Annotated in this window: 66 protein-coding genes (1 of these 66 running past the window's edge); 1 reads left to right on the plus strand and 65 read right to left on the minus strand. The window is 45.3% G+C overall.

Annotation, left to right across the window (positions count from 1 at the left end):
- The 9 genes from ENN47_04065 to dnaN form a co-directional block, all read right to left on the minus strand.
- Window positions 1-10,142, minus strand: a 10,142-nt coding sequence (locus ENN47_04065) for a type II secretory pathway, component HofQ (protein ID HDP77356.1), incomplete at its 3' end; no start/stop codon positions are given.
- A gap of 19 nt (window positions 10,143-10,161) precedes the next feature.
- Window positions 10,162-10,602, minus strand: a complete 441-nt coding sequence (locus ENN47_04070) for an alpha/beta hydrolase (protein HDP77357.1) — start codon at window positions 10,600-10,602, stop codon at window positions 10,162-10,164.
- A 14-nt stretch (window positions 10,603-10,616) separates the two neighbouring features.
- On the minus strand, window positions 10,617-11,213 hold the full coding sequence (locus ENN47_04075) for a hypothetical protein (protein HDP77358.1): 597 nt from the start codon (window positions 11,211-11,213) through the stop codon (window positions 10,617-10,619).
- Entirely contained in the window at window positions 11,206-11,790 is a 585-nt protein-coding gene (locus ENN47_04080) for a hypothetical protein (GenBank protein ID HDP77359.1), read from the minus strand. Before ENN47_04080 ends, ENN47_04075 begins: the two co-directional genes overlap by 8 nt.
- Window positions 11,729-12,766, minus strand: a complete 1,038-nt coding sequence (locus tag ENN47_04085) for a hypothetical protein (GenBank protein HDP77360.1) — start codon at window positions 12,764-12,766, stop codon at window positions 11,729-11,731. The genes ENN47_04080 and ENN47_04085 overlap by 62 nt, the downstream gene beginning before the upstream one ends.
- A 15-nt stretch (window positions 12,767-12,781) precedes the next feature.
- Window positions 12,782-13,162, minus strand: coding sequence for a hypothetical protein (locus tag ENN47_04090; GenBank protein HDP77361.1), 381 nt, complete (start codon window positions 13,160-13,162; stop codon window positions 12,782-12,784).
- Complete coding sequence (locus ENN47_04095; protein HDP77362.1) at window positions 13,159-14,361, minus strand: type II secretion system F family protein; 1,203 nt, start codon at window positions 14,359-14,361, stop codon at window positions 13,159-13,161. Before ENN47_04095 ends, ENN47_04090 begins: the two co-directional genes overlap by 4 nt.
- Window positions 14,362-14,364: 3 nt before the next feature.
- Complete coding sequence (locus ENN47_04100) at window positions 14,365-14,832, minus strand: 2-C-methyl-D-erythritol 2,4-cyclodiphosphate synthase (protein ID HDP77363.1); 468 nt, start codon at window positions 14,830-14,832, stop codon at window positions 14,365-14,367.
- Window positions 14,829-15,932, minus strand: a complete 1,104-nt coding sequence (dnaN, locus tag ENN47_04105; GenBank protein ID HDP77364.1) for a DNA polymerase III subunit beta — start codon at window positions 15,930-15,932, stop codon at window positions 14,829-14,831. Before dnaN ends, ENN47_04100 begins: the two co-directional genes overlap by 4 nt.
- Before the next feature lie 106 nt (window positions 15,933-16,038).
- On the opposite strand from dnaN, the gene ENN47_04110 reads away from it, so the two are divergent.
- Complete coding sequence (locus tag ENN47_04110) at window positions 16,039-16,716, plus strand: endonuclease V (protein ID HDP77365.1); 678 nt, start codon at window positions 16,039-16,041, stop codon at window positions 16,714-16,716.
- On the opposite strand, the gene ENN47_04115 is transcribed toward ENN47_04110, so the two are convergent.
- From ENN47_04115 to ENN47_04390, 56 genes are all read right to left on the minus strand, one after another.
- Entirely contained in the window at window positions 16,701-17,651 is a 951-nt protein-coding gene (locus ENN47_04115; protein HDP77366.1) for an ROK family protein, read from the minus strand. The genes ENN47_04110 and ENN47_04115 overlap by 16 nt on opposite strands.
- A gap of 13 nt (window positions 17,652-17,664) precedes the next feature.
- Window positions 17,665-19,293: a transcription termination factor Rho gene (locus tag ENN47_04120; GenBank protein HDP77367.1), complete on the minus strand. Its 1,629-nt coding sequence runs from the start codon at window positions 19,291-19,293 to the stop codon at window positions 17,665-17,667.
- A gap of 159 nt (window positions 19,294-19,452) precedes the next feature.
- On the minus strand, window positions 19,453-20,109 hold the full coding sequence (gene fsa, locus ENN47_04125) for a fructose-6-phosphate aldolase (protein HDP77368.1): 657 nt from the start codon (window positions 20,107-20,109) through the stop codon (window positions 19,453-19,455).
- A gap of 38 nt (window positions 20,110-20,147) precedes the next feature.
- Window positions 20,148-20,630 (minus strand): 50S ribosomal protein L17, encoded by a 483-nt coding sequence (locus tag ENN47_04130; protein HDP77369.1) that lies wholly within the window; start codon window positions 20,628-20,630, stop codon window positions 20,148-20,150.
- 21 nt (window positions 20,631-20,651) lie between these two features.
- The gene (locus ENN47_04135; protein ID HDP77370.1) at window positions 20,652-21,698 is read right to left on the minus strand and encodes a DNA-directed RNA polymerase subunit alpha; all 1,047 of its coding nucleotides are present in this window, start codon (window positions 21,696-21,698) and stop codon (window positions 20,652-20,654) included.
- Window positions 21,699-21,725: 27 nt separating this feature from the next.
- Window positions 21,726-22,352: a 30S ribosomal protein S4 gene (locus ENN47_04140; protein ID HDP77371.1), complete on the minus strand. Its 627-nt coding sequence runs from the start codon at window positions 22,350-22,352 to the stop codon at window positions 21,726-21,728.
- Window positions 22,353-22,368: 16 nt separating this feature from the next.
- Window positions 22,369-22,755 (minus strand): 30S ribosomal protein S11, encoded by a 387-nt coding sequence (locus ENN47_04145; GenBank protein ID HDP77372.1) that lies wholly within the window; start codon window positions 22,753-22,755, stop codon window positions 22,369-22,371.
- A gap of 18 nt (window positions 22,756-22,773) precedes the next feature.
- The gene (locus ENN47_04150) at window positions 22,774-23,142 is read right to left on the minus strand and encodes a 30S ribosomal protein S13 (protein ID HDP77373.1); all 369 of its coding nucleotides are present in this window, start codon (window positions 23,140-23,142) and stop codon (window positions 22,774-22,776) included.
- A 12-nt stretch (window positions 23,143-23,154) separates the two neighbouring features.
- The gene (gene rpmJ, locus ENN47_04155; protein HDP77374.1) at window positions 23,155-23,271 is read right to left on the minus strand and encodes a 50S ribosomal protein L36; all 117 of its coding nucleotides are present in this window, start codon (window positions 23,269-23,271) and stop codon (window positions 23,155-23,157) included.
- Window positions 23,268-23,513, minus strand: coding sequence for a translation initiation factor IF-1 (locus ENN47_04160; protein HDP77375.1), 246 nt, complete (start codon window positions 23,511-23,513; stop codon window positions 23,268-23,270). The genes rpmJ and ENN47_04160 overlap by 4 nt, the downstream gene beginning before the upstream one ends.
- A gap of 12 nt (window positions 23,514-23,525) precedes the next feature.
- Window positions 23,526-24,278 carry a type I methionyl aminopeptidase gene (gene map / locus ENN47_04165; GenBank protein HDP77376.1) on the minus strand — a complete coding sequence of 251 codons (753 nt, stop codon included), beginning with the start codon at window positions 24,276-24,278 and terminating at the stop codon, window positions 23,526-23,528.
- Window positions 24,271-24,930, minus strand: a complete 660-nt coding sequence (locus ENN47_04170) for an adenylate kinase (protein ID HDP77377.1) — start codon at window positions 24,928-24,930, stop codon at window positions 24,271-24,273. Before ENN47_04170 ends, map begins: the two co-directional genes overlap by 8 nt.
- Window positions 24,931-24,932: 2 nt before the next feature.
- Entirely contained in the window at window positions 24,933-26,234 is a 1,302-nt protein-coding gene (gene secY / locus ENN47_04175) for a preprotein translocase subunit SecY (protein HDP77378.1), read from the minus strand.
- Window positions 26,235-26,236: 2 nt separating this feature from the next.
- Window positions 26,237-26,683 (minus strand): 50S ribosomal protein L15, encoded by a 447-nt coding sequence (locus ENN47_04180; GenBank protein ID HDP77379.1) that lies wholly within the window; start codon window positions 26,681-26,683, stop codon window positions 26,237-26,239.
- A gap of 13 nt (window positions 26,684-26,696) precedes the next feature.
- A complete protein-coding gene (locus ENN47_04185) occupies window positions 26,697-26,885 on the minus strand; it encodes a 50S ribosomal protein L30 (protein HDP77380.1) in 189 nt (62 codons plus the stop codon).
- Window positions 26,885-27,490 carry a 30S ribosomal protein S5 gene (locus ENN47_04190; protein ID HDP77381.1) on the minus strand — a complete coding sequence of 202 codons (606 nt, stop codon included), beginning with the start codon at window positions 27,488-27,490 and terminating at the stop codon, window positions 26,885-26,887. The genes ENN47_04185 and ENN47_04190 overlap by 1 nt, the downstream gene beginning before the upstream one ends.
- Before the next feature lie 13 nt (window positions 27,491-27,503).
- The gene (locus tag ENN47_04195) at window positions 27,504-27,872 is read right to left on the minus strand and encodes a 50S ribosomal protein L18 (protein HDP77382.1); all 369 of its coding nucleotides are present in this window, start codon (window positions 27,870-27,872) and stop codon (window positions 27,504-27,506) included.
- Window positions 27,873-27,889: 17 nt separating this feature from the next.
- On the minus strand, window positions 27,890-28,444 hold the full coding sequence (locus tag ENN47_04200; GenBank protein HDP77383.1) for a 50S ribosomal protein L6: 555 nt from the start codon (window positions 28,442-28,444) through the stop codon (window positions 27,890-27,892).
- 13 nt (window positions 28,445-28,457) lie between these two features.
- Window positions 28,458-28,862, minus strand: coding sequence for a 30S ribosomal protein S8 (locus ENN47_04205; GenBank protein ID HDP77384.1), 405 nt, complete (start codon window positions 28,860-28,862; stop codon window positions 28,458-28,460).
- A 13-nt stretch (window positions 28,863-28,875) separates the two neighbouring features.
- Window positions 28,876-29,061 (minus strand): type Z 30S ribosomal protein S14, encoded by a 186-nt coding sequence (locus ENN47_04210; protein ID HDP77385.1) that lies wholly within the window; start codon window positions 29,059-29,061, stop codon window positions 28,876-28,878.
- A 12-nt stretch (window positions 29,062-29,073) separates the two neighbouring features.
- Window positions 29,074-29,634 (minus strand): 50S ribosomal protein L5, encoded by a 561-nt coding sequence (locus tag ENN47_04215; GenBank protein ID HDP77386.1) that lies wholly within the window; start codon window positions 29,632-29,634, stop codon window positions 29,074-29,076.
- A 16-nt stretch (window positions 29,635-29,650) separates the two neighbouring features.
- Window positions 29,651-29,971: a 50S ribosomal protein L24 gene (locus ENN47_04220; protein HDP77387.1), complete on the minus strand. Its 321-nt coding sequence runs from the start codon at window positions 29,969-29,971 to the stop codon at window positions 29,651-29,653.
- A 12-nt stretch (window positions 29,972-29,983) separates the two neighbouring features.
- Window positions 29,984-30,352, minus strand: coding sequence for a 50S ribosomal protein L14 (locus ENN47_04225; GenBank protein ID HDP77388.1), 369 nt, complete (start codon window positions 30,350-30,352; stop codon window positions 29,984-29,986).
- Window positions 30,349-30,654 carry a 30S ribosomal protein S17 gene (gene rpsQ, locus ENN47_04230; GenBank protein HDP77389.1) on the minus strand — a complete coding sequence of 102 codons (306 nt, stop codon included), beginning with the start codon at window positions 30,652-30,654 and terminating at the stop codon, window positions 30,349-30,351. The genes ENN47_04225 and rpsQ overlap by 4 nt, the downstream gene beginning before the upstream one ends.
- Window positions 30,655-30,660: 6 nt before the next feature.
- Complete coding sequence (locus tag ENN47_04235; GenBank protein HDP77390.1) at window positions 30,661-30,861, minus strand: 50S ribosomal protein L29; 201 nt, start codon at window positions 30,859-30,861, stop codon at window positions 30,661-30,663.
- The gene (locus ENN47_04240; protein ID HDP77391.1) at window positions 30,861-31,286 is read right to left on the minus strand and encodes a 50S ribosomal protein L16; all 426 of its coding nucleotides are present in this window, start codon (window positions 31,284-31,286) and stop codon (window positions 30,861-30,863) included. The genes ENN47_04235 and ENN47_04240 overlap by 1 nt, the downstream gene beginning before the upstream one ends.
- Before the next feature lie 24 nt (window positions 31,287-31,310).
- Window positions 31,311-31,940, minus strand: a complete 630-nt coding sequence (locus ENN47_04245) for a 30S ribosomal protein S3 (protein HDP77392.1) — start codon at window positions 31,938-31,940, stop codon at window positions 31,311-31,313.
- A 10-nt stretch (window positions 31,941-31,950) separates the two neighbouring features.
- Window positions 31,951-32,385 (minus strand): 50S ribosomal protein L22, encoded by a 435-nt coding sequence (locus ENN47_04250; protein ID HDP77393.1) that lies wholly within the window; start codon window positions 32,383-32,385, stop codon window positions 31,951-31,953.
- A 14-nt stretch (window positions 32,386-32,399) separates the two neighbouring features.
- Window positions 32,400-32,684 (minus strand): 30S ribosomal protein S19, encoded by a 285-nt coding sequence (locus tag ENN47_04255; GenBank protein HDP77394.1) that lies wholly within the window; start codon window positions 32,682-32,684, stop codon window positions 32,400-32,402.
- A gap of 19 nt (window positions 32,685-32,703) precedes the next feature.
- Window positions 32,704-33,531 (minus strand): 50S ribosomal protein L2, encoded by an 828-nt coding sequence (locus ENN47_04260; GenBank protein HDP77395.1) that lies wholly within the window; start codon window positions 33,529-33,531, stop codon window positions 32,704-32,706.
- 16 nt (window positions 33,532-33,547) lie between these two features.
- A complete protein-coding gene (locus ENN47_04265; protein ID HDP77396.1) occupies window positions 33,548-33,847 on the minus strand; it encodes a 50S ribosomal protein L23 in 300 nt (99 codons plus the stop codon).
- Window positions 33,847-34,527, minus strand: a complete 681-nt coding sequence (locus ENN47_04270) for a 50S ribosomal protein L4 (GenBank protein ID HDP77397.1) — start codon at window positions 34,525-34,527, stop codon at window positions 33,847-33,849. The genes ENN47_04265 and ENN47_04270 overlap by 1 nt, the downstream gene beginning before the upstream one ends.
- Before the next feature lie 32 nt (window positions 34,528-34,559).
- Entirely contained in the window at window positions 34,560-35,192 is a 633-nt protein-coding gene (locus tag ENN47_04275; GenBank protein HDP77398.1) for a 50S ribosomal protein L3, read from the minus strand.
- 22 nt (window positions 35,193-35,214) lie between these two features.
- Window positions 35,215-35,523, minus strand: coding sequence for a 30S ribosomal protein S10 (locus tag ENN47_04280; protein ID HDP77399.1), 309 nt, complete (start codon window positions 35,521-35,523; stop codon window positions 35,215-35,217).
- A gap of 70 nt (window positions 35,524-35,593) precedes the next feature.
- Window positions 35,594-36,790, minus strand: coding sequence for an elongation factor Tu (gene tuf, locus ENN47_04285; GenBank protein ID HDP77400.1), 1,197 nt, complete (start codon window positions 36,788-36,790; stop codon window positions 35,594-35,596).
- A 33-nt stretch (window positions 36,791-36,823) separates the two neighbouring features.
- Window positions 36,824-38,896 carry an elongation factor G gene (gene fusA / locus ENN47_04290; protein HDP77401.1) on the minus strand — a complete coding sequence of 691 codons (2,073 nt, stop codon included), beginning with the start codon at window positions 38,894-38,896 and terminating at the stop codon, window positions 36,824-36,826.
- Window positions 38,897-38,921: 25 nt separating this feature from the next.
- Complete coding sequence (locus ENN47_04295; protein ID HDP77402.1) at window positions 38,922-39,389, minus strand: 30S ribosomal protein S7; 468 nt, start codon at window positions 39,387-39,389, stop codon at window positions 38,922-38,924.
- Between the two features lie 14 nt (window positions 39,390-39,403).
- Window positions 39,404-39,778: a 30S ribosomal protein S12 gene (locus ENN47_04300; protein HDP77403.1), complete on the minus strand. Its 375-nt coding sequence runs from the start codon at window positions 39,776-39,778 to the stop codon at window positions 39,404-39,406.
- Window positions 39,779-39,887: 109 nt separating this feature from the next.
- A complete protein-coding gene (locus tag ENN47_04305; protein HDP77404.1) occupies window positions 39,888-40,829 on the minus strand; it encodes a DNA polymerase III subunit delta in 942 nt (313 codons plus the stop codon).
- Entirely contained in the window at window positions 40,819-42,579 is a 1,761-nt protein-coding gene (locus ENN47_04310) for a peptidoglycan glycosyltransferase (protein HDP77405.1), read from the minus strand. Before ENN47_04310 ends, ENN47_04305 begins: the two co-directional genes overlap by 11 nt.
- 92 nt (window positions 42,580-42,671) lie before the next feature.
- Window positions 42,672-42,959 carry a hypothetical protein gene (locus ENN47_04315; protein HDP77406.1) on the minus strand — a complete coding sequence of 96 codons (288 nt, stop codon included), beginning with the start codon at window positions 42,957-42,959 and terminating at the stop codon, window positions 42,672-42,674.
- 15 nt (window positions 42,960-42,974) lie between these two features.
- On the minus strand, window positions 42,975-43,874 hold the full coding sequence (gene rsmH, locus ENN47_04320; protein HDP77407.1) for a 16S rRNA (cytosine(1402)-N(4))-methyltransferase RsmH: 900 nt from the start codon (window positions 43,872-43,874) through the stop codon (window positions 42,975-42,977).
- A 66-nt stretch (window positions 43,875-43,940) separates the two neighbouring features.
- Window positions 43,941-45,053: a peptide chain release factor 2 gene (locus tag ENN47_04325; GenBank protein HDP77408.1), complete on the minus strand. Its 1,113-nt coding sequence runs from the start codon at window positions 45,051-45,053 to the stop codon at window positions 43,941-43,943.
- A 14-nt stretch (window positions 45,054-45,067) separates the two neighbouring features.
- Complete coding sequence (gene secA / locus ENN47_04330) at window positions 45,068-47,527, minus strand: preprotein translocase subunit SecA (protein ID HDP77409.1); 2,460 nt, start codon at window positions 47,525-47,527, stop codon at window positions 45,068-45,070.
- Window positions 47,528-47,536: 9 nt separating this feature from the next.
- The gene (locus ENN47_04335) at window positions 47,537-48,988 is read right to left on the minus strand and encodes a hypothetical protein (GenBank protein ID HDP77410.1); all 1,452 of its coding nucleotides are present in this window, start codon (window positions 48,986-48,988) and stop codon (window positions 47,537-47,539) included.
- 45 nt (window positions 48,989-49,033) lie between these two features.
- Window positions 49,034-49,846, minus strand: a complete 813-nt coding sequence (locus ENN47_04340; protein ID HDP77411.1) for a TlyA family RNA methyltransferase — start codon at window positions 49,844-49,846, stop codon at window positions 49,034-49,036.
- Window positions 49,830-50,582, minus strand: a complete 753-nt coding sequence (truA, locus tag ENN47_04345) for a tRNA pseudouridine(38-40) synthase TruA (protein ID HDP77412.1) — start codon at window positions 50,580-50,582, stop codon at window positions 49,830-49,832. Before truA ends, ENN47_04340 begins: the two co-directional genes overlap by 17 nt.
- A 2-nt stretch (window positions 50,583-50,584) precedes the next feature.
- Window positions 50,585-51,193, minus strand: a complete 609-nt coding sequence (locus tag ENN47_04350) for a hypothetical protein (GenBank protein ID HDP77413.1) — start codon at window positions 51,191-51,193, stop codon at window positions 50,585-50,587.
- Complete coding sequence (locus ENN47_04355; protein ID HDP77414.1) at window positions 51,190-52,839, minus strand: phospho-sugar mutase; 1,650 nt, start codon at window positions 52,837-52,839, stop codon at window positions 51,190-51,192. The genes ENN47_04350 and ENN47_04355 overlap by 4 nt, the downstream gene beginning before the upstream one ends.
- A gap of 1 nt (window position 52,840) precedes the next feature.
- Window positions 52,841-53,179, minus strand: coding sequence for a YraN family protein (locus tag ENN47_04360; GenBank protein HDP77415.1), 339 nt, complete (start codon window positions 53,177-53,179; stop codon window positions 52,841-52,843).
- The gene (gene gatC, locus ENN47_04365) at window positions 53,176-53,475 is read right to left on the minus strand and encodes an Asp-tRNA(Asn)/Glu-tRNA(Gln) amidotransferase subunit GatC (protein ID HDP77416.1); all 300 of its coding nucleotides are present in this window, start codon (window positions 53,473-53,475) and stop codon (window positions 53,176-53,178) included. Before gatC ends, ENN47_04360 begins: the two co-directional genes overlap by 4 nt.
- 1 nt (window position 53,476) lies before the next feature.
- Window positions 53,477-54,484 carry a galactose-1-phosphate uridylyltransferase gene (gene galT / locus ENN47_04370; protein ID HDP77417.1) on the minus strand — a complete coding sequence of 336 codons (1,008 nt, stop codon included), beginning with the start codon at window positions 54,482-54,484 and terminating at the stop codon, window positions 53,477-53,479.
- Complete coding sequence (locus ENN47_04375) at window positions 54,477-55,883, minus strand: glycogen synthase (GenBank protein ID HDP77418.1); 1,407 nt, start codon at window positions 55,881-55,883, stop codon at window positions 54,477-54,479. Before ENN47_04375 ends, galT begins: the two co-directional genes overlap by 8 nt.
- Window positions 55,884-55,887: 4 nt before the next feature.
- Entirely contained in the window at window positions 55,888-56,508 is a 621-nt protein-coding gene (locus ENN47_04380) for an MBL fold metallo-hydrolase (protein HDP77419.1), read from the minus strand.
- Between the two features lies 1 nt (window position 56,509).
- On the minus strand, window positions 56,510-57,298 hold the full coding sequence (locus ENN47_04385) for an undecaprenyl-diphosphate phosphatase (protein ID HDP77420.1): 789 nt from the start codon (window positions 57,296-57,298) through the stop codon (window positions 56,510-56,512).
- Window positions 57,291-57,671, minus strand: partial view of an ACT domain-containing protein gene (locus tag ENN47_04390; GenBank protein HDP77421.1) — the 3' portion only. The gene runs 234 nt beyond the window's last position; 381 of the gene's 615 nt are visible here — the last part of the coding sequence; its start codon lies beyond the right edge, outside the window; its stop codon occupies window positions 57,291-57,293. The genes ENN47_04385 and ENN47_04390 overlap by 8 nt, the downstream gene beginning before the upstream one ends.

The following is a 57,671-nucleotide window of genomic DNA, read 5'->3' on the forward strand; positions in this document are numbered from 1 at the left end:
GAACCGTCGGCCGACGTTCCGCTCGCGTCTATTCCTATCCGAAGGGAGGAGACGAGCTCCTGTGCTCTCGCAAGAGAAGGCTTTGTTCCAACAATTATCGCGTAATCACCGGCTTCAATAACACCAACTGGTATCTGAATCGAATCGAAAGCTGTCTCTAGCTGGCCTGGTGTGAGGTTCTTCGGAAGAATGGTTATCGTGTAGGAGATAGGTCCTTCGTCAACTTCTGCCGTCTTTCCGAGAGAATCGTAGACCTCGAGAGCCATCCCCACGTTGGTCCGACTTCCGACGAACACTAGCGCAGTATCACCTTCGAGGATCTCTACATCGATTCCAATGAGCCTGAAAAGCTGATTCAGCAACTCGGCGGAGACACCTTCCTTAGGCTCGAGAATCTCAAAGACATTTCTTTCGCCCGATTCGCCAGTCGAAACCTGCACAAGCTTCTCAAGAAGCGCCTGAGCACTTTCGATAGAATCTTTCGCTCCGATCAATAGCAAGACATTGCCAACGACATTCAGATCGACTTTGAAGTCAAGTTTGTCGAATATTGTAGAGAGAGAATTGAGATCAAATCCCTCTGGCAACGAAAGAGTGGTAAACTCAATTTCCTCCGCTATGGGCTCTTTATCTTCCGTCTCGAATCTTGAGAAGAGATCGACTGCTTTGCCGTTACTCTCGCCTGAGCCAATGAAGACCAGGTAGTCGGAAACCTCTACAATCTTCACAGGCAAGTTGAGGGATGAGAGCAGCTCTCTGAACTGATCGATCGAGATCTCTTCCACCTTCTCAACAATGGAGTATTCAGGACTCTCAACGCTTCCTATTCCTAGAGTCGCCGAGATCGAGCTAATTAGCTCTCTGAAACGCTCCACATTGCTTTCAGTACCTATAACTACTACATCTCCTCCCACAGGAAGGATCTCAACACTTAGGGAGAGACTATCAACGAGATCGGAAATCTCTGCGAGCGATAGTCCCTCACCGAGCGGAATAACCGAGTAGATTCTCTGCTCGTCAACGGAAGGATCTTCAGGTGTAAGATATTCAACTATTTCCTTCGCAGTTCTCAGATCGCTGTCGGGACCTATTAGCATCACTTCCCCGTCAACTTGCACTGAGGAGATGTTGAGGGCCATATCGCTCATTATCTTCTCAAGCTTCTCAAGAGTCAGGTCGACAGGTAATTCTATAAGCCTGTAAGAGACTCCCTTTCCCAGTCCGCTTCTGATTACTTCGTCGAGGAGAGCAACAGCCATATTGACATCATCTTCAAGCCCGGAAATCGACATGCTCTGACCCAGTTTCGTATATGAAAGACTGAATCCCGCCGACACCAGGATTTCCCTTAGCTCTTCGTAAGTCATTCCCGATGGAACTGGATACAGAGTAGTCAGTCTCTTTGTCCTAAGTTCAAGACCGTCCATAACATCTGGAACTCTATTGAGCTCATCGGCCGGACCTATCAACAGGTAACCTTTACTGCTCTCATGGAAGACCTCTACTGCAAAGTTCATGGCCCTGAAAAACTCGGCAAGAGTCTCTCCAGTCCAGCCTTCAAGTTTGGGATAGAACTCCGCTGTCAGTTCCACTGCTGACGGTTCAGAGCCGATCTCCTGCATGAGACTCTCAAACATTCCTATATCTTCCGCACTACCAACCGCCACAATTCTGTCGCTCTCTCCGTAGATCTTCAAAGAAGAGCCCATATTGGAGAGAAGCTGATTCAGAAAATCAGTGTTCTGGTAAATCCCCGTGAAAATCCGCATCTCTTGAGTCTTCTCGGAAGGCTCATCGGATGTAAGCCGGGAAAGGATGTCCCTAACCTGTTCGATCTCTCCCTCCTTACCGTAAACGACGAAGCTGCCTCGGATTTCGAGAACCGACATTTCTAGTCCCAGCGTACTGATTATTCCGCTGAGTTCTTCTATAGTGACTTCACGAGGCACGATAACGGTAACTTTGTGCTCGCTTATAATGTCGTTTCTTATCTGTACGAATCTTCCAAGTTCCTTTTCAGCGCCTATTATCACCAGCTTTCCAGCCACAGAAAGAGGATAAACGTCTATACTGAAAGCCGAGATAACCGACTGAGCCGAGGCAAGATCAAATCCGTCACGAATCTCTACAACCATATAGCTTTGCTCGCCGTTAACAACCTGCACCTCTCTGCGAGAGAGAATTGAGGTTATGGTCTCAAGGGCCTTCGAAATACTGTCCTTTTGGCCAACGACTATGACTCCTGTAGGTGTGCCGAGTAGATCTACTCGAATTCCAAGTCTTGCGAAGATTGTTCTGAAGCTTTCCACTTCTTCAGACGGGATCTCCACAAAGTCAAAAACATCCGGTTCGTCGCCCCTGGGAAGGACAATCCCTTCGGCAAGTTCACCGAATACCTTCACAGTCTGAAGGACATCGCTTTCAGGTCCGATTACCATCGATCTCCCATCCACTGTGATAACCGTAACCGCAAGACCCATCTTCTCCAGCATACCCTGAAGATTCTGGATAGAAGGAACCGTCTCGACTATCTCGTAATAGGGCTTCTCAAGGCCCGCCAACCTTACCGTCTCTAAATGTATTCTGTTAAGTATTTCGGACGGGCCCACCAAAAGATATCCTGACTGGACAGGAGTTGCACTCACCTTCGCCCAATCCTTCTCTCCAAGGAAACCTCGCAAGTACGCAACAAGCTTTCCCTCTTCCCATCCAGCCGGGTTATTGAAGAATCTCGACTCGATAGTCTCATCCTGTTCTGCCTTTGAAAGTACTGAACGGATCACTTCATTGGCCTCTTCCGCCTCTTTCTCAGTTCCAACAAGGACAACCCCAGAAGGAGAAGAGAGAAGTTCAACATCAAGTTTAAGGCTGTCAAGTATGGCTGTAAACTCATCAATTCTGTCGTTCGGGATCTCTGTAAACGAGTACTTAAGCTCCCTGTCAGTCTCTAAAATCACCGTTCTTTCGTTTATCGAGTTTACGACACTTGCTGCATCTTCAAGATCCTCGCCGTAACCGACAAGTATCACGTTACTCCCAAAGCTCAAAGCCGTGGCATCGATCTTCAATTCTGTGAGCACCTGTCGTATTGTCTCGAAACTGCCTTCATTTGCGGGCATTATCAAGTAGTCATACTTTCTCGAGCTTATGGGAGTTTCCACGCCACTTCTGAGCATCTTAATGAGCTCGACCGTCTTCTCAACACTCTCCTTGATGCCAACTATGAGATACTTGTTCTCCACAGGCAAAATCGTGACCTTAAGGCCTAATCTATCAAGCAGAGTGTCTAGTTGATCGATAGCGGGGAGGGAATCCTCAATAACGAAGAATGGATCCTCTATTCCGGCTAACCTGGAAGCCTCGTCAACTAATCTCGACACTACTTCTTCTGGACCGATCACAATATATCCACTGGTAGAAGGAGTGATAGAGATTCTAGAGAAATCATCGACGCCAAGAAAGTCAGTGAAGTAACTGGCATACTTTTCATCGTTCCATCCGGGGACGAGGGCTGCAACGTTTGAGACTCTGTCTGGTTGACCCTCTGATTCGTCAAACAACGCTTCTCTCTCAAGAATTGCATTGACTGTCTTGACCGCTTCTTGCACCTTGTCTCCGTCACCGATCATGAGAACTCCGGTAGCAGATGGCAACAGCTCTACTCCCGCGTTCAGCTTGTCAAGAATAGTCTGGTAGCTTTCAATGTCTGCGCTAGGTATTCCAGTGAAGGCATAAATCGGCTCATATACCTGCGAGGTAGTCCTTCTGCTTAGGATGTCTTCAACCACCGTAACCGTTCTTGAAACGGCCTGCTGCGAGCCAATCGCAATGACTCCGGACGGTGAGGATAAGAGCTCAATGTCTATCGCCAAACTCTCTAGGATTGCTCTGAACTCTTCAATTCTGTCGTTCGGTATTTCAGTAAAAGAATACATCAACTCCTCATCTGTCTCGAGAGAAGCAGTCTTTTCGTTAATCGAGATTACAACATCGGCGGCGCTTTCCAAGTCTTCCCCGTATCCGACAATTATCACGTTGCTTCCAAAGCTCAAAGCAGTAGCGTCTATTTTCAGTTCCGAAAGTACCTGTCGGATAGTCTCAAATGTCCCTTCGCTTGCAGGCATTATTATGTAGTCATATTTCCTTGAGGCTTCTGGAGCCTCAAGACCGTTTCTCAGCATCTTGATCAATTCGACTGTCTTCTCTACATTTTCCTTCATGCCAACGACAAGGTGTTTGTCTCCGACAGGTAGTATCGTCACCTTAAGTCCCAGCCGTTCAAGAAGAGTATCCAGCTGATCGATTGCAGGAAGAGACGTTTCTATAACAAAGAACGGATCTTCTATCCCCGCCAGACGATTGGCTTCGGTAACCAATCTCGAGATAACTTCCAGCGGACCGACGACGATATAGCCGCTAGACGAAGGAGTGATCGAAAGTCTTGAGAAGTCGTCCTCTCCAAGGAAGTCCATGAAGTAGCTGGCATATTTCTCATCGCTCCAGCCCGGCACAACTGAAGCTACGTTTGAAACTCGCACCTTCTCTCCTTCAGTTTCAGCAACCAGGGCTTCTCTTTCGAGAATCGCGTTGACGGTCTTGATTGCTGTCTCGACCTTGTCTCTGTCACCGATCATCAAAACCCCTGTGGCAGAAGGAAGAAGCTCCACGTCGGCGCCGAGTTTATCAAGAATTGCCTGATAGCTATCTATCTCTTTGCTCTGTATGCCCGTAAAGGCGTACATAGGCTCATAAACCTGTGTCGTAGTTCTTCTGCTGAGTACGTCATCGACTACCGCTACAGTTCTCTCCAATGCTTCTTGAGAACCTATTGCAATAACGCCCGATGGGGACGTGAGTAAGGATACTTCGATTGCAAGCCTCTCAAGAATCGCGTTGAAGCTGCCGATGTCTTCCCCGGAAATATCAAGGACACTGTATTCAACAGTCTCAGGCACATTTACATCTTGGGAGACTGATTTCAAGAGCTGCTCCATTATCTGGCTTGTACGTTGTACATCTTCGCTGGAACCGATTACAATGGTGGAACTACCCATGCTGACCAGATCAACAAGGACTCCAAGTCTCGAAAGCAGCCCTTCAAGATCATCTACGGGGGGTATTCTCTCAAGCACTGTGAACGCCGGATTTTCAAACTCTCTTAGCCTAAAAATTTCGGCTTCTACCGACTCAATGAGAGCTCTTGGTGATAAGGCAACGAATCCTGTGGAAGAAGGGACTATAGAAATCCTATCAAAGTCATCTGTCCCAAGAAATAGTCTCAGATACTCGCTGATTCTTGCGATGTCCCATCCGGGTATTGCCTTGATATCGAGCGAGATCCTTTCTTCTCTGTCTACTTCCACTGCCTGAAGCTGCATGTATAGAGCCCTGAACTTAAGAAGATCCTCTTCATTGCCGATCGCGATAATTTTGTCAGCAACGCTCACTGCGAAGACACGATAGTCTAGCAGTTCAAGCGCCGGTTCCAGGGACTCAACAGTAATTCCCGCCGAAAGGGGAAGAAGAAGATAACTCTCGTACTTATCCTGAAGAGGAAGATCTTCAGCCGCTCTCGAATTAATCGCCTCTATCAATTCCTCCGCGCGATCCAGTTCAGGTTCCGCACCTATTGCAACAACACCGGTGGGAGTTTCCAGAAGTTCGATTTCGATGTTCAGCCGCTCGATTATTGGCAGAAGTTGCTCTATTGAATCCGATCGAACATCAACGAATCTGTAATTCAGTTCTAGTTCAGCGGTGACGCTTTCGGAATGAGCCATTACCGACTCAACCACGTCAAGTGCTTTGAGAAGTTCCTTTTCAGAGCCGACCGCAATGATCCCCGTCGAGATCTGAATTAGTTCGGATGTTATTCCGAGCCTCTCCATAACCGTTTCCAGAGGAGCTGCGTCTTCGGGTCTTACCGGCAAAAAAATGAACGTCTTTGACACCGAAGTGTCTTCGATCCACTTCCCCTCTTGGTATATTGCCTCTATTAGTTGGTCGATGATTTGATTTGTCTGAACAACACTCTCTCGATTACCAACAATCAGATACTTATCCTCAACCGGAATTATCTCAACTTTGATGCCCAGTGCTTGGATAAGTATTTCGAGCTGATCAAGAGGTGGTAGTCCTCTTTGAACAACGAAGTGAGGATCTTGTATCTCCTGAAGACGACTGACTTCGACCTCAATTGATTGAAGAAGTTCAACGGGTCCCGCAACGATGTAGCCACTCACCGAAGGAGAGATAGATATTCGAGAGTACTGATCCTCATTCAGAAAGTCTCTAAGATAACTGGAGAATACTTCATCACTCCAGCCGGCGACTCTTCTCACAAAGGTCGAGTCGTTCCTCTTTTCTTCTGTCGTATCGAATTGCTGTTTCTGCTCGGCAATTAACTTCACTACCGATTTTGCTTCTACTACTTCTTCAGAGGATCCAATCACAATTACGCCCGATGGAGAAGAAAGCAATTCGGCATTCAGTCCCATCTTTTCGAAAATCAAGGAATAGTCCTCAATTTCATCGGAAGAAACAGGAACAAACTCGAATAAGATTTCCGAATCAACTGTTGAAGCTCTCTTCTCAAGAATCGAATCTGCAACTTCAACCGCTCTAGTTACTTCATCGTCGTTTCCAATAATTAGAATACCTGAAGGGGAATCAAGCAATTTTACTTCTATCCCGATGCTCGCAAAGATTTCGGTAAAAGCAGGCATATCTTCACTTGAGATACTGGAGACCTCAAATGCAGTCTGTTTCGTTTCCGATTCGTCACCGATTACCTCTAAAAGCCTTGAAACAAGCTCTTTCGCCTGTTCGACACTTGTGGAAGATCCAACGATTACAAAATAATCATCGACTTTCAGGATGTCTACAATGATTCCCAGTCTCAACAGAAGAGAGTTCATCTCATCGAGTGTGGGCATTCTTCTCTCAATAGAATAAGAAGGGCTTTCAATACTTCGCAGTCTCTCAAATTCGCTTTCAACACTCTCCAGAACTGACTGAGGACAATTGACTATATATCCCCTTGCAGTTTGAACTAGCGAAACACTGGTCGTTTTCTCAACTCCAAGAACAACTCCCAGATAGGAAAGCAGTCGATCAGAATCCCAACCGGGCACTCTTAAAAGCTCTTTGCTGACAAAGGCGCCTTCGACGCTTTCGGAGGTAAGAATCTCGTTGTACAATCCTTTGAAGAGCTGAAGATCGTAGCTGTCTCCAACGACGACTATCTTGTCGTAGACAGGAGTTACTACGAGATCGAAACTGAAGACATTGATTACTGAGTTGAGCGAGGCAATCTCAATTTCAGGCTTTGAAGAAATGATCAAATATGATCTATCCCCATCTCCCTGTTGGGGAAGCGTCGATGTCTCTTTCTTCAAGATCTCTTCAACTATGCTCTTGGCTTTTGCTAACTGCGACTCAACACCGACTCCAACTATTCCTGCCGGGGTCTCCACGAGATCTATTTCATAACCCAATCGGGAGAGTATTTCACTTAAACTGCCGACCACATCCGGTTCAATATCTATCAAACTGTAACTTCTCGGACCGGTCTCAATTGTCTCGATTCTTGACAGGACAGAGTTTATGACCTCCATTGCCTTCTCAAGTCTCTCTTTCGTAGCGACAACTGCCACACCTGTAGGAGTGTCAACAAATTCAACAGATAAACTGAGCTTGCTTAGAAGTTCACTTATCCCCTCAACTTCTGAATAGGGGAGGTTAATGAATGTGAACTCGTAATCCACCGCAGTGTCCGAAACATCTCCCTGAACAGGAAGACCGCTGCTAATCTGCCGGACAAGCTTAGAGGCCTCTTCAACATTCTCCTTTGAACCAACGATCATAAACTGGTTCTCAACGGGAACAATTGTCACTGCGATACCCAGTTTTTCCAGAAGAAGCTCAAACTGCGCGAGGGACGGAATTGATGTTTCCAATCTATAAGAGGGATTCTCGAATCCTCTCAGTTTTTCTGCTTCTGTAGAAATCGCTTCCAGCACAGGCTGTGATGCAATTACTATATAGCCGCTGCCTGATGTTGTAAGTGTTATTTCCGAATAGATATCGGATCCAAGGAAATCGTTGAGATAAGCCCTGAACTTCTCGATATCCCAGCCGGGGATTGCCATTATCTGCAGAGATAACCGGGGGTCCTGACTTGAGATGCGATTCTCAACCATTTCAGTTATTCTTGGAATTCTCTCTTCGATAACGCTCTCTATCTCCAAAAGCCTGTCCGGGTACGCACTAATCACCAGCAGACCGGCTGACTCGATGAAGTTGGCCGTCTCGTTCTCGACAAGAATCGTCTGGAGCAACTCGCCCAAACCCGAAGTATAGACTTCGGGTGATATCTCAAGGATAGATTGCCTTGTAATTCTGTATATCTGCTTTTCGTGCTGTTCAAGCTCAGCAACGGCCTTCTCCATTATCTCAGAAGGAGCGTACATGAAGACCAATCTGTCTGCGATCTGCTCAACTGTATACTCGCCTTCAACAAGACCCTGAGCCGCGTAAAAAGTTCTGAGGAAAGCTGAGACTTCCTCAAAGGAATCATTAGCCTTTAGCTCGAGGTATGTGTTTGCATAGTCTTCAAAAGCAATCCCTGTGAAAAGCGAAAGGAGATACTCGGCCGTTCCGATTGAGCTCTTAGAACCCTTGATAATGAATCCCTTTCTTTCTCCCAGCGCTTCTATTGCTGCCCCGGTAATACGTTGAACCTGTGACAATATTGATTCTTCTATAGTCAGGTGATAATTTACGATAGTGTAAGACACGTCTGTCGATATCTCAGAGAAGGAGTCGGCAACCTTCTGAAGAACCGGAACGAGGTAATTGGGTAATTCAAAAGTTACCTTTCCGATGGGTTCAAAGGTTCTGTCTACAGAGAGATCCTCGTACATCGCATAACTTTGAAGAATACTGAAAATCGTCCCTACCAGAGTCTTGTCTTCTGTCAAACCCGATCCCGATGCACTGCCCAGCTTCAATATGTCTTCAATCAGAAAGAAGTTGTCAGGCAGAGTAATCGTCCTACTCGTCTTGCTGGAGTCGAGGTCTTGCGAGGTGATGTACTCCCTGTAAAGATCTATATACTCATATAAAGCGTCTACTTGAGCAGCATTCCCAGAAAAAATCAGTTTGTTGAACTCTGGAATACTGGCTATTGTAAGGCCATCAGAGAACAGCGTTGCGTTGAGTTTCCTGGCCAGTTCATAGTATGCGGTGAGAGGTTCGATGTCAATGTTCGCTATCTCCCACGGAACATTGTATTCTCTCGTAACTGTATTTGTCGTAAGTGCAGCTGAAAGCGTCATATGAGTCTGAAGATCTCCGAAAACCATTAGAGATGCCTCATTTGGCAGATATTCGATGAAACTGTTCACAGGAAGAGTCTTTCTTAGCCTTTCGATCTGTTCGGAAATAGATTCTCCCTCGGCGTTGAACTCCACACCGATGTAAGTCTTCCAGAAGGCGTTGACCAAATCTTTTATTTCTTCCGGAGTGCCAAGATAGAATGTTCCATCGGTCAAATAGGAGTATGCTATCCTATCTCCGAGTGATGTGAGAATGTTCCGTAGAATGTCTTCGGGCATCGCAAGAGAAAAACCGACTATGACCTCCTCATTTCTGACGCTAGGAGATATGACATAAGAGAGATCAAGCATCTCTTCTGAGAAAAGGTACGTCATCGCAGTGGAAACAGTCATTCCGTATGTTGTGAACTTTTCGATATCAACGTTGATCTTCGATCTGAAGAATCTCAACGTGACTACATTGTCCCTGATCGTGACTTCTGGATCATCGATCGTTGGAATCAACAACGCGATATTCACAGAAAGTCTCTTCGGATCCTGTCTAGTCCACAGTCCCTCCACCGGACCCATTCGGAGCGGAAGATTCATATCTCTGCCATTCACTCCGTTGAGCGCCAAAGAGTATATAGTCTTGGAAGGATTTGACTGAATGTTGTAATCAGTGACTGTGTCGTTGAAGATCATAGTCACTGTTACAGACTCAGCGTCCATAGAAGGTATAACAGAATTCAACTGATTAGAGAAACCAATACAGAAGAAACCCAGAACCAAAAATATGACCGCTATTTTTCTCACACGAATCACCCCATATTCACCCTCGAGTTTACGATCTAAAGTACTTCACAACAACAAAGCTGTTCGTGCTCGTGTCGTTAAGCAACACAGCAAATTCCGTAATTCCGTACACTATGTAAGAGGGAGCAACCTGTTCTCCAACCCTTACGGTGATTTGTGACTGTCCTGCTTCAAGAACCGCATAATCAACTTTGTTCAATCTATAGTAAGCTACATACTTAACGTCGGCAGCCTCTTCGCCCACTTCAAGCATGGACCTTATAACTTCCAAAGGGCTTGCATAAAGAGGAAGAAAGTGATTGCCCAAAGCAACGCTGCTCAATACTCTGGAAGTATCGATAGGATCGATCCTAATTCTGCTTGCAGCCACATCGGCAATTTCCACCGGTTCTAGAAGAAATGTCAGTAGAACCCCACCCGTAACCAGCAAAGTTATTGAAACAACGATTATTAGAACAATCTTCTCCATAAAATCAACTCCACCTAGAAGTTGCCCGTTACCGTAAGATCCGTCCTTAGCTCGAGTGAGAGATTCGATGGAATGTTTGATTCCGGAAGAATGGGAAAGCCTAGATTTGATCTCAGTTCAAGCTTTCTGACGAGTATCTTTGGCTCATTAACGATCATCTCGACAAGATCAAGAATATCTCTCGAGCCTCCAGTGACGGTTATCCCCTTGTAGTCACCCGGTTTGGTCTCTATCGGAACTCTTTCCTTCAGTTCTTCTAGATAGCTTCTTGTGCTCATTGAGCCAATCGCTTCGTTCCTAACTCTTGAAAGCAACTGCACCTCGAGATAGGCGCTCTCCAGTCCATTCACTTCGTCTATCAGTAATGATGTGTTCTCAAAAGTGTTGTAGGAGTACAAAACCACTAGAAAGAGAAAGCCGATCACAGTCAAAGCAATCAACGACCAAAATGCAAATTTCGAGTTCAGACCTTTTCTGCCAAGGAAAGTGAGCTTTCTGTTTAGCCTGTTAGAGTAGTCCCTGTGAATGAAATAGCTATCATTACCGTCAAATGGCTCTCGGGTGGCATCCATGTCCATGCCTTCAAAATTGAATTCGTTCTTTTCACTCATCATGACCACCCACCTCTAGATCGACAAGTTGAAGCGAGTAGAGCTCAGCAAAATCTAGATTTCCCCTCACGCTCGGTTTTGCAAGAAGAGTCGGTGTGCTTTCTGGTGTGGGGAAAGAAACATCATCGCCTTCGAAAATCAGATAATAAAAGGAATTACCGACTCCACTCTCAAACTGAATTCTTGAAGCTATTGTCTTCATCGCATTTTCATCTTCAAGATAGGCCTCTATTGTTCTAAAAACGTCCATTTCGACTGATTTTGAGTCGACATGCGTGCGAAGATCATTTACCTGTTTGCTCAGTTTATTTCTCATTGCTGTATACTCTAGCTTCTTATTGTAGATCATTTCAATGTCTGCTTTCAGATTGCCTGTCAGATATGTCCCGGTATTGTCGAAGAGGTAGCCTTTCATTCTGGAAACCTGCCTCAATCTTGTCTCAAAGGCCTGAGTAACAAAGAAACGAGATCCCAGAACCAGAAGGACAATTATCAGCAGGACTATTAGAGAATACTTAAGCCTTGAGACCCGCTTCTTCCTTGAATACAAGTTTACGTCGACCAAGTATCTCACCACCTCTCATAAGCAGTCCAACCGAAGTATAAGTTATCCCGCTTGTTTCCTTCATTTTCAGAGGCATGCTGACCACTTCTGTTTCGTCTCCGAGAATCTTTTGGAAAGCTCTTGAATAAACGGCTGTAGAAAGACTCGACTGTCCTGCAACAAAAAACCTGGTGAAGAGAGACTCATCAGCCGCTGAGGTGTTTGGCGAGTTCGACAACGTGTTTGTAAGATACATCCTTAACTGATAAGAGATCAGACCCTCGAGTCTTTCCGAAGCTTCCTCAATTAACGAATCATAATATGCCTTGGAGCCAATAAGAAATTCCCTCTGAATATTTGTGTTCGGAGAGAGCGAATTGTCCTCCTTGAAGCCGCTTGCAACCTGGTCAAACCCATCGCTGATATAATTGAGCCCCACGATTTCTTCTCCCCTGAATGTCAGGAGAAGAGAATAGCTTCTGTCAACTATGAAAACAATATTGTTGCCTTCAAAGACGCTTGTTTGAGCCATTTTAAAAATCGAAAAGGGCTTCACATCGACAATGTTCGGCTCGGGAAAGCTCTTTCCCGTCAATCCCCCAATGAATTCAAACACGGCCTTTCTCTTTGTTATAACAAATGCAGGAACGAGTCCGCTTTTCAGAGAAGCTATCGAGTTCAGACAAGCAACATTTACTTCGTCCGGCGGTAATGAGAATTGGGAAGCGGCCTTGAAGCTGGCAACATTGAGTAAATTCTTCATAGACTTTACCCGGGGAACCTCAAGATGCTGAAAGACAACATCTCTTGGATGAAAGGTAGCAACAAAAATTTCATCGGCAGGAATTGTGTTATTCTCCCTGAATACTTTAACTGATTCTTCAAGCGAATCTGCCCCCATCTTGAGCACAGAAAAGACGGGTTTCAGATACCGGCCTTCAATAACAGCTCTAACGATCTCAGTATAACCCTCGTCAGAATTTACGGCAGTTATCATACTCTGAAACATGTTTACCCCCAAGTCTCAATAGGTGACTTTCCCCGTTACCGGTTGGATAGTCAGCACACTGCCATCGGCAAAGCTCAATGTTGTCGACCCGCCAAGAATAGCAATTGAACCATCCCCATTGAAGCGGATCCTAAAGTTCTCTCTGTTCTCCCAGAGGCAATCTTCAAAAATCGCTCCCGTTGTCGAGGAGACCCTCTTCAACCAAGAATCATAGAAAACCTCTACAGGTCTGGAACGAACAACAGCCTCAAGACGCTGTCTTTCAATGAACGAATCGAAAGCAGTTTTGCTGAGGCTAATTTTCAGGCTACCAATAATTTCAGATGAAACCAGTACAACGCCGCTGAGGCAAAGAGAGACCAAAACCAGACAGCACAAAAGCTCGGTTAAACTCATCCAATACTTTGCTCCATCGCAAAAACAGCACCGTATATAGTTATTGCCAGAAAACCAATGAACCCACCAATAAATAATATCATTATCGGCTCAACAAGTGAAACAAGTTTCTTGAGTGCATTTTGAACCTGCATATGATAAAAGTCGGCAACTTTGAACATGACTTCGTCCAGCTTGCCGGTCTCCTCCCCCGTGGCCACCATACTAACGACTATCGGCGGGAAGACCTTCTGATGCTCAAGGGAAGCGCTGATACTCTCGCCTCCCTTAATGCTGACTATTGCATTAGTTACGGCTTTCATAACCCGAGGGCTTTGCGAGACTTCTCCTGCAAGTTCCAGAACAGTTGGCAGATCAACTCCACTTGCCACTAGAACGGCCGTCGTTCTAGTGAATCTCTCCATAGCCGTCATATTTCTCAGGGTTCTTACTGGAGGAATTAGTTTCCCAAGATTCTCCTTAACGATGTTACCGTATTTGCTCTTGAAGAAGAAGAATCCTCCGATCAGCAAGCCGAAAAGCAAAACAAGAAGCAGCGGCCACTGGTTCTTCAAAATATCATTCATCTTCAGAAGAATAGCCATTGTTCCCTCTGGTTCAAAGTTTCCTCCAAAAGCGCTGATCAAGTTCGGGAGAATGAAAAAGGAAATCATCCCCACTATTCCAACCGCAAAAACCATCATGAAAAGAGGATAAGCCATTGCCGATTTAACCTGGTTCTGAAGCTCAACCATTCCCTCATAAAAGTCCGCAACTCTTTCAAGCGATTCATCAAGAACTCCACCTGCCTCACCGGCCTTGACAAGGTTGGTGAAGAGAGGTTCAAAAACGCCCGATCTTTCAAGAGACTCACTGAAACTCATTCCGCCCTCTATGTCTAACACTACTCGGGCTATGATCTTCCTGAATCTTCTAGAAAACAGGACCTGGGTCGAAAGGACCTGAAGTGCTTCTCTTATCCTGACACCGGATGAAACCATTGTGGCCAACTGTCTTGAGAAGATACTGACTTCCTTCTGAGAGGCGGGAAACAACGAAGCCTTAGTCGAGCTGCGAGAGGATGATGATTGCTTAATTGAACTTACAATATAGCCTCTGCTCGAGAGGATTTGGAGCGCCTCCAGTTTGGAATTCGCAGCGAGCTTGCCTTTTTCTGGCCTTCCCTTGATGTTGATTACTTCGTAGCGGAAATCGGGCATCTCTTACTCCACCTCTCTCAAAAGACAGACTGCATGAGCATGAACAAAATCTGGGCTGCTGCCGTTACCCGACTTTGGTTTGATGTTCACATTCTCGCTTCCTACCCCAAGAGCTTGGGCGATGTTTTCGGTCATTGATCTGACAAAGCCAGCCAACCTGACGCTTTCTATGACGACGACCGTATCGACATTAAGCAATTGCCATCGTCCTCTTATTGCTTCTGATACCTCAAATAGAAACTCCAAACTTCTTCGATCTCGATTCAAGTCAACTTCCGGAAACTCAATGCCGATATTCCCTAAAGATACTGCGCCTAGAACTGCGTCCACAATTGCGTGACAAAGAGCATCTCCGTCAGAGTAGCCAGAAAGGTAGAGAGAATCTGATACTTTGACACCTCCAAGAAACAATCCTTTGTTCCCCACGAGAATCGGATGAACATCATAACCGATTCCTACCCTGATACTCATATAAGTCTAATCGGCATTATGATATAGGTGTATCCCTGCACATCTACAGGGTTCATCTGGAGCGGGCTGTTCGAGTCAACAAAGTTCAACTCCACAGAGTCGGAATCAATCTTCTTTGCAGATTCGGAAAGGAATCTGGGATTGAATGCTATAACAATGTTGTCGCCCTCTTTGTTCGCTCCAATAACTTCTACTGACTCTCCGTGATCCGGACTTCTGGCAATAATCTTGAACTGCTCATCGTCTATCTCGAACTTGACAGAGTCGGATCCAAGTCTTGCGGCAATCGATGCTCTTCTAACAGCATCGGAAAAAGTCTCTGTCGGAATCACCACTCTTGCTTTGAATGACTTCGGAAGGACTTTTCTATAGTCAGGAAACTCCGCATCAACTACTTTCGTCACTATTTCGGTTCCATCAAAGGAAAACTGCACGCGCGAACCATCGTAAGTTATTTTCATAACATCAGACATTGCGACTTTAAGGCTGTTTTGAAGATCCCTCATACTCTTCAACGTCAGCAGAAAGTGATCATCGATGTTCAGATCGATTCTCTCCTCAGAAAGGGCCATTCTAAAACCATCCGCAGCCACGAGGCGAAGATACCCGTCATCAAATTCCCAATAAACACTGTTCAGATTCCTCATGAACTCGTCCCTTGCTGCACAGAAGATTACCCTTTCAACCATTAGCTCAACAGAAGATACGGAAACTGTGAAGTCAAGTCCCCCAGCTGCTGGCTCGATATCCGGGAAGTCATCAGGGTCCATTGTTGGAAGAGTGAAACGTGCGCTGCCCATTCTGATAACCATGTTAGTTTCTTCCGTCTCAAATATTACTTCTCCTTCAGGCAGATTCCTTACTATTTCAAGAACTAGACGAGCATCGATAACAAAATTGCAGCTTCCATCTAAATGCTTTGGTTTCAGCTCGGTAGTGATCGCTGTCTCTAAATCGGTAGCTACAAGCTTAATTGTCGACTCATCCTTCATTGAGAAATATATGCCTGAAAGAATTGGCTTGACATTCTTTGGAGCGACTGCCCCAGAAACCGACTCTAATCTCGTGAGGATTTCGGAACGAGCTGCGACAAATTTCATCATACACCTCCACTTGATGAGCTTTTCATAAATTATAACATCTATGTGGCATAATCATTATAGGAAGCGACGACGACAGATTCCTTCTGTCGGGGAGTAATCATTTATGAACATAGAGAATATTCACACTTGGACGATGGAACCAATCCAGGCTATCGATTTGCAGAAGAGGCTTAGGGACAGGCTCATATTTGAAGATTACACCGGTGAGCCCAATCTGATCGCCGGGGTGGATGTTTCCTTCCCTTCAAAAGAGGTAGCTCTAGCCGTAGTTGTGATTATTGAATTTCGCTCGCTACGTGTAATTGAGTACTTCTACTCGGTTGAGAAAATCAGTACACCTTACATTCCAGGACTCCTATCTTTCAGAGAAGGCCCGACCATATTAAAGGCTCTTTCCAAATCGCCTGAAGTCGATGTTATCTTCTTTGATGGACATGGAATAGCTCACCCAAGGGGTGTTGGCATAGCTTCACACATTGGCCTTTTCGTGAAGAAGCCAACCATTGGAATCGCCAAAAGCCTTTTGTATGGCAAACTTAAAGACTGTCCCGAAGAGAAGGGGGTGATGAGCCCAATCCTTGCTCCCGATGGACGTTTGCTTGGATACGCCGTTCGCACAAGGAGAGGCGTAAAACCGATTTTCGTTTCGCCAGGGAATCGAATTAATTCAGAATCTGCAGTAGATCTGGTCTTAAAAACTGTAGGCAAGTACAGAATACCCGAACCTACCAGGCAGGCTCACATCCTTACTCAAGAGCTGAAGGGTCAACTTATTCTGTAGAAAACTATTGAAGCAGCTCCTTTTATTCCTGCGTTCTCCACCAGTTTGCTCAAGGTTATACTGTAGGTTCCGTTGAAAGATGGCATTACATACTCCGGCATCTTTCTTTGGATGCCGTCAATAAGCAAGTCTCCCGCCTTGCTAATTCCACCGCCAATTATTATGTGTTCGGGATTGAATACGTGTATGTAATTGCCTATTGCAGTTGCCAGAGCTCTTGTCGCTCTTTCAACAACAATCGTTGCTGCATGGTCTCCTTCTCGCGCGGAGTCGAAGACAGCTTTGGCAGTTATCTCGGGCTTGGCAAAAATCAATGACTCGGGAAATCTCTTAGAAAACTCTCTCGCCATGTTCACGATAGCCGTAGCTGACGCAAGCGATTCAAGACACCCATGAGAACCGCAGCCGCAAAGCGGACCCCCGGGTTCGACAACGGTGTGTCCGAGTTCCCCGCCATAACCCATGCTTCCTGTCATTAGCATCCCATGAGTAATTACTCCACCTCCGACACCTGTTCCTAGAGTTAGCCCCAACATATGTTGACTTCCTTTGAACTCTCCGAATGCCCACTCCCCAAGGATAAAGGAATTTGCGTCGTTTTCAATGAAGGTCTTGATTCCCGAAATCTTCTCCAGCATCTCAGCCAGTCCGAATCCTGACCAGTCTGGAAGGTTCGGCGAGAACAATACGGTGCCGGTTTCATGGTCAATCGATCCCGGAGATCCGACACCAATACCGATAACGTCTGATGAGTTCATTCCAGATTCGAGAAGAAGTTCTCTAACTGCTTCACCAATTCTTGTCACAACGGTGATTCTTCCATCGAGCACCTTAGTCGGAATCATCTTTTTTTTGATAATCTTTCCATCTTCTTGTACGATTCCAATCTTGGTCTCGGTACCGCCCAGATCGATTCCGATCACGTGCTTGGCCATTGACATCTCCCGTCTAGTACGACTTTTTCTCCATCTCTATCAAGTCCAGAAACTCCTCATTGGTAGCCGTTCCACGCAGTTTGTCCATGATTAGTCTCAGACCCTCTTCTTCCGACATTGATGACAGCATTCTTCTAAGAACCCAAACCTTCCGCAAAATATCGGAAGGAAGAAGAAGTTCTTCTCTCCTTGTACCGGATAGGGTGAGGTTTATCGAAGGGAACATTCTCTTGTTGGCAAGCTGCCTCGAAAGGATCAATTCCATGTTTCCAGTACCCTTGAATTCCTCGAATATTACTTCATCCATCTTACTTCCCGTTTCAACAAGAGCCGTTGCGATGATTGTTAGGCTTCCGCCTTCTTCAATATTTCTTGCCGCACCAAAGAAGTACTTTGGCTTGTATAAAGCCGAGGGGTCCACTCCTCCAGACAGAAGCTTTCCACTTGGCGGAACGTAGAGATTGTAGGCCCTTGCCAGCCTCGTAATGCTGTCAAGGAGGATCACCACATCGTAGTTGAACTCTACTAATCGCTTGGCCATCTCAATAGTCATTTCGGCAACCCTGATTTGTTTTTCGGGATGCATGTCGAATGGAGCAGCGATCACATGTGCATTTGAACTCCTCCTGAGATCGGTAACCTCTTCAGGTCTTTCATCGATCAGCAGAATTATCCTCACTGTATCGGGATGGTTTTCAGCGATACCATTTGCAAGTTCCTTCAGCAATATCGTCTTCCCAGCCTTAGGAGGAGAGACTATTAGACCTCTCTGTCCCTTTCCTATCGGGGAAAAGAGGTCGACCATTCTCGTACTCATAATGTGCGATTCTGTTTCCGTAATAAGCTTATCCTCGGGGTGAATAGGCGTTAAGTTCTGAAAAGTAATCCTCTCAGCCGCGAAGTTGATCGCCTTGTGATTAATAGCTTCTATTCTCAGGAGCGCGAAATACTTCTCTCCTTCTTTCGGTGGTCTCACCTGCCCCGCAACTGTATCACCGCTAGTGAGATTGAATCTTCTGATCTGTGACTGGCTAACGTAAATATCATTTGAGCTTGGGAGAAGATTGTTATCGAGCGTTCTTAGAAAACCATATCCCCCATCTGTAATCTCCAGCACACCCTGATCGAAAAAGTAACCATATGATTCAGTCTGAGCCTTGAGAACGGCGAATATCAAATCCTTCTTGGCCATCTGGGTATAGCCCTGCACGTCATACTTCCTCGCAAGCTTATAAACATCTCTTATAGGCATTGCCTGAAGTTGGGAAATATCGATTTCTACTTCCCTGATGTTATCCTTGTCTTTGTCTTTATCTTTGTCCTTATCTCTTTCCTTCCTTGGGATCTCTTTGACATCGCTCGGGATGCTTTCCTTTCCAGTCTCCTTGGTCACTGAATTCTCTGCTTTTGAGTCCTTGGGGTCTTCTTTAGGTGAAATTTCAACTCCATCTTTTTCCTCAGCAATCTGTCTGGAAACGCTCTTCACGGCCTCATGACTATCTTCGGTTCTTTTCGATTCAGTCTTCTTTCTAGTCGTTCTCTTTCTAGTTGTCTTTTTTTCAGCAACCACTTTTTCCTCAAGTTCACCAGGTGTTTCTTCTGTTTTCTTTTTTCTTGGGCTCAAATTTGACGGTACATTCAGTCCGCCGTAGGAAGAATGCACCTACCCTCCTTCCATGTCTTAGGAATTGCCAAAATTGTGAAGCTAACAGTATTTGTAAGAAAGCTTGGGAGACCCGTATCCGGTGAGGTACCAGTTCTTTCAGGAATAATATACCACTAAAGAAGCAAAATTCAAAGCTTACTGACCTTGCTGTTTCTTATAGCGCTTCCAGTCTTCTGTGAATCTGTCTATGCCGATATCAGTAAGCGGGTGACCAAATAGCTTAAGAAGCACTTCAAAAGGTATTGTCACGATATCTGCACCCATCAAAGCTGCCTCAAGTACGTGCGTTGGATGCCTAACGCTTGCGACGATTATTTCCGTGTCGTAACCGTAGTTGGCAAATATTTTGACAATCTCCTCAACAACGCCCATGCCATCGCTTGCAATGTCGTCTAGCCTTCCGACAAACGGGCTGACATAGGTTGCACCAGCTTTTGCTGCAAGAGTCGCCTGAAGAGAATTGAATATTAGGGTAACATTAGTCTTGATTCCTTCGCCACTCAGGGTTTTGACCGCACGCATACCATCTCTTGTCATTGGAATCTTCACAACAACGTAGTCGCTGAGAGAGGCCAATTCACGCGCCTGCGAGATCATGTTTTCGTAATCTGTCGCCGTAACTTCCGCAGACACCGGGCCCTTTACTGTTTCACAGATTTCGACAACACGATCTTCAAACTTGACATTTTCTCTTGAAACCAGAGTGGGATTAGTGGTGACTCCATCAACGAGTCCAAGTTTCATCCCCTCCCTGATATCTTCAATATTCGCTGTATCAAGGAATATCTTCATCGCCAAACCTCCGAAGAATGGCTACCTTGCGGTAGCCATCATTTTTTCTCTTGTTTCTTTTCGGGTTTCTTCTCGGGCTTCTTGTTTTGCCTCTCTTCGTTGTCAATCAACTGAAGAACGGCCATTTCACTTGCATCGCCCCTTCGCATACCCAGTTTTACTATCCTAGTGTATCCGCCGTTTCTTTCACGATACTTGACTGCCACTTCATCACATATCTTCCTGACCAGTTTTCGGTCATTGAAGTTTCTGTTAATCTCGCGTCTTAAAGCAAGATTTCTTGATTTCAGTTCCTGAGTCTCCGCATTATCCGGACCTTTTGAAACAATTTCCGAGGACAGAATCGAAGCCTTCTTTGCCTTAGTTATTATGCTTTCAACGAAAGGCCTCACTTCCTTAGCTCTGGTTATAGTTGTCACAATTGTTCCATGTTCAAAAAGCTCCCTGGCCAGATTTCTCATCAAAGCGACTCTCTGGCTGTGGGGCATATTCAGTTTGCTTCCACTAACTCTATGACGCATGGCTAATAGGCCTCCTCACAATCATTCTTTCTTGAGTACGATGTTGAACTTGTCTCTCAGCTTCTTCACGACCTCAAGGATAGACTTCTCTCCAAAATTCCGTATCTTAAGCAGATCAGCCTCGCTTTTGTCAAGAAGATCGCCTATCGTGTTTATTTTATCGCGTTTAAGACAGTTGAGAGATCTCACTGAAAGATCAAGCTCTTCAACCTTCTTGGCCGCAAGGGGGTTTGAATCACGCTCTTCAGCCAATGGCGCTTCAGCGCTCACTTCAGTCTCTTCAACAATCGTCTCGTCTTCCTCCGGTTCTATTGTCGCACCCGTAAGACCTAGAGACGGCTGACCAAGACCACTGGATACTACTTCGAAGTGCCTCATCAGAATGTCCGTCGCTCTCATCAATGCATCTGACGGAGTTATCGACTTTTTCGTCCAAACGTCAAGAACCAACTTGTCATAGTCCGTTCTCTTGCCGACACGAACGTTCTCTGTCTGGAAATTCACTTTCATTACAGGACTGAAGATACCATCGATATATATCATCTCCACGTCATGCTCTATCTCCATTTCCGACACGGGAACGAATCCTCTTCCGATCTCAGCAAAAAGCTCGATGTAAACAACTGAATCAGAGTTTAGAGTAGCAATATACTGCGATGAATTTACAACATCCACACCGGTAGGAGTCTTGATATCACCGGCGGTGATGACGCCTGGCCCAGCCTTTTCAAGCGTCAGCTTGACCGCGTCAGAAAACTCGAGAACGGGTTTGAGTTGAACTTTCTTAAAATTGAGAATGATTTCGAGTATGTCTTCCTTGACTCCGTCGATAACATCATATTCGTGGTACTTCCCAGGTATTTTCAATCTGGTGATCGCCATGCTCGGTATCGATGAGAGAAGAACCCTCCTAAGCGAGTTTCCGATAGTAGTGGCGTATCCTCTTTCCATAGGAGAAAGGATGAACCTTGTGAAATAGCTGTTCTCATCCTCTCTTTCCTCTTCAATTCGCAAGTTCTTGGGCATTATTGATGTCAACATTATTTCGCCCAGAATTCGGGCACACACCTCCTTCCAAGAAGGTAAGAATCGGGTTTACTTGGAGTAGAGCTCAATAATCGACTGCAGATCAACTGGAATCTCTACTTCTTCAGTTACTGGATATCTAAGGTAGGTCCCTCTGAACGTCTCGTAATCTACCTCAACCCATGGATAGGCTGTTCTCTCTTTTGCAGCTTCTGCCGCTTCTTTGATCGGTAGAGCAGTTCGGCTCTTCTCTTTGATCTCCACGATGTCACCGACTCTCAGATTGAAGGAGGGCTTATTGACCCTTCTACCGTTTACAAGAACATGTCCGTGGTTAACGAGCTGTCTTGCTTGTCTTCTGCTAGAAGCAAATCCCATCCTGAAAACGATGTTATCCAGTCTAGATTCCAAAATCCTAACCAGGGCGCTTCCCGTCTCTTCACTCTTTCTCAAAGCTGCTTCAAAATATCTTCTAAACTGTCTTTCAAGAACACCGTAAATTCTTTTTACTACTTGCTTGGATCTTAACTGCATTCCGTACTGTGTAAGCTTTCTTGTCGAAGCTCCATGCTGTCCCGGTGCCACAGGCCTCTTGACTTGGGCACATCTCGGGGAAAAGCATCTTTCACCCTTCAGATAAAGCTTGAACCCTTCGCGACGACAAAGCTTACAAACTGGTCCTGTATATCTGGCCATTCAACTCCCTCCTAAATCAGACTCTTCTTCTTCTTCTCGGTCTGCAACCGTTATGAGGCAGTGGCGTAATATCCTTGAGCGTCTCAACAGTGAGACCCGCCGCTTGAATAGTTCTGATTGCAGCTTCACGTCCCGAACCTGGGCCCTTTACTTCTATACCTACTCTGGTTATTCCTAACTTGATAGCCTCTTTTGCAATTCTGTCAGCACCCAGTTGCGCCGCATAAGGTGTTGATTTCTTTGATCCGGAATAACCGGCAGTTCCACCCGACGTCCACATAAGTGTATTTCCTTCTGGATCAGTCAGGGTAATTATCGTGTTGTTGAAAGAGGACTTTATGTGCACAACCCCTCTATCAGTAGATAACTTCTTCCTTTTCTTGGCTGCTGGTCTCTTTGCCATTCACTCTTACCTCCCGTTTTAGCTCTTCTTACGAATCTTACTGGCTCTAGAACCCTTCCTGGTCCTTCCGTTGGAATGCGTCTTCTGACCGCGAACCGGAAGCCCGTTTCTATGCCTGTAACCTCTATAACTTCCTATCTCAATTAGCCTTTTTATTGACCTGTCAACTTCAGTTCTGAGCTCACCTTCAACCTTGTAATGCTCGTTGATAAACTTTGCTATCTTACTAACTTCTTCATCCGTAAGGTCCTTTGCTCTCTTGTCGCGGTCAACTTCTGTTCCACTAAGAATTTCATTGGCTCTTGTATAACCTATACCGTAGATATAGGTCAGGGCAACGAAAGTCTTCTTGTTATTAGGAAGCTCAACACCAAGGATACGTGCCATCTATATCCCTCCTTAACCCTGACGCTGGTTGTGCTTTGGATTTTTTTCGCAGACAACTCTTATTCGTCCATTGCGTCTTATTACCTTGCAATGTTCACATCTCTTCTTTACCGAAGCGCGGACTTTCAATTCGTTTCTCCTCCTTTGTCTATCCTTTTTCGATAAACAATTCTTCCTTTGGTCAGGTCATATATTGAAACCTCTACCACGACCTTATCGCCGGGGATCAACCTGATGAAGTTCTTGCGCATTTTTCCAGAGATGTGAGCTAGAACAGAGAGGCCGTTCTCCAATTCGACCTTGAAGGTAGCATTGGGCATCGATTCCACAACTATTCCATCCATCTTAATGATATCGCTCTTATCCGACACCGGTGATCCTCCTCACAATCTGGAAAGAATCTTTGGACCGTCTTCCAGTATCGCAATATCATGCTCGAAATGAGCAGCACGCGACCTATCAGCAGTTACTGCGGTCCAACCATCTTCCAGAATCTCCACGCTGTAATGTCCACTTGCAACCATCGGTTCGATAGCAAGTGTCATTCCTGTTCTCAAAAGCATTCCGCTGTTTTGCCTTCCATAGTTAGGAACCTGAGGATCCTCATGGAGGCTCAGGCCAACACCATGTCCGACGTAGTCTCTTATTACAGAAAACCCGGCGCTTTCCACGCAGCTCTGGACTGCAAATCCAATGTCGCCAAGTCGGTTTCCAGCGCAGGCAATCTCTATGCCCTTAAGAAGCGACTCTTCAGTCCGCTGCAGAAGCAACCGGTCTTTTTCGCATAAATAACTTCCTACAACAAACGACTTTGCGGCGTCTCCCACAAATCCATCCTTCACTACCCCGCAATCCACGGAGACGATATCGCCGGCAGCAAAGACTTTCTCTTTCAAGGGAAACCCGTGAATTACCTCCTCATTTACCGATACGCAGAGAGTGTAAGGATATCCACTATACCCCTTGAATGCGGGAATGCCACCTCTTCTTTCAATCAATTCTTCTGCAGCTTTCTCCATATCATAGGCAGAGGCACCTTCGACTGCATACGACTCTACCTCAGCCAAAACCTCTGCAACGATCTTCGCAGCAATTTCGATTTTACAGATTTCCTCTGGAGATTTCAACCTAACCATGCTTTACATTCTCCAGATGATTGACGATCTCGGCAGTGACGGTATCGATTTCCCCCGACCCATCGACCTTAACTAGATTGCCTTTTTCGCCGGAATAGTACCTAATCACTGGCTCGGTCTTGTCCGAGTAGACACGGTACCTTGCCCTAACAGTCTCAGGCCTGTCATCGTCTCGTTGAATTAACCTGCTGCCATCGTTGTCACAGTAACCCTCGACCTTGGGTTTTAGAGTCAGGAGATTGTAGACTTTCCCACATTCGGGACAGACTCTCCTGCTCGAAATACGTTTTACAACTTCCTCTTCATCAGCGTCGACAAGCAGAGCAACGTCAATATCCTTCTTAAGTTCGTCTAGCATCTTATCTAGTGCAATCGCCTGTTCGACTGTTCTTGGAAAGCCGTCAAGTATGAAGCCATTCCTGGTGTCCTCCCTAGCCAATCTCTCTCTGACAAGATCTATCATCAGATCATCGGGGACGAGAAGCCCTTTATCCATTACTTCTTTGACCTTCAGCCCGAGGTCAGTGCCAGCAGCCACGGCTTCCCTTAACATATCTCCAGTAGATATGTGAGGAATATCCAGTTTACGGGCTATCCGTTTTGCCTGTGTCCCCTTCCCTGCTCCGGGAGGACCCATTAGAATTACATTCATACTTACCTCCTTCCTCGTAACTTGCCTTTCTTAACAAATCCCTCGTAGTGCCTGACCATAAGGTGAGTTTCCATCTGCTGCAAAATATCAATGGCAACACCTACCGCGATAAGAGTCGAGGTCCCTCCTATTGCAAGTCCGCCAATACTGAAGATCCCTCCAACTACCAGCGGAAGCAAGGCTATAACTACAAGGAATACAGCACCCATAAAGACCACACGATTCAGCACCCTCTGAATGTACTGCTGAGTCGAAAAACCAGGCCTGATTCCAGGGATGTATCCTCCGTAATTACGTATATTATCCGATACTTCTCTCACATCAAAAACCAGCGAGCTGTAGAAAAATGTGAAGAAGAATACCATTCCACCATAAAGCAAGATGTAAACAGGAGAAGTCTGAGCAAACAAAGTTTGCATGACATTCCTGCCACCGCTTCCTTCGGGGAATGCAGTTGCGATGAACTGGGGAAGCATCATTATTGCCGAACTGAATATTATCGGAATAACTCCACCCTGATTAACCTTAATGGGAATATGAGTGGAAACTCCCCCGTATACCCTTCTGCCAGTTACTCTTCTGGCGTACTGAACTTCAATCCTTCTCTCTCCCATTTGGACATAGATAACTGCAATAACCGTGAAAAGCGCAATTGCCAGCAGTATAGCCCACTGTATAGGAGACAACGCAACCACTACCTGCATTATTGAAGCCGGATATCTTGCGACAATTCCTCCGAAAATAAGAACAGATATACCGTTTCCTATACCCTTCTCGGTAATTCTCTCTCCGAGCCATAGCAAGAACATCGTTCCTCCTATTAGAGTTGATGTTGCGAGGAGGACAAAGAGAATCCTGCTTGGGATGGCCACTATTGCAGTGTTCGAAGAGAGGCCAAATGATATCAGGAATCCCTGGAGACCCGCGAGTCCAACAGTTAGCATTCTTGTGTATCGAGCGTACTTCTTCTTTCCCTCTTCGCCTTCTTTGAGCATTTCCTTCAGACTTGGAACAACTGCCGTAAGCAATTGAAGCATAATCTGCGCGTTAATGTAAGGAGTAACGCTCATCAAAAATATCGAAAACTGCTCTACAGCTCCACCAGTGAAGACATCAAAGAAGCCTATAAAACCTCCGGCTCCACCTTCGGAGAGAGTGCCGAAATATGCTGACCAAGCCTGGATATTTATTCCCGGGATCGGTATGTAGACACCTAGTCTGAAGATTGCCAGCGCGAGAAACGTGAAGAGAATTCTGTCTCTTAACTCAGGTATCTTGAAAGCGTTCTTCAGGGCATTCCACATTATCAGATCACCTCTGCCTTTCCACCAGCAGCTTCGATCTTCTCCTTGGCAGTTGAGCTGAAAGCATTTGCCTTGACTGTAAGAGACTTCGTCAATTCACCTCTTGCCAGAATCTTTACTCCGTCCTTGAGATCATTCAATATGTTCATCTGAACGAGAATCTCAGGCGAAATCTCACTACCACTCTCAAATCTCTCCTCAAGAGTACAAATATTGACAGTGGCATATTCTATAGAGCCTCGGTTCTTGAACCCTTTTATCGGTGTTCTCCTGAATAGGGGTGTCTGTCCGCCCTCAAATCGTGCAGCCACCTTACCGGTTGCTCTTCCCTGCCCTTTGTGGCCTCTTGTGGCGGTCTTACCCATTCCCGAACCAATACCGCGTCCTATTCTCTTCTCTCTTTTTCTCGAACCGGGCGTCGGACTTAGATCTTCAACTCTAAAAGCCATCTTCCTACCCCCTTCAGTCATCAAGTTCTTCGACAGCAAGAAGATGTCTTATGGCATTAACCATTCCCCTGATCTGTGGAGAATCCGGCTGGACAATTTCACTGTCCAACTTACCAAGACCTAGCGCCCTTACTGTCTTCAGCTGTCTTCTGTTGAAGCCGATCGGACTCTTTATCAATCGTATTCTCAAACTCCTTGCCATTACTGACCTGCCTCCTCGCTGATTCCGTGGAAAACCCTCTTCAAGGAAATGTCTCTGAGCTTTGCAAAATCCTGCGGGGATCTCAGACTTATCAAACCATTCAGAGCCGCCCTGGCCATGTTAAGCGTATTTGATGATCCCAGAGACTTAGTTAGGATATTCTTGACTCCTGCAAGCTCAACAACTGCTCTGACAGGAGAGTTGGCGATGATACCCGTACCTGGACCTGCAGGTTTCAACATTATCCTTGCGGAATCCTGTCTACCAACAGTCTCATGTGGTACAGTCTCGTTTCTAACCGCAACTTCTGTAACATTCTTCTTGGCTTCTAGAACTGCTTTTCTTATTGCGGTCGGTACTTCCCTGGCACTGCCGATTCCAAGACCAACCTTTCCATCGCGGTTGCCCACAACGGCAACTACTCTAAAGGATAGATTCTTTCCTCCGGCAACAACTTTTGTAACCCTTCTTATTTCAATTATTCTCTCTTCAAATTCGTTGTCTTCTACCTGCTTTTCTACAGGAGCGTTTCTGGAAGCTCTGGGGTTTCTTCTTCCTTCACGTGAAGATTTCGAATTGCGATCATTCTTCATCTCTTCAGCCATCTTCCTCACCTCCTCAGAACTGTAGCCCGCCTGCTCGAGCTCCCTCGGCAAGCGACTTTATTCTTCCATGGAACTTGAATCCCCCACGGTCGAAAACCACGTTGGTGATTCCCTTGTCTTTCGCCTTCTTTGCGAGGAGCTCTCCGACCTTCTTCGCAGCATCTATATTCCATGACTTATCTATGGAACCCTTGACATCTTTGTCTACCGTTGATGCCGAAACAAGGGTGACTCCCTTGGAATCATCGATCAGCTGAGCATAAATGTGCTTCTCGCTTCTGAAGACTGCCAGTCTAGGCCTTTCCGGTGTTCCGGAAATTGCAGACCTGACGCGAAGATGTCTCTTTCGCCTTTGTTCCTTCTTGTCTTTATGTTTGAACACTCCAGCCGCCTCCTTGATTAGACCTTCTTACCGACTTTGGTTCTAATTGCTTCTCCCTTGTAACGTATACCTTTTCCGGAATAGACAATCGGAATTCTCCATCGCTTGATGTTCGCAGCAACCTGGCCAACTAAGTATTTGTCGATTCCCTTGACCACTATAGCCTGCGGCGCCGGTACCTCAAACTCTATTCCTGCGGGAGGATCTATCTCAACAGGATGAGCATAACCGAGATTCATTACAAGTTTCTTTCCCTGAAGCTGAGCTCTGTAACCTACTCCAACGATTTCAAGTTCCTTAGCAAACCCTTGAGTAACGCCCAGCACCATGTTGTTTATTAGCGACCAAAAAGTGCCGGCATATTTTGCCAATCTCTTATAGTCACTCTTTCTGATCACAACATCTTCATTCGACTTCACCCAGAGCTCTTTTTCGTCGGCCTCGATCTTCACAAGAGGAAGGAGTTCCTGTTTCAGCTCGCCTTTAGGTCCCTTCACAGTGATCAAGTTTCCTTCGATTTTGTATGATACACCAGCAGGGATCTTTATGGAATGCTTAAGTAGTCTAGACATCGAAATTCCCTCCCTACCACACGTAGCAGATGACTTCGCCGCCGACGCCTTGGGAACGGGCCTGCTTGTCTGTCATCACTCCGCTGGAAGTACTAACAATTGCTATTCCCATACCTGACTTCACCTTCGGAAGCTTGTCCTTATTTACGTACATCCTTTTGCCAGGTTTGGAAATTCTAACGATTCCAGAGATGACGTTGATCTTGTGCCTCCTGTCTCCCTTGTATTTCAGAAAGACTTTGAGAACACCCTGTTTGCCATCCTCTATATATTTATAATCGTCTATATAGCCCTCCGCCTTCAAAATATCCAGAAGCTTCTTCTTCAGGTTAGAAGCCGGTATGTCCACGCTCTCCTTAAAGGCAGCGTTGGCATTTCTTATTCTAGTGAGCATGTCGGCTATGGGATCACTCCACATTACATTTCCCTCCTCACCAGCTTGCTTTCTTCACACCGGGGAGTTTTCCCTCGGAAGCCAGCTGTCTAAAGCACACTCTGCAAAGACCGAACTCTCTATAAACTGATCTAGGTCTGCCACAAAGATTGCATCTGTTATATTTCCTTACTTTGAACTTGGGTTCTCGTTTCCACTTTTCGACTAATGATTTCTTCGCCATGCACCTACCTCCTTAGACCATGACTCTTTTGAAAGGAAGTCCAAGAAGGGCTAACAATCTTCTTGCTTCCTCATCGGTCCTGGCCGTTGTAACAACTATTATGTCCATTCCCTGAACTCTTTTTATTTGATCCGGCACAATTTCGGGAAAGACTAGCTGTTCGGGAAGCCCCATTGCATAATTACCTCTACCATCGAATGAGTCGGGATCAACGCCTCTGAAGTCTCTTAGCTTAGGAAGCACAACATTTATAAGCTTATAAAGGAAGTTGTACATCCTGGGTCCTCTTAGGGTAACCTTCAGTCCCACCGGCATTCCGTCACGAAGTTTGAAGTTCGCGATACTTTTCTTTGCTTTCGTCACCACTGGCTTCTGCCCAACAATTGTCATCAGCTCTTTGCCATGTAAATCGAGAAGGTCAGCATTTCTTGAACCTTCGCCAATCCCCATATTGACAACTATCTTCGAAACTCTAGGGACCTCCAGCATATTTTTGTAGCCAAATTCCTTCGACATGGTAGGGACTACTTCACTTTCAAATTTATCTTTCAAAGGGACGTATTCGTATGCCATCAACAATTCCTCCCCATCAGACCTTATCGATTATCTCGCCGCACTTCTTGCAAGATCTGACCTTTTCGCCATTTTCAAGAATTTTGTGGGCGACTCTCGTAGGCTTATTACAGTTGGGGCAGACAACCATTACTTTGGAAACGTATATTGGGGATTCCCTTTCAATGATTCCACCTTCACGGTATTGATTGGTTGGTCTCTGATGCTTCTTCGTGAAGTTGACACCCTCAACAATTATCTTCTTCTCCGAGGGAATTGTCTTAAGAACTTTGCCTTTCTTGCCCCTGTCTTTGCCTGAAATAACCATTACTGTATCTTCTCTTTTCACTCTACTCATTTTGCTCACTCCTCACCAGACTTCCTGGGCTAGAGAAGCTATCTTGGAGAATCCCTTATCCCTTATTTCTCTAGCAACAGGTCCAAAGACGCGTGTTCCTCTGGGCTGGTTCTGCTTGTCAATAATCACCGCAGCATTGTCATCGAAGCGAATGTAGGTGCCGTCTGGTCTGCGAATCTCCTTCGCCGTTCTAACAAGAACGGCCCTTACGATATCGCCCTTCTTGAAATCTGTGTTCGGCGCCACATCCCTCACTGCTGCAACAACTATGTCGCCTATGCTTCCTGATCTCTTTCTGTACCCGCCGGTGACCTGTATCACCTTGATCATTCTCGCACCTGAGTTGTCTGCGATCTTAAGGTATGATTCAGATTGGATCATTTCTGGTCACCTCCGGAGCCTTCAACGGCCTCGGGAGTTTCGGGAATTTCTCCCGTGTAGATATCCTTCTTGAGAACCTTAACGAGTTTGAACTTCTTCATCTTGCTAAGGGGTCTGCACTCTTCAATTTCAACTGTATCGCCCATTCCAGCAAGACCTTCTGGATCATCTGCGTGATACTTCTTAGTAGTTTTCATGGTTTTCCCATAGAAGGGATGTATGTGCGTCCTTGTAACACTTACCACTATCGTTTTGTCCATCTTGTCACTTACTACCGTTCCTACTAATGTCTTTCTTGGCATGGCGGACTACCTCCTTATCCCCAGTTCACGACCGCGAAGGATGGTCTTTATCCTTGCTATGTCGCGCTTTACAACAGTTATCTGGGAATGGTTCTTCAACCTGTTCATTTCAAGCTGGAACCTGAGGTCCATCAGCTTTCTCTTTGAATCCTCGAGCATCTGAGTGAGTTCTTCATCGGTGAACTTTTGGAGTTCAACGGCTTTCATCAGAGCTCACCTCCTATCTGATACCTCGGTACTATCTTTGTTCTGATAGGTAGTTTGGAAGCCGCTTTTTCAAGAGCCTCTTTCGCAAGCTGGTCAGGCACTCCGCCTATTTCGAACATGATCTTCCCGGGCTTGACAACAGCTACCCAGCCTTCGACATCTCCCTTTCCCTTCCCCATTCTCACTCCGATTCCTTTTGAGGTAATAGGTTTGTCAGGGAAGATTCGAATCCAGAGATTACCATTCCTCTTCAGTGTTCTCGTAATTGCAATTCGGCAGGACTCGATCTGCTGAGCAGATATCCAATGTGGTTCGAGGGCCTTTATTCCCCACTCTCCAAAGTGAACAATGGTCCCACCTTTTGCCTTACCGTTCATCTTACCTCTTTGTTGCTTCCTGTATTTTACCCTTTTGGGCATTAACATTATGAACTACCTCCCCTCTTGCAATTACACCTGTACGTCGCCTTTGTAGATCCATACCTTCACACCGATTATTCCCATCTTTGTGAAAGCTGTGGTGTAACCGTAGTCCAGATCAGCTCTGAGGGTCTGGAGAGGAAGTCTTCCTTCCAGGTACCACTCTGTCCTGGCAATATCAGCTCCGTTCAGCCTTCCTGAAACCATTATCTTTATCCCTTTAGCTCCCTTTCTCATTGCAGTGAATATTGCTCTCTTCATGGCTCTCTTATAGGAAGCTCGTTTCTCAATTCTTGACGCGATGTCTTCAGCAACAAGGATCGCATCGGTCTCGGGTGTTTTAACTTCTTCAATATTCAGCTGGAACTGCCTGGTTATAAGCTTCTCCAGCCGCTGCCTCAGCAGCTTGACTTCACTACCCTTCTTTCCAATCATCACACCAGGTCTGGCGCATTTGATGGTAATAACCACCTTACCTGGCTCCGGTCTCTCGATGTAAATGTCGGAAACTCCGGCAGCCATGTAATTCTTCTTAAGAAAGTCCCTTATCTTAAGATCCTCGAGAAGATATTCCTTGTAATTCTTCTCGTTTATCCAACGGGCTTTCCAATCTTTACTGACACCAAGCCTGAATCCATAAGGATGTACCTTCTGACCCACTTATGTCACCTCACTCCTGAGGATTGCTAATCTCTTCGCGGTTTGCTACAACAACGGTTATGTGGCTAAATCGTTTCTGCTGAATATCAGCTCTTCCTCTTCCTCGCGGCCACAGTCGCTTCATTCTCGGGCCATCATCGACAACAGCTTTTTCAACATAGAGACTATCGATATTTAGGCCAAAATTGTTCTCTGCGTTTGCCACTGCAGAGCGCAATACTTTGTAGACCAAACGGGAGGCCTTCTTAGGTGAGAACTCAAGAATCTGAAACGCCTCGCCAACTTCCCTATTTCTTATCGCATTTACAACTGATCTCGCCTTTCTAGGGGAGATTCTTACAAACTTTGCAACTGCCTTTGCTTGAGTCACAGGAGTTGCTGCTTTTTCCTCTTTGCGCTTCTTATGGAGAACTGAACGCTTGTCTCTCTGTCCCGCCTGCGCCATCTCAGCATCCCCCTTCATCTGACTTCGCCTTTCTTACTCTTCTTATCTGCATGCCCACCGAACCTCCTGGTGGGAGAGAACTCACCCAGTCTGTGTCCAATCATATTCTCTGAAATGTAAACCGGTATATGCTTCATTCCGTTGTAGACAGCTATTGTATGTCCAATCATTTCAGGAAGAATCATGGATGCTCTGCTCCAAGTCTTAATGGGTTTCTTTTCTCCCTTTTCATTCAGCTCTCTAATCCTTTTCAAGAGACTCGGGTGTACGTATGGGCCTTTCTTCTTAGATCTAGACATCTTCAACTACACCCCCTGATCAATTCTGATTCCTGCGTTTGACTATTAGGTTATCTGATGGCTTCTTGTTCTTCCGCGTTTTATAACCTCTGGCCGGCTGTCCCCAGGGACTCTGAGGAAGGTGGCCCTTAGAACGTCCTTCTCCCCCACCCATCGGGTGATCGACTGGATTCATCGTCATGCCTCTGACCGACGGCCGAACTCCAAGCCATCTCCTTCTTCCTGCTTTCCCATGTATCTCATTCGAATGTTCCTCATTTCCAACCATGCCGATCGTTGCCATGCATTTCACTACAACTCTTCTCAGTTCGCCGGAAGGCATTCTAAGAAGCGCATATCTTCCCTCTTTAGCCATCAGCTGGGCATACGTTCCCGCTGCTCTAGCAATCTGACCACCCTTGCCGGGCAAGAACTCAATGTTGTGGACGATCGTACCCACAGGGATTCTCTCTAGTGGCATGGAGTTTCCAACAGATATTTCGGCTTGGTCTCCGTTCTGAATACCATCTCCGACCTTCAGACCCTTCGGGGCCAGCATATATCTTTTCTCACCATCGATGTACTGGAGAAGAGCAATCCTTGCCGTTCTGTTTGGGTCATACTCTATCGATATTACCTTCGCAGGAATACCTATTTTGTCTCTCTTGAAATCGATAACTCTGTAACGCCTCTTAGTTCCCCCACCCTGATGCCTAACTGTTATTCTCCCATGATGGTTTCTACCGGCGTTACTTTTAATAGGCTCTAGAAGAGACTTTTCCGGTTCAGTCTTCGTAACTTCCTTGAAGTCGGGAAGAAGCATAGACCTTCTGCTCTTGGTGACGGGATTAAACTTTCTCAATGCCATGTCATCTCACCTCACCTTAGTGTTGGCCTTCGAGTTCTTTAATCCTGTATCCTGTCACTAGCGTAACAATTGCCTTCTTCCAGGACCTCGACTTGCCAACAAAGACACCACGTTTCTTTGGTTTTCCCTTCATGTTCATGATATTTACTTGTTCAACCCTCACATTGAAAAGCTTCTCAACGGCGGCTTTGACCGTATGCTTATTCGCATCTCTATGAACCTCAAAAATGTACTTGTTCATTTCACCAGAAGCAACTGTTTTTTCGGTGATCAGCGGTCTGAGGAGAACGTCTCCGTAATACTTCTTTTCAGTCATTAACCGAGCACCTCCTCGATCTTACGAACAAGATCAGTCGTGATCACAAGCTTTTCGTGATTAATAATGTCGTATACGTTAAGTCCGTCGATATTTGCCTTGCTAGTGACGGATGTATTTCCAGGATTATCCGCAATTATTACCTTCACGCCATAAATGTTTTTCCCGGAGAGTCTAACGTTTTGATACTCGTCTTTCTGCCATGGCAGAACGAAGAGTGTCTTCTGCGACTTATCGAGTCCAAGATTACTCAAGACCTCTCTTAGCTGCTTTGTCTTTGGATTGTCAAACTTGAGATCATCCAAAACTATCAGATTTCCTTCACTGAGTCTGAGACTCAATGCAGATCTTAGCGCAACCTTCTTCATTTTCTTGGTCATGTTGAACGACCAGTCTTTTGGCTTCGGTCCATGAATTACTCCACCATGTCTCCAAAGTGGACTTCTCGATGAACCTACTCTTGCTCTTCCTGTGTGTTTCTGGGCCCAAGGTTTTCTTCCCCCGCCCCTTACCTCTGATCTTGTCTTAGCCGAAGCCAGTCCGGCACGTCTTCCTGAAAGCTGCATATTAACGTATCTGAACATCAGATCTTTGTTCGGTTCAACGCTAAAGACGCTTTCAATCAGTTCTACAGTGCCAACTTTCTGGCCGGCCATATTCACAACGTCGGCTTGAGCCATTGTTGCGTCCTCCTTCCAACACATTTTCGGGGCTATCTGTTTGCGCTCTTAATAACTAAGAGGCCGCCCCTCGCTCCTGGAACTGCGCCATAGATGGCTATGAGTCCATTCTCTGCATCGACTTTTACCACGGTTAGATTCTTTACTGTCTTCTTTTCGTTACCGTACTGACCGGGCATTTTCTTACCCTTCCAGATCTTCGCTGGATCAGTGTGATTACCCACTGAACCCAATTCTCTGTGGAATTTCGAACCATGAGAAGCCTCTCCACCTCTGAAGTTCCATCTCTTCATCGCGCCAGAAAAACCTCTACCCTTAGAAAACCCAGTTACGTCTACCTTTTCGCCTTCAGAAAAGACGCCAGCTTCTATGATATCACCAACATTGAAGTCATTGATGTTACCAACCTTGAACTCTTTGAGAACTCTATGTGGTTTGACCTTTACCGCTTCAAACTTCTTCACCAGAGGCTTTGTCAGTATTTTTTTCGCTCTTTCTGGAGTTAGCTCTTCGAATCCAACTTGAATGGCGTCGTATTCGCCGCCTTCACTCGTCTTTTTCTGTACTACTGTACATGGACCGGCTTTCACTACGGTAACTCCGAAGGCTTTTCCATCTTTGTATATAGTTGTCATACCGAGTTTTCTACCCAATATACCTTTCATCTATCACACCTCCGAAGTCTCTTTACAGTTTAATCTCCACGTCTACACCCGCGGGGAGGTCGACTTTCATAAGAGAATCTATCGTTTTTGGTGTAGGATCTAGTATCTCAATCAACCTCTTATGAACTAGCTTCTCAAACTGCTCTCTTGCATCCTTGAACTTGTGTGGCGAAGTTAGAACAGTGTAGAGCGTCCTCTCCGTTGGCAATGGCACCGGACCCGATACCTTGGCATTGGTGAGCTTTACAGCTTCGACAATTTTCTTGGCCGACAAGTCAAGCAGTTTATGATCGTAAGCCTTCAAGCGAATCCTGATTTTTTGCTTGGCCATGCCTAAATGTTCCCTCCTTCTGTTAACAGGGAAGGGAGATTACTCCCCCTTCTCCTGGAAAGACCGTTAATCACTCAATTATTGAGCTGACGACTCCGGCGCCAACTGTCCTGCCACCCTCACGAATTGCAAATCTCAAGCCCTTTTCAATCGCAACGGGGTAGATAAGCTGAATAGTCATTTCAACGTTATCGCCAGGAATAACCATTTCGACACCCTCGGGGAGATCCGCGATTTCTCCAGTAACGTCTGCTGTCTTAATAAAGAACTGAGGCCTGTAACCCTTTGTAAACGGAGAATGGCGACCTCCCTCTTCCTTCTTCAGAACATAGACGTTTGCAGTAAATTTCCTGTGAGGTGTTATTGATCCAGGTTTTGCAAGTACCTGCCCTCTCTTGACTTCTTCCTTTGCCACACCTCTCAGAAGTGCCCCGATATTGTCGCCGGCCTGCCCCTCATCAAGGAGTTTTCTGAACATTTCGACACCGGTACATACTGTCTTCTTAGTCTCATAGGAAAGTCCAATTATCTCAACTTCATCGCCTACATGAACAGCTCCGCGCTCGATTCTTCCTGTAACTACCGTTCCTCTTCCTGTAATGGTGAAGATATCCTCCACTGGCATTAGGAATGGCTTGTCAGTTTCTCTGACAGGATCCGGGAAGTAATCGTCGCAGGCATTCATCAGCTCGTATATGCTCTCTGTCCATTCATTTGGACTATCTGCTTCAAGTGCCTTCAGCGCAGAGCCCTTGATAACTGGAAGCTCGTCGCCAGGGAACTCATAGGAAGAAAGAAGCTCTCTTACTTCTTCCTCGACCAGTTCGACCAATTCTTCATCGTCGACTGCGTCGACCTTGTTTATGTATACCACCATTGCGGGAACGTTGACCTGTCTCGCAAGGAGAACGTGCTCTCTTGTCTGAGGCATAACACCGTCAGTAGCAGCGACAACAAGAATAGCCCCGTCCATCTGAGCGGCTCCGGTGATCATGTTCTTGATATAGTCAGCGTGACCTGGACAGTCGATGTGGGCGTAATGCCTTTTGTCAGTCTGGTACTCGATATGAGCAACGTTGATTGTGATTCCTCTTGCTTTTTCCTCCGGCGCCTTGTCAATTAAGTCAAACGGGGAGAAGTCAGCAAGACCCTTGAATCCCAGACTCTTTGTAATTGCCGCAGTAAGAGTAGTCTTACCGTGGTCAATGTGTCCAATCGTACCGATGTTAAGATGTGGTTTTGAACGTTCAAATTTTTCCTTAGCCATGGTTTCCCTCCTCCAAATACTTTTTTGGGATCTCTATCTTCCAAGAATCTTATCTGCAATTTTCACTGGAACTTCCGAATAGTGGGAGAACTGAATAATGTGGATTGCTCTTCCCTGCGAGAGAGATCTGCAAACTGTCGCATAACCGAAAAGCTCGGAAAGAGGAACGTGAGCCTTTATAATCTTGAGACCAGCCCTGGTCTCGAAACCCTCAATCTTAGCTCGTCTGGAATTCAGATCAGCAATCAAGTCTCCCATATATTCTTCAGGTGTGTTAATCTCTACAGCCATTATCGGTTCAAGCAAAGAAGGACTCGCTTTGCGTACAGCTTCTTTGAAGGCCATTGATCCAGCTATGCTGAAAGCAATCTCCGAAGAATCCACTTCATGGTACGAACCGTCAAGCAAAGAAACTCTCACGTTGACCATTGGGTAACCAGCAAGATAACCAGAATCCATCGCCTCTCTCACACCACGCTCCACAGGCTTGATAAATTCTCTTGGAATCGTTCCGCCGACAGTCTTGTCCTCGAAAACAAAGTTTGAGCTCATGTCTGTAATAGGCTCTACACTAAGAACCACGTGTCCGTACTGTCCCTTCCCGCCTGTTTGCCGAATGTACCTTGCTTCGCCAGTGGCTTTGGTTCTTATCGTCTCTCGATATGCTACCTGAGGATTTCCAACCCTGAGTCCAACATTGAACTCCCTTTTTATCCTCTCAACGATAACTTCTAGATGGAGTTCTCCCATACCTGACAAAATAGTCTCCCCGGTCTCACTGTCAACGAAACTCTTGAGGGAAGGGTCCTCCTCAACGAGAGCGACAAGAGCCTTTGTCAGTTTTGAAGCATCATCCTTTGTTTGGGGTTCTACGGCAATCGAGATTACTGGCTCTGGAAACTCGATTTTTTCCAGAATTATTTTTTCATCGCCAGAAACCACTGTCTCGCCCGTCATTGAATTCTTCAAACCCACTACCGCAACAATATCTCCTGCACGAATATAGTCGACTTCTTCTCTCTTGTCGGCATGCATGAAGAGCAATCTCGAAATTCTTTCTTTGATATTCTTATTTGTGTTGAATACGTACGACCCCTTTTCGAGGGAACCCGAATAGACCCTTAAAAAAGTCAGCTTTCCCACAAAAGGGTCGACGATAATTTTGAAAGCCATCGCAACAAAGGGACCGTTTTCATCTGGGTGAACCTCTACGTCTTTTCCGCTATCTAGAACCTCACCAAGCACAGGCGGCAAGTCTTTTGGGGACGGAAGGTAATCAATAATCGCATTGAGAAGAGGTTGGATTCCCTTGTTCTTAAAAGCCGAACCACAGAGAACAGGAGTAACCTGCCCTGAAAGGGTAGCCTTTCTTATGGCCGCTTTCATCCTTTCAACGGGAAGTTCTTCGCCCTCTATATACAATTCCATGAGCTCTTCATCGAACTCGGCTACATGTGTAACCAGGTCTTCACGAGCTTCATCTACCTGACTTAACATGTTTTCAGGTATCGGAGAAGTACTGAACTCCGTCCCCTCCTGATTAATCCACTTGAAAGCCTTCATTTCTACAAGATCAATAACGCCTTCAAAGCTTGACTCAGATCCGATTGGAAGCTGGATTGCAACAGGGTTTGCTTTCAGTTTGCTAACCATGGTGCCAATGGCGCTCTCAAAATCCGCGCCGATCTTATCCATTTTGTTCATGAAGGCAATCCTTGGCACATGATATTTGTCTGCCTGTCTCCAAACTGTCTCCGACTGAGGCTCAACACCGGCCTGGGCATCGAACACCGCAACCGCGCCGTCAAGAACCCTTAAAGATCTTTCAACCTCAACCGTGAAGTCAACGTGCCCGGGTGTATCAATAATATTGATACGATGATCCTTCCAGAATGCCGTAGTTGCAGCAGAAGTGATAGTGATACCTCTTTCCTTTTCCTGGTCCATCCAGTCCATTGTTGCCGTTCCTTCGTCAACGCTTCCGAGCTTGTAATTCTTTCCTGTATAGAAAAGAATCCGCTCGGTAGTAGTAGTCTTCCCGGCATCTATATGGGCCATTATTCCTATGTTACGAGTCTTGTCTAAGGTTGTGGCTCTTTCTTTCACTATCTTTCCTCCCGCTGAAACTTCTTTACCATCTGAAATGAGCGTATGCCTTTCCGGCCTCCGCCATTCTGTGTACGTCTTCTCTCTTCTTTACTGCGTTGCCCTGACCATTATAAGCATCTATTAGTTCAAGAGCAAGCTTTTCCCTAAGAGGTTTTCCTGACTTTGCTCTGGCAGATGTGACAATCCATCTTATCGCAAGAGCTACGGCTCTTCTTTCAGGAACCTCAAAAGGTATCTGATAAGTCGCCCCTCCAACTCTTCTTGGTCTCACTTCCAGTAGAGGCTTAACATTACCCAAAGCCTTCTTGAAAGCTTCCATAGGAGGTTGCTTAGTTCTTTCAGAAAGAACTTCAAGCGCTCCATAAACGGTAGCTTCTGCCTTGCTCTTCTTTCCGCCTATCATTATCTTGTTTATTAGTCTGGTGACTACTGTGTCGTTGTATATTGGATCGAGTACCACTTCTCTTTTCTCAGACTGACGTCTTCTCATCTAGGACTGCCTCCTTATTTCTTCGGCCTCTTGGCGCCATAACGACTTCTCGACTGCTTCCTGTTTGCTACTCCTTCGGCATCTAAAGTGCCTCTTACAATCTTGTATCTTACGCCAGGAAGGTCTTTCACTCTTCCACCTCTTACAAGAACAACGGAATGCTCCTGAAGATTGTGTCCTTCACCAGGAATGTAGGCCGTGACTTCTGTCCCGTTTGAGAGACGCACCCTTGCAATCTTTCTCAAGGCTGAGTTGGGTTTCTTGGGTGTCATTGTAGAAACCCTTACGCAAACACCGCGCTTCTGTGGATTATTTTCAAGCGCCGGAGAAGCAGATTTCTGTTTCAACTGTTTTCTTCCGTGTCTTATCAATTGATTTATCGTGGGCATCTGGTTGCGATTCGCCTCCTTCTAAGCATTTTGCCGAAAGCAATTGTACAATGCGGCGGTGGTACTGTCAATTGAAGCCTGCTGAACGGGATGTATCAGATGGTAATCGTTACAGAAGAGTTACCTTTCGTTTCAAAGATTCTCCAACCAAATTGAAGAAGGCAAGTTCCGGGGTCGTCCGCCCTTTCTTGATTGAATCGTCGAGTTCTTGAAGAATAACAAGAAATACCCTGAGTTCCTCAGAAGTGAATTTCAGACTTAGGTCTTCCCTATCCTCTTTTGTATTTGAAAAACTATACCCAACAAGCCTGGCAACCCTGGCACTGCTAATACTGGTGTAAGTGGACATCTCTTTTATCTCGGACCACGAAACACTGGCGGAATCTCTTCTAATTTCAATTATACTCCCCAAATCCAAAACAATCTTGAGAAGAACCGACGAAAAGTAGGTGAATGGAATCATCGATTTTCTTGCTGAACTTAGAAAATCCTTATCATTGTTCAAGAAGCTGTACGCCAGTGATTCAACTTCGATATCAGTATCAATGTCAACGAACTCTTCAACGGTCCTAGCGTCAATATCTCTGGAAAGGATCGAAAGCTTTTCCAGTTCTCTTAGAATCCTGTATTCCTTTTTTCCAATTCTCTCTATCAGCTTCGCGGCAGCCTCTCTAGAAATCTTGATCTTCGCCAATCCTGCAATCTTCATAACATGAGAACTCCACTTTTCCTCTTCCCAGGGCCTGGGAAGATCTAAGCTGACCCTCTGAACTTGGATTTTTGAACTCAGTTTTCCTTCAACATACAAATCGATATTCTTGTCTATCGCAGGAATTATTGTCTCAACTGACGATCGCTCTTCCCTTTTCCATTTATCGAATCCTGAAAGCCTAATTGGTTTTGTTCCAAACATTCCGGCAGTTGATAAGGCCATTTTAAGTCTTGCTTCTTTTTCAGGCATATCTTCAGTCAAGCAAATATATTCGCTCGTTCTCTCACGTATGAAGAAATCTTTTAGTACATCACTATCTCCCGTTATCTCATAAATCATTGTTCAGCGCTCCTAACCAGACCTCTATCCTTTCCAGTAGAGGTTGGCCCACTTCTGGACACTGGTTGATGACTTCGCCTGACCCATGAACAACGATTTTGTCTATTCCATAGATTTCGGCAACTTCCTTCACATCAAGCAACGAGTATCCGCCCAAATCAGGCATTTTCCAGCTATAGACCCCCTCATAGACTTCCTTCTCAACGCCAATTCCATAGAGATTTCTCACCACCGAAGCGAACATCGGCGCAGCCACAAATCCTCCATAGTAGGCTCCAGCTTTTGGAGTGTCTATCATAATATACATTGTATATGTTGGATTCTCGACAGGAAAGAAACCAAAGAACAGAGAAAAGTAAGTCTCTTCGTTATATCCACCAGGTCCAGCTTTTTGCGCTGTACCAGTTTTTCCGGCAATTCTCACTCCGTCGACTTTGGCCATTGTTCCAGTTCCTTCAATAACAACACTTTCCATAATTGGGAGCATGGTGGAGACAAGCTGTGACGAAAAAAGTGTTCCATCTACCTTCTTCGGAATATTCACGAGACCATCATTGCTCCTGATGGCTTTAATAAAAGTGGGGGTCAAGAACTGTCCGCCTGCAGGAAATACATTTAAAGCCTTCACCATTTGGAATATATTTACTCCGAGCCCCTGACCGATTGGAAACTGATAAGGAGAAATTAGAGACCAATCTTTGGCCTTTGGCAAGATACCGGGAGTCTCCCCGGGAAGATCAACACCGGACAACCTTCCAAAACCGATATTATTGAGTTGTCTGTACATCTCTTCTTTGCCAAGAGTGTTGAGTATTTGACCTCCAACCTGAACAGTAGCTACGTTGCATGAATTTATGATAGCCTCTCTGAACGTCTGAATCCCGTGCCGCTCTCCTTCGGTGTCACGAATAATTATGTCAAGCCCTGGCACTGGCTGAATTCTTCCATCACAATTGAAAGTCATCGTTTCAGTTATTGATCCACTTTGGAGGGCCAAAGAGTAGATAAGAGGTTTAATCGTAGAACCTGGCTCAAATATTCCCATAAGACCTACATCCCATTCGTAGGTTCCGGCATATGCAAGAATCTTTCCCGTTTTGCTTTCCACGAGAAGGGCAACACCACCATCTGCCATATTTTTCTCAACGGTTGAATGTAGTTCTTCATAGAGCATCTTCTGAATATCTATGTCAATTGAGAGATAAATGTCACTTCCATTTGTCGGCTCTTCCCTCACTGTACTTGTGAGGGTTCTTCTTATAAGACCATCCTCTTTACCAGACAACTCTTTAGTATAGCTCAGTTCAATTCCATTCAGTGGAACTCCACCTTTATCGAGTTTTCCTAGTATTCGATCAAGTCCGTATTCACTGAAGCTCAATCTTTCTCTTTGCATCTCCAGGGAAATATATCGCTTCGTGATAGGTGTGATCTTACGCTGCATTTCATCATTAGTCGGTGTCGTTCCAAGAAGAAGGAAGTTCTTCGTACTTTGAAGATTCTCGAGCAATATATCATAGGGTATTCCGTAGGAAAGTTCAATATTTCTCAGCACTCTCTCTATTTGATCAGAAGAAGTTGCCAATCTTAGATAGCCCAGATCGAGCCATGCCTCGTAGATTATTGAATCGCTGGCAAGAAGTCTGCCTTTCGAATCATATATAGATCCTCTCAGCGCCGGGATCTTATTTACACCCAAAACCACCGGAAGATCGGGCTCAGTGAACAGCGATATATATCCCGCTCTCACAGCGAAGACGCCTACACAAAGTATCAGGAGCACATACAATAGCGTAACTCTGCTAGCTAGCTTCTTAATTTGTGATCCACCTCGACAAAGTTCTACTTTTCTGCTCTCACTCCAACTATAGTCTGCAGATACGAGATTTCTCTTGAGACATCTTCAAGTCTAGATTTCATGACCGTTATGCTTTGTTCTCTTCTAGAAGCTAACTCCGTGATTTTGTCAACCTCGTTGCCGAAATAAAATGGGAGAGCAATTGAAACTGCCAATGAAAGAAAAATAACGAGTACTTGCAGAAACCCAAATAAACCCCACACATCGCTGTTTGTTAAGACTTTGTCGCCTTGACGAACCAGCGACTTCCGCTTCGCTGTTATGACTTGCACGAGATGTTCCTCCCTTCAAATCCGCTCCGCTGCCCTCAATCTTGCGCTTCTTGCTCTTAGATTGAGTTCTACTTCTTCTTCCGACGGCCGTAAAGGTTTCTTCGTTAGTATCTTCAACTCAGAATTCGATTTCTCCCTGAACACTCTCTTCGCTATGCCGTCTTCCAAAGAATGAAAAGAAATAATAACGATCCTACCGCCTTGCTTCAGAAAACCGGGAATTCTCTTCAATGTACTGTCGATGTTTTCAAGTTCATGATTAACTTCAATTCTGATTGCTTGAAAAGTCCTTGTTGCGAAATGTCTCTTTCGTTTGTACCTTTCGGCTGGAGGTATAGCTGCTTTCACTGCATCCTGCAAATCTTTCGTCGTGAGCAAAGGCCTTCTTGAAACAATGCTTCTAGCTATTCTTCTGGCGAATCTCCTTTCATCTCCGTACTCAAACAAGATTCTTGCGAGTTCGCTTTCATTATAGCCATTTACAACTTCTGCCGCCGTAGATTTCAAAGAAAGGTTCATACGCATATCGAGCGGTTCGTCCAGTTCGTACGAAAAACCTCTTCCTTTAGACTTCAACTGAAAAGTGGAAAGTCCCACGTCTAGCAGAAAACCATCAACCTTATCAATACCAGCCTGCCTCAGCACAATTTCGAAATCGACATAAGAGAGATTGAACAATCTGTAATTTCCCCGGTAATCTTCGAGATTCTGCTCCGCTATATCCAGAACCTCACGGTCTACATCTAGTCCAATTACTTCTGCTCGACCGTTAGTGGCCTCAAGAATGGCTTTCATGTGACCACCCTCACCAGCGGTACAATCAACGTAAGTCCCATTGACGCGTCCACCAAGCAAATATAGGAGCGCTTCGTGAACCATGACGCTCCTGTGGTGTTCGTCATATTGCCTGGACATCTAATTCACTCCGCTCGAAGAGATAATAACATTTTTCTACAGTCAAAGTCAAACTCATCTCATTATTCATTCCAAAGATTTTTCGATTGAAGAGAAGAAAAGCAACTCCTTCTCTATGAACTCGTCTATCTCGCCATTCATGACAGATTGGATATCTCCTGTCTCAGCGTCAGTTCGATGATCCTTGACCATTGTGTACGGCTGAAAGACATAAGACCTGATTTGATTGCCCCATGAAATGTCCTTCTGATCACCCATCAATCTCAGTTTCTCATTGCGCTTCTTATCGATCTCTATTTCAAAGAGCTTTGCATACAGCATCTTCATTGCATTCGCCTTGTTCTGATGTTGAGATCTTTCTGTTTGGCATGCAACAACTATGCCGCTAGGGAGATGGGTAATTCTGACTGCAGAGTCAGTCTTGTTGACATGCTGTCCACCAGCACCTCCAGATCTGTAAGTATCGATTTTCAGATCTTCAGGTTTGATCTCAATCTCAGGTACTTCGTCCATTTCCGGAAACACACTGATCGAAGCAAATGATGTGTGTCGCCTGTGATTTGCATCAAACGGGGAGATCCGCACCAATCTGTGAACACCGGCTTCAAATTTAAGTTTTCCATACGCATATTGGCCAGAAAAATTCAGAGTCACGCTCTTGATTCCTGCTTCGTCCCCAGGCAATTCGTCAACGATTGTGATCTTGAATCTGTTTGCCTCCGCCCATCTCATGTACATTCTCATCAGCATTGCCGCCCAGTCCTGAGACTCGGTCCCTCCGGCACCAGGGTGAATTGACATGAAACAGTTGTTATTATCGTATTCTCCGCTTAGAAGGATCGTTAGCTCAAATTCCCTGACCTTCTTTTCTGCCGATCTTACAAGCTCTTCAACATGCTTGATGTAACTCTCGTCTTCTCCCGACAGCTCCACTGCAATATCTATACTTTCAAACTCCTCTTCCACATCCCTCAGAAGACCAAGGGTCCCCCGGAGAGATTGTGCCTCTATTCCAAGCTTAGAAGCCTCTCTTTGGTCACTCCATATTGAGGGATCACTCATCTTCTTTTCGATATCCTTCAGCTTCTCGTCTATCTTTTCGAGATCAAGAGTCTCTCTTATCGAATCAAACTTCTCTCTCAACTCCTGAATTCTCAAATTCGTTTCATAACTAATCAAATTACACCTCCGGACTAGCGTTTCACCTTGAACCTTTTTGTGCCCTTCTTTTTACCGCCAACATCACCCTTCTTATCTCCTCCGGCTCCACTGAAATCAGAGTGTACGGCTTGAAGACTTCTGAATTCCTTGTCCGCGTTTTGCTTGGCCTTATCACTATCAACTTTGACTATTCTTACGATAGCACTTGCAATATCGTCGTAAAGGGAATCAGTCAACTGTTGAAAGAGCATGAAAGACTCTTTCTTGAATTCTATCACAGGATCTTTCTGACCGTAAGCTCTGAGCCCCACGGAGTCCTTGAGATGATCAATAGCTTCTAGATGTCTTCTCCATCTCTCATCAATCATTCTTAACATAATGTACTTCATTACCTGAGGGAACTCATCTCCGAATGAAGTTTTCTTCTCTTCATATATCTCCCGCAGCACTGATAAGGCATTGTTTCTAAGTTCTTCAACGTTGTTAAGGCCCTGGAGCCGCCCGATGTCTCCCGCTGGCAAGAAACCAAAGGAAACCTTGATTTCTTCAAAAGGAGGAAGCTGCTCAAGCCCGGACAATCTTCGATCAACAACATCTTCAATTATCTCAAAAACGTTGGTATCGATTTCTTCGCCTTTAAGTACCCAGTCTCGATGAGCATAGATTGCACTTCTTTGCTGATCAATAACTGAGTCCAGTTCATAGAGACGCTTTCTGATCTCGAAGTGCATTCCTTCAATCTTCTTCTGAGCAGAAGAAATAATCCTGCTAAGAAGTGAGTGCTCGATTGGCTGACCTCTTTCGATCTTGAGAGTATTCATAATTGACTGCATCCTTTCTCCACCGAAAAGCCTTATGAGATCATCTTCGGTAGAAAGAAAGAATCTTGACTCTCCCGGATCACCCTGCCTGCCAGATCTTCCCACGAGCTGATTGTCTATTCTCCTGCTTTCATGTCTTTCGGTACCCAGGACGTAAAGTCCGCCAAGCTCTACGACACCATCTCCAAGCTTGATGTCTGTTCCTCTTCCAGCCATGTTAGTCGCGATTGTAATGGTCTTTCTCTCTCCTGCTTTTGCAACAATTTCGGCTTCTCTCTCATGGTACTTCGCATTCAGAACTTCGTGGGGAACTCCCCTTTTCTGGAGCATTTTGCTCAAAAGCTCGCTCTTCTCAATTGAAGTCGTTCCCACAAGCACAGGTTGTCCCTTTTCATAACGTCCGGCAATTTCATTGATTATTGCTTCATTCTTCTCTTCTTTGGTCTTGTATATTGAGTCTTCCTTGTCTTGCCGAATTACATTCTTGTTCGTTGGTATTACCGCAACTGGCGTGTTATACATTGAAATGAACTCCGACTCTTCGGTCGCGGCCGTTCCCGTCATTCCCGCCACCTTGCCATATTGCTTGAAGTAATTCTGAAAGGTAATCGTTGCAAAAGTAACAGATTCCTGTCTTATCTGTACGTTTTCCTTAGCCTCTATTGCCTGGTGGAGTCCTTCAGAATACCTCCTTCCAGGCAATAGTCTGCCGGTAAACTCATCAACAATGACTACTTCTCCTTCCTGAGTAACCAAATAGTCAACCTCTTTCTTGTAGAGGATCATAGCTTTCAAAGCATTCAGAAGGTGAAAAATATAGTCATAATTACTTGGATCATAAAGATTGTCAATTTGTAGAAGCTTTTCAGCCTTTGCTATGCCCTCATCCGTAAGCGTCACCGTTCTGTCTTTCTCATCAACAACAAAGTCTTTTTCCGACTGAAAACGTTTTGCAAAAAAGGCAAACTGCCTGTACAGATTTGAAGAGTCTTGAGCCGGACCAGATATGATCAACGGCGTTCTGGCTTCATCGATCAATATTGAATCCGCTTCATCCACAATAACGAAATTATGTCCACGTTGAACCTTATTCTCAAGAGAATATACGAGATTATCCCTAAGGTAATCAAATCCAAATTCGTTGGCCGTTCCGTATGTAATATCACAGCTATAAGCATCTTTTCTAAGCGACGGTTCCATGGCCGCCTGAATGAACCCTGCCCGTAATCCAAGGTATTCATACACAGGGCCCATCCAGCCAGCATCTCTCTTTGCAAGGTAGTCGTTCACGGTTGCCAGATGACAGCCCTTGCCCGAAAGGGCATTCAGATACAAAGGCATTGTTGCCACCAATGTTTTCCCTTCCCCGGTTTTCATCTCAGCAATCTTGCCCTCGTTAAGAGCAAGCGCTCCCATCAACTGCACATCGAAGGGCCTCATGCCTACTGCCCTTTTGGCGGCCTCTCTTGCCAGGGCAAATGCTTCGGGAAGAATTGAATCAAGAGATTCACCTTCTGAGACCCGAGCTCTGAACTCTTCTGTCTTCTTTGCAAAGTCATTTATTCCGAATTTTCCAATACCTTGCTCATAGTCGTTAATAGCTTCAACTACTCTTGCGTACTTTTTTAAGAGCATTCTGTTCTTGTCGAATATTTTTGAAAGAATTCCCATTGAATCACCTCAATAAAAGCGCAGCGCATGAATCATGTTGCCGTTATCCACAAAGGTCTGCTGATAGAAGAGAGCACTATCCACCGAGACCCCCATTAGAGATTTGAACACCTTCTTCATGTCGATGAAGGCCTGCGCAAGATCCTTCTTCAGACCGAGTTCTCTTACAAAATCGTAGCTGATATTGTTACTGAGACTCTCGGCATCTGAGAGTAACCTGTAGTATTCATCGGGCGCGAGCGAGGTGAGTACAGTTGTCTCACCCGAAAATATGAAATAGATGGTGTCAAAATCATTTTCAAGCTCGTAGATCCGGCTCCCCTTATGTGTTGATTGAACTGCTCCCCACTCTTTAAGTGGAGCTTCAAGTCCGTTGGTATCGGAACTCTTGTTTGTGAAGACTGCTGTTACTCTGGGAGTTTCTGATACCAGATCTCCATATATCCTGGTATTTCCAATGCTTTCTTTCGACAGAAGCACAACGAAATCTGCCAGCTCTTTATACGGCTCAAGATCTAGCTCAAACCAGTGAGCAAGCTCCTTTCTTAGAGTCTCGACCGATGACGAGGGAAAGAAGACCGTGTAGTCACCAAAGGTCTCCTTTGAAGCTTCCAATGTCTTTGCGTCCGATAAGGATAGCATCTTCTGAAGATCGTCATTGTTAAGAAAGAGTGTATCCTGAACAATTGTCGCAGTTAACGTATGGCCTTCAGGTCGCGCAAAGACCACCGTACTCTCAATAGAAAAAGTCGACTCCAGTCCCAGGTCAAGCTGAAAACGATCACCATCAATGTAACCGGCAAGAGTGTAGTCGTAACTCATTTCAGCAACTTCTCTGCCCCTGCCGTTTGATTCTAGCAATCTTTGTACTTCACCAGAATAAGTCTTTGTAGCCAGTGTGACTGCTTCCTTGTTTCCACCAATAATCAGATAGTCATCAGCGGTATGATAGAAAAGAGTTCCAGTACTGCTCCTCAACTCATTCACACTTTCTCCAGGCTGGACGAATATTGCCATATCAAGAAGCGCTGCGACCGCTTTCAAAAGCTGGAAAGAGCTGTTTGTTCTCCAAGCCATGAAGACTCGGTTCCTAGTAAGCTTGAGTTTCTCAAGCAAATAGAAGGGATCGAACATAAGCAAATCGTTAAGCGAAAGATCTATCCCTTCGCCAACAAGAAGAATGTCGTTATTCAGCGCATCTTTAAGGAAACTTGTATCAACTTCTGCATTGTAACCAGCGGCATCAATTATTCCATAGAAGGCTCTTTCAGCCCCAAATCCACTATCGCCCAGATATGCGCCGAAAAAATTCGTGTTGTCCCTGAGCACTTCCATTGCTGACCTCAATCCGCGTAGGATAAGAAAATAGCCAACATCTTCAGGAACGAAATCAAAAATTTCCTGAGCCATCACTCCGGAAAAGAGAGTAAGTACTAGAAAAAGAATGACTAAGAATTTCAAGCTTTCCCGAATCAACCCTTAGCTGAAACGGGGTTTTCCCTCCCTTCAACCAAATAACTCCTGATCCCGATCAAAAAAACCGAAGGCCTCCTCTACCAATCGTTCGAAGTCGAACTCAACTGATCTCTCTTCCGCAACCGAATAAAGAAGGTACTCAATATTACCTTTCTTACCTCGGATTGGTGAGAATGTCAATCCGATAGGAAACAGGTCATTTGTCCGAAATACACTTACAAACCTATCCAAGATTTCAATATGAAGATTCTTGGAATTCACCAGTCCCTTCTTGACCACGCCCGGACCTGCTTCGAATTGGGGCTTGACAAGCACCACTGCTTCCCCGTCGTCCTCTAAGAAACTTCTCAGAAGACCGGCGACTGTCGCCGTTGATATGAAAGAAAGGTCGGCGGTAATGAAATCCGCTTTCCCACCGGCGCGTTCAAGAGTCAATCCTCTAATATCAGTAGATTCCAGAGAGACAACTCGACCATCGTCTTTTATGCGGTGATTTATCTGATCTCTGCCAACATCTACGCAAAGTACTCTCGCTGCACCTTTCTCAAGCATCAATTGCGCAAACCCACCAGTCGAGGCGCCGACGTCTATTACTCTCTTTCCCTCAATATTTATCTCGAAAATGTCGATAGCTTTTCTCAGTTTGTAGTATCCCCGACCAACCGGCATTATGGAATCTATTACGGATATCTCACTATTAGAACCTACCTTGCGGCTGGGCTTAACAACAATCATACCATCTATAGATACTTTTCCACTCCTGATCAAAGCTGCTGCTTTTGTTCTACTTTCAGACAGTCCAAGATCAAGTAACAGTTCATCGAGTCTAAGTCTCGAATTCATCAAACACCACTTTGTAGAAGACAAGTCCTTGTGGCGGGGCAGTCCCCGGAAGACTAGATCTGTCACGAGTGGAAAGGAATTCCGCTACTGATTCTTCAGAGACGCCTCCCGTACCTACTTTTACAAGGGTCCCGACAATATTTCTAACCATTCTCTTAAGAAAGGAAATTCCCTCTATCCTGATGAGAATCAAGTGAGGTGAGACTTTGATTATTCTAACGGCTGAAACAGTTCTGACCGGATTTCTATCGTCCTTACCAGTTCTGAAAGCAGCAAAATCATGCTCCCCCAGCAGATGATCTCCTGCTCTTCTCATTGATGCAATGTCTAGTAAATACGGAAACCACCACACAAACCTTCTTCTGAAGATATCGGGCTCACTTGAATTCAGAATATAGTAGTGGTAGATTCTCTTTCTTGCCGCAAATCTGGGACTGAAGTTTTCCGCAACTTCATGTACTCTCCTCACATATACGTCAGACGGAAGGTTTGCGTTCAGAGCATCTTTCATAGTGGAGGCGCTCAGTCGATCTAGATTCGAATCAAATGCAATTACCTGTCCGTACCCATGAACACCTGTATCCGTACGCCCGGCGCCCTGGCTAGAGATACTGAACTTATGAATCCTTTCAAGAGCTTCCTCGAAGACGCCTTGAACCGTTCGCATATCAGGCTGATTCTGGAAGCCGAAAAAATCGGTTCCATCGTATGAGACTACAGCAGCGAATCTCTTCATGATTACTTAGAAGCTGTTAAATCTAGCATTTCAGTATAGAGATACACCATAGAAGAGAGATCCTTCCCCATTCTTGGCAAATCACCGTTGTAGACAGTCCAAAGAACCCTTCCAACTATGGTCTCCACATACTTGATCAGTGAGTTCTCAAGTTCATTCTTCTCACTATCGCTTATTTGCAGTTGTTCGACTTTCCCGGCAAGCCAGGATGAGAAGCGCCGATCGTTGAATCTTAACGCCCCCTGCTCATAATCTTTCAACATCTTGTACACTTCTTCAGTAGTCTCCCGAACAGAAAGACTCTTCGATATAACCTCAAGAGTCGTTGGATCGAAGTACCCTTCGAGAGCTTCCGGAACTTCGAGTTCGTATTTGAAGTATAGAAGATTCGCATCGCTATGTTTTCTTTCAAAGGAGATCTTCCTTCTCATAGAACTCTCAAGGCCAAATGCGCTGAGGCAGTTCCAGTACTTATGCTCGAGCAACTCGCTGGAGTGCTCGACAGACCAGGTGGTCATGAAACCTGTCTTCGTTCTGTGATCAAAAGTCGCTCTCTTCGGAGTAAGAAATTCATCTTCCCGATAAAGTATGTGTGCATACTTATAATTCATACGCCCTCAATCCCTTCAACCAGTTCGCTAAGTTCTTCTATTCTCTTTCTCGCTTCATTTTCGTTATTGCCTCTGGCCATGAGATAGAATTTCATTTTTGGCTCTGTTCCAGAAGGCCTGACAATTATCTTTGAATCATCTTGCATTTCTATGGAAATCACGTCTGCTGCAGGTAAATTTCCGGACTCTTCTAAGTAATCTCTGAACTCAATAATCCTTTCTTTTCCTAGCTTCAAGGATCTTCTGCTTCTCAGTTTCTTCATTATTGACTCAATTCTCTCTTTGCCTTCAATTCCTACATAATCTTTGTTTACAAGAGCTTCAAGATAGTGACCATGCTCTTCATGAATCTCTTCGAGATAGTCAACCATCGTCCTTCCAGTACGTTTTAGAAAACCCCCAATTGTACAGGCCAAAGCCGCAGCGCTTACGGCGTCCTTATCCCTTGCGTGTCTTCCAAAAAGCGAGCCGTAGCTCTCTTCAAAACCGAAAAGATAGCTACCTTTTCCCTCAACTTCCGACTTTTCAATGATCTCACCAATAAACTTGAAACCCGTAAGAGTCTCCTTCACTTCCACGTTGTATTTAGCGGCGATTCTCTTGACAAGATCGGTAGATACAATTGTCTTGACAATGAATGGATCACTTGGAAGAGATTCCTTCAACCTTTCAAGAATGAACGCAGTCATTATTACACCCGTCTGATTCCCGTTAAGAGCTGTGTAGGCTCCTTCATGCTTCACCATTATTCCCAACCTGTCACAGTCCGGATCGGTCGCAATCAAAAGGTCAGCTTCTGCTTCTTCTGCAACACTTAAAGCCATAGAAAAGGCATTCAAGTCCTCGGGATTAGGACTCTTCACAGTGGGAAAGTTGCCATCCGGGAGTGCTTGCTCCTCCACTCGCTTAACCTTGTGACCGAGATCTGAAAGGGTTTTATAGACGGGATAATTTCCACTCCCATGGAGAGGAGTATAAACAACACTAAGTCCATCGTAGTCGGAGCATAGCCCCAGAACATTCTTCTTCACAGTCTCGATGAATCCTTCCAGCAAAGAATTCGGGATTTTTTCAATCAACGTTCTGTCGGGATCATAGTTCTCAAAGTAGTCCGACTTCTCAACTTTCTCAATTATCTCTTCCGCGTACCTGGGAACTGCCTGAGTACCGTCAGAAGTGTAGACCTTGTAGCCGTTGTATTGAGGTGGGTTATGGCTTGCCGTTATCACAACACCGCCGCTGGCTTTCAGCTCTCTCACGGCGAAACTCAGAACGGGAACCGGCATAGGCTCAATGAACAAGTGAACCTTGATACCCATGGAAGAGAGAACCTCGGCAGCAACCTCTGCGAAATGAGCTGATTTGCGTCTAGTATCAAAAGCAATAACGACAGATGAGTTGCTGAATCTCTCAGATATCCAACGTCCGAAACCTAAAGTGGCTCTCCTGACGGTGAAAGTATTCATCCGGTTTGTTCCAGCGCCGAGTACTCCGCGCATTCCGCCAGTTCCAAATTCCAGATCCAGCGCGAAACTCTCCCTCACCTCACTCGGAGAGAATCTCCTTAGCTCCTCTTTCATTTCTTCAGTTGAGTTTTCAAGCCATCTCTTGTACTCTTCGTTAATTGCTAGATCATCTCTTAGCACTCTACCACCTTCCAACAGCTTTCAAATGGTTGACCTTTCCGTTTTCTAGAACCTCAATAACATCCAGCCTTGCCTCACTAAATACAGGTTTTTCGGTAAGTATGTACCTTTGAGCGGCAAGCTCCAGCCTCCTGAGTTTTTTTTCATCTACCCTGTACCTTGGTAGACTGAAAGAGCTTCCTCCCTTGACTTCAACAAAGACCAACATCTTGCCTCTGAGAGCCACAATATCGATTTCCCCGAATCTGTACGAAACGTTCCTGGCCTTAACCTTGTATCCTGACTTTTCCAAGTATTTGCAGGCAAGTTCTTCGTATCTTCTGCCGAAATCGTTGCTCATTTATCTTCTTTGTATATCCTGGGCACCTTAAGATAGCTTCCTTCCCGCTCTGGGAAGAGATCTCTTAAGAGCTTTGAATTTTCAAACCCGACAAAGTTGTCCTCTCTGGGTTCAAGACTCTTCTCCACAGGTGAGACCATCTCTTCTTCATCGAAATCAACCTGATCCAGGAGCGTCATATATTGCAGTATTTCCTCAATATCCTTCTTCAATCCTATTCGTTCTTCCTCTTTTAGTTCGAGCTTTGCAAGACCTTCCAGATGCTTTAGCAGCTCATCACTTACTTTCGTCTCCATTTCATTCCTCCTCAATGCTTACCTCACGAAGATACATGGCCGCATGTTCGGGTGGCATTGGATTTATATAGAAACCAGAGCCCCACTCAAATCCAGCAACCCTGGTAAGCCTTGGCACAATCTCCAGATGCCAGTGATAGTGATCCGACTGCTCAATACCTTTTATTCCGGTATGTAGCATAAAGTTGTAGGGAGGATTGTCTAGGGCCTTATGGATTCTCAACAACATATTTTTGAGAATCACAGAGAAACTATCGATTTGAGAGGCCGATATTTCTCCAAAATTACAGCTGTGAACCTTCGGAAGTATCCATGTTTCGAAGGGAAATCTTGCTGCAAAGGGTTCAAATGCAATGAAATCGCTGTTCTCCTCGACAACTCTCGTCCCTTCCAGCCCCTCTTGATTCACCATGTCACAATAAACGCATCTCTCTCTGAAACGATAGTATTCAGCCGATCCAGCAATCTCCTCAGCAACCCTCTTCGGTACTATTGGAGTTGCGATAAGCTGACTGTGGGAATGCACAAGTGAGGCTCCCGCTTCTCTCCCATGATTCTTGAATATTAAGATGTACTTTATTCTGATGTCTTTCTCGAGTACCTGGTGGCGTTCCTTGTAAGCCCAGATAACCTCTTTGATCTGCTCGTAAGATAGAGTTGCCATGGAAGCATTATGATCAGGTGTTTCAATAATCACTTCATGGGTCCCAAACCCCTTGATCACATCATACATCCCATGACCAAACCTCTCCGGCTCGACACTGGAATCCAGCGCAGGAAATTTGTTCTGAACCACTCTGACCCACCACCCGGGGCTGTCTTTCGCAGTATCTGCTGGTCTGAAAGCCATTACTTCTGGTGGAGTTGTGTGTTCATTTCCGTAGTCAAATGGGCAAAAGGCGGATTCGACTTTTTCCTTTGCATTAATAAAATCATGTGGGCGCCTCGCTCTTTCAGTCGCAATAATAACCCATCTCTTGATTATTGGATCTTTTCTGAGTTCAGGCATTGCCTTTGACCTCCAAAGTTTGCTCATATAAGGAAAGATAGTTCTTGGCCGACGCTTCCCAAGAGAAATCTTCTTTCATTGCGTTACGGACGACCTCTCGCCAAAAATCGTCGTGATTGTAGACTTCAAGCGCCTTTTTCAGAGCCTCAAGCAGGCTTTCGCCACTGTAATCAACAAAACCGAATCCATTACCGTGGTCTGAAAGGCCATACTCTTTCACAGTATCCGCCAGTCCACCTGTGTACCTAACAACTGGAACAGTTCCGTATCTCATTGCAAACATCTGACCTAAGCCACAGGGCTCATATCTGGATGGCATCAGGAAAAAATCTGCACCCGAATAGATCTTTTGCGCAAGATCAAGATCAAAAGCAAGTTTGACAGCAACTTTGTCGGGATAATTCTCATGAAGATCTTTGAACATCTTCTCGTACTTCTTCTCTCCTGTTCCAAGAACAATTAACTGCATAGGAAGTCTTACTAACTCTCCCCGAATCTCCTCAATGAGATCAAGTCCCTTCTGGTCAACTAAACGGGAAATCAATCCAAAAAGTGGCGCTCTATTCTTTGGAAGACCTACCAGCACCTGCAAATTCGATTTATTTATTTCCTTCTTTTCGATACTGTCGAGACTGTAGTTTACCCACAACCGAGGATCCCTTTCGGGATCGTACTCGAAGTAATCGATTCCGTTTAGAATCCCTACTAGATCTTTCTTTCTTCTCGAAAGGACCTCTTCCAGACCCGCTCCGTATTCTTCCGTCTGAATTTCATTGGCATATGTGGGGGATACCGTACTTAGTTTGTCAGAATATTCCAGACCAGCCCTCATGAAGTTGATGTCGCTCCCTTCTGTGATGTCATTTAGGTAACGACTCTCAATACCGGAGAGCTGAAGATATTCTCTGCAATAAGTACCCTGGTAAGCAAGATTGTGTATAGAGAAGACTGTTTTGCACTTTGCATTTGCCTGTTTCAAATATACAGCCATCAAGCCTGTATGCCAGTCGTTCAGATGGACTATATCATAACCGTTATCAGCAGCAAAACCCGCCGCGGCATCGGAAAAACTCATGGCCTGAAGTCCTAGATCGGATGCTCCATAGACTTCATCGGAATCCATGAGCTCTTCATTGCCAAGGAGAAATACATCAACGCTACCAAGCGGGCGTGATTTCTTGTAGAGTTCAAAAGAGATTTCTCTCTCCATGAACCTTGTTTTCAGAATTGATCCGGTCTTTGAGGTTACATACTTGTCCACAGACTTGTGAAATGGCATTAATATATCGATTTCAACCCCGAGATCTTTAAGATACTTTGGCAAAGCTCCAGCAACATCTGCCAGACCTCCGACTTTTGCAAGTGGATAAACCTCGTAAGAGACAAAAAGCACTTTCATTCCATCACCTCTTGAATAACGGTAGGTCATGAGAGAAGATAACCGTGTCGGCCATTTCGAAGTACTTAGTAACGAAAGCTGCCGCTGCGTCTGATCTCATACCTTTACGAATTTCGTGATAGTTTATCTGCCTTGTGCATACGTCGCCACAAATGAACACTTTACCATGATTTTCAGTTTCAAGGAAAAAGGAAACATGGTCTCTGGAGTGAAAGGGAGATTTGAGAACATCAATTGATCCCAGAATCTTCTCACCACCGTTGAATGGCTCGACCCTCCTCCACGAATCAATGATTTTTAGATACATTGCTCCCACTACAGGACCGAAAGAACCATAGTTTCTGCTCTGATAATTGGCGTGCAAACGAATCGTCGCATGGGGGAAAAACATACTATTAAAAGCGTGATCCAGATGAAAATGAGTCAGCAATATGTCGGTTATGCTATCCGGGGAAAGTCCCATAGAAGTCAATCTTTCTTCCAGAATCTTAATCGAAGGAAACCCGCCGGGATCGACGAGAATCTTTTTGCTATCTTCCACAAGCAAAACACAACTACTTGTAGGGGCATCCATCATTCCCGGCACAAAAACGATGCTGCCGGGAAAGAGGAGACTCAAGTCCAAGTCACATCACTCCTCGAAAAATCAATCCGATCGTCCCTACAATTATACAGTATATGCCAAAGAATCTCAGACGCCGCTTCAGAACAAGTTTCTTTAGGAGCCAAAGTCCGACTATGCCCATAAGGAAGGCAAGAAGAGATGCCAGCAGAACTGTCGAAAGTGGAAGGCTTACTCTCGAAATCTCGAGAATACCGGCTCCAAGAGTTACTGGAAGACTCAAAAGAAATGAGAACCTGACTGCATCACTTCTCATCATTCCGATGAGAAGAGCACCGAATATTGTCAGGCCGCTCCTGGATATTCCAGGAGCTATTGCGGCTGCCTGAAAAATTCCAATCGACAGCGCACCCGCAAAAGACAGGTCGAGAATCCTTCGGTTCCCCTTGAACCTATCAGAAATGAATAGGGCAGCAGCCGTAACAAAAAGCATTATCGAAGTGAAAGCTACATCGGAAAAGAGAGACTTAATCTCATCTTCTAGCAAGAAACCCGCTAAAACCGCAGGTATTGTTGCTATGAAGAGCAGTCCAATGTACCTGATCGATGAGCTTCTTTTTTCCGGCCTACCCAGACCCGCTAAGATCGCCCACAGATCTCTGAATGTGAACAACAGAACAGCACCAAAAGTGGCGAGATGCAGGACAGCAAAAAAAGCAGCCTTGGATTCGGCGTCAAGCGGTACGTTGAGAAAACTGGAGAAGATCGTGAGATGTCCAGATGAAGAAACGGGAAGAAACTCCGTTGCTCCTTGCACTACTCCCAACAAGAGGTAACTGGCAAATTCAGACACTAAAACCCTCCTCTTCACTTATGCTTTCAAATGAAATCCCTTGTTCTTGAAGTATTTCGGCAATCATGCTTATGTCAGATTCGTCTGTTCTTATGACAACGCGCCTGGAATCCTCGCTTTCTGAAGCAGATGTGATTATCGAAAGAATGTTCACTTCTCTTTCGGCCAGGAAGTCCACAACATCTCTCAAAGCACCGGGTTTGTCATCTAGAACGATTGAAATCCTGGTTCCCGGTTTGTCCATGGCAGTGAATTCCATCAAACCTTCAAGAATCTCGAAGACCCCTATTGCCCCAACGACAAAGAAATCATCGTTCACGACGGGAAGAACATAATCGTGACTCTCAATTAGCATCAGAGCAGCATCCTCAAT

The sequence above is a fragment of the Mesotoga infera genome (genome assembly GCA_011045915.1).
GTDB lineage: Bacteria > Thermotogota > Thermotogae > Petrotogales > Kosmotogaceae > Mesotoga > Mesotoga infera_D.

Coding starts and splice junctions, on each gene's coding strand:
- ENN47_04220 (HDP77387.1), bottom strand. CDS start 29,971: ATGAGTAGAGTGAAAAGAGAAGATACAGTAATGGTTATTTCAGGCAAA.
- secY (HDP77378.1), bottom strand. CDS start 26,234: ATGTGGAATGCCCTGAAGAACGCTTTCAAGATACCTGAGTTAAGAGAC.
- ENN47_04185 (HDP77380.1), bottom strand. CDS start 26,885: ATGGCAAGGAGTTTGAGAATACGATTGATAAAGAGTCCGATCGGCTTC.
- truA (HDP77412.1), bottom strand. CDS start 50,582: ATGAAGAGATTCGCTGCTGTAGTCTCATACGATGGAACCGATTTTTTC.
- ENN47_04205 (HDP77384.1), bottom strand. CDS start 28,862: ATGTGGAGTGATCCCATAGCCGACATGCTCACTAGAATAAGAAATGCC.
- ENN47_04255 (HDP77394.1), bottom strand. CDS start 32,684: ATGTCTAGATCTAAGAAGAAAGGCCCATACGTACACCCGAGTCTCTTG.
- ENN47_04085 (HDP77360.1), bottom strand. CDS start 12,766: ATGTTTCAGAGTATGATAACTGCCGTAAATTCTGACGAGGGTTATACT.
- ENN47_04300 (HDP77403.1), bottom strand. CDS start 39,778: ATGCCCACGATAAATCAATTGATAAGACACGGAAGAAAACAGTTGAAA.
- ENN47_04145 (HDP77372.1), bottom strand. CDS start 22,755: ATGGCAAAGAGACCAGCAGCCAAGAAAAGGAAGAAGTTATCTACTGAT.
- galT (HDP77417.1), bottom strand. CDS start 54,484: ATGCCTGAACTCAGAAAAGATCCAATAATCAAGAGATGGGTTATTATT.
- ENN47_04090 (HDP77361.1), bottom strand. CDS start 13,162: ATGAGTTTAACCGAGCTTTTGTGCTGTCTGGTTTTGGTCTCTCTTTGC.
- ENN47_04130 (HDP77369.1), bottom strand. CDS start 20,630: ATGCGTCATAGAGTTAGTGGAAGCAAACTGAATATGCCCCACAGCCAG.
- map (HDP77376.1), bottom strand. CDS start 24,278: ATGGTTAGGTTGAAATCTCCAGAGGAAATCTGTAAAATCGAAATTGCT.
- ENN47_04340 (HDP77411.1), bottom strand. CDS start 49,846: ATGAATTCGAGACTTAGACTCGATGAACTGTTACTTGATCTTGGACTG.
- ENN47_04215 (HDP77386.1), bottom strand. CDS start 29,634: ATGGCATACGAATACGTCCCTTTGAAAGATAAATTTGAAAGTGAAGTA.
- gatC (HDP77416.1), bottom strand. CDS start 53,475: ATGGAGACGAAAGTAAGTGATGAGCTGCTAAAGCATCTGGAAGGTCTT.
- ENN47_04200 (HDP77383.1), bottom strand. CDS start 28,444: ATGTCTAGACTACTTAAGCATTCCATAAAGATCCCTGCTGGTGTATCA.
- ENN47_04190 (HDP77381.1), bottom strand. CDS start 27,490: ATGGCTGAAGAGATGAAGAATGATCGCAATTCGAAATCTTCACGTGAA.
- ENN47_04375 (HDP77418.1), bottom strand. CDS start 55,883: ATGAAAGTGCTTTTTGTCTCTTACGAGGTTTATCCACTTGCAAAAGTC.
- ENN47_04270 (HDP77397.1), bottom strand. CDS start 34,527: ATGGCTCAAGCCGACGTTGTGAATATGGCCGGCCAGAAAGTTGGCACT.
- ENN47_04295 (HDP77402.1), bottom strand. CDS start 39,389: ATGAGAAGACGTCAGTCTGAGAAAAGAGAAGTGGTACTCGATCCAATA.
- ENN47_04240 (HDP77391.1), bottom strand. CDS start 31,286: ATGTTAATGCCCAAAAGGGTAAAATACAGGAAGCAACAAAGAGGTAAG.
- ENN47_04115 (HDP77366.1), bottom strand. CDS start 17,651: ATGGCCAAGCACGTGATCGGAATCGATCTGGGCGGTACCGAGACCAAG.
- ENN47_04070 (HDP77357.1), bottom strand. CDS start 10,602: ATGGAGAAGATTGTTCTAATAATCGTTGTTTCAATAACTTTGCTGGTT.
- ENN47_04235 (HDP77390.1), bottom strand. CDS start 30,861: ATGAAAGCCGTTGAACTCCAAAAGTTCACCGATGAAGAACTCACTCAG.
- dnaN (HDP77364.1), bottom strand. CDS start 15,932: ATGAAATTTGTCGCAGCTCGTTCCGAAATCCTCACGAGATTAGAGTCG.
- ENN47_04170 (HDP77377.1), bottom strand. CDS start 24,930: ATGAATGTAATTCTAATGGGTCCTCCCGGAGCAGGGAAGGGGACACAG.
- ENN47_04075 (HDP77358.1), bottom strand. CDS start 11,213: ATGAGTGAAAAGAACGAATTCAATTTTGAAGGCATGGACATGGATGCC.
- ENN47_04180 (HDP77379.1), bottom strand. CDS start 26,683: ATGGCTTTTAGAGTTGAAGATCTAAGTCCGACGCCCGGTTCGAGAAAA.
- ENN47_04110 (HDP77365.1), top strand. CDS start 16,039: ATGAACATAGAGAATATTCACACTTGGACGATGGAACCAATCCAGGCT.
- rpsQ (HDP77389.1), bottom strand. CDS start 30,654: ATGCCAAGAAAGACATTAGTAGGAACGGTAGTAAGTGACAAGATGGAC.
- ENN47_04250 (HDP77393.1), bottom strand. CDS start 32,385: ATGGCGCAGGCGGGACAGAGAGACAAGCGTTCAGTTCTCCATAAGAAG.
- secA (HDP77409.1), bottom strand. CDS start 47,527: ATGGGAATTCTTTCAAAAATATTCGACAAGAACAGAATGCTCTTAAAA.
- tuf (HDP77400.1), bottom strand. CDS start 36,790: ATGGCTAAGGAAAAATTTGAACGTTCAAAACCACATCTTAACATCGGT.
- ENN47_04140 (HDP77371.1), bottom strand. CDS start 22,352: ATGGCCAGATATACAGGACCAGTTTGTAAGCTTTGTCGTCGCGAAGGG.
- ENN47_04150 (HDP77373.1), bottom strand. CDS start 23,142: ATGGCACGTATCCTTGGTGTTGAGCTTCCTAATAACAAGAAGACTTTC.
- ENN47_04360 (HDP77415.1), bottom strand. CDS start 53,179: ATGAGCAACGATTTCGGCAGAAGATACGAAGAACTTGCCTGCAAATAC.
- ENN47_04260 (HDP77395.1), bottom strand. CDS start 33,531: ATGGCATTGAGAAAGTTTAATCCCGTCACCAAGAGCAGAAGGTCTATG.
- ENN47_04350 (HDP77413.1), bottom strand. CDS start 51,193: ATGAATTATAAGTATGCACACATACTTTATCGGGAAGATGAATTTCTT.
- ENN47_04275 (HDP77398.1), bottom strand. CDS start 35,192: ATGAAAGGTATATTGGGTAGAAAACTCGGTATGACAACTATATACAAA.
- ENN47_04100 (HDP77363.1), bottom strand. CDS start 14,832: ATGAGTATCAGGGTAGGAATCGGTTATGATGTTCATCCGATTCTCGTG.
- ENN47_04265 (HDP77396.1), bottom strand. CDS start 33,847: ATGACTGAAAAGAAGTATTACGGAGACGTTCTCCTCAGACCGCTGATC.
- rsmH (HDP77407.1), bottom strand. CDS start 43,874: ATGTCCAGGCAATATGACGAACACCACAGGAGCGTCATGGTTCACGAA.
- ENN47_04225 (HDP77388.1), bottom strand. CDS start 30,352: ATGATCCAATCTGAATCATACCTTAAGATCGCAGACAACTCAGGTGCG.
- ENN47_04210 (HDP77385.1), bottom strand. CDS start 29,061: ATGGCGAAGAAATCATTAGTCGAAAAGTGGAAACGAGAACCCAAGTTC.
- ENN47_04095 (HDP77362.1), bottom strand. CDS start 14,361: ATGCCCGATTTCCGCTACGAAGTAATCAACATCAAGGGAAGGCCAGAA.
- ENN47_04280 (HDP77399.1), bottom strand. CDS start 35,523: ATGGCCAAGCAAAAAATCAGGATTCGCTTGAAGGCTTACGATCATAAA.
- fsa (HDP77368.1), bottom strand. CDS start 20,109: ATGAAGATATTCCTTGATACAGCGAATATTGAAGATATCAGGGAGGGG.
- ENN47_04305 (HDP77404.1), bottom strand. CDS start 40,829: ATGATTTATGAGATAACGGGAGATAGTGATGTACTAAAAGATTTCTTC.